The sequence below is a fragment of the Streptomyces sp. NPDC019890 genome, assembly GCF_044903445.1.
Lineage (GTDB): Bacteria > Actinomycetota > Actinomycetes > Streptomycetales > Streptomycetaceae > Streptomyces.
Window position 1 is genome coordinate 39,920 of sequence record NZ_JBJDQK010000011.1, and the last position, 57,671, is coordinate 97,590.

At 69.5% G+C, this 57,671-nt stretch carries 47 protein-coding genes and 1 pseudogene (1 of these 48 cut by a window edge); 25 read left to right on the plus strand and 23 right to left on the minus strand.

Annotated features, from left to right (window positions below):
* Positions 1–141: 141 nt before the first annotated feature.
* Both ACI2LP_RS26725 and ACI2LP_RS26730 read right to left on the minus strand, forming a co-directional pair.
* Complete coding sequence (locus tag ACI2LP_RS26725) at positions 142–1,674, minus strand: amino acid permease (RefSeq protein ID WP_404727057.1); 1,533 nt, start codon at positions 1,672–1,674, stop codon at positions 142–144.
* A gap of 97 nt (positions 1,675–1,771) precedes the next feature.
* Positions 1,772–2,773, minus strand: a complete 1,002-nt coding sequence (locus tag ACI2LP_RS26730; protein ID WP_404727058.1) for a hypothetical protein — start codon at positions 2,771–2,773, stop codon at positions 1,772–1,774.
* Positions 2,774–3,005: 232 nt separating this feature from the next.
* On the opposite strand from ACI2LP_RS26730, the gene ACI2LP_RS26735 reads away from it, so the two are divergent.
* The 4 genes from ACI2LP_RS26735 (at position 3,006) to ACI2LP_RS26750 (ending at position 8,641) form a co-directional block, all read left to right on the plus strand.
* Positions 3,006–4,496, plus strand: coding sequence for an FGGY family carbohydrate kinase (locus ACI2LP_RS26735; protein WP_404727059.1), 1,491 nt, complete (start codon positions 3,006–3,008; stop codon positions 4,494–4,496).
* 13 nt (positions 4,497–4,509) lie between these two features.
* Positions 4,510–5,904 (plus strand): FAD-dependent oxidoreductase, encoded by a 1,395-nt coding sequence (locus ACI2LP_RS26740; RefSeq protein WP_404727060.1) that lies wholly within the window; start codon positions 4,510–4,512, stop codon positions 5,902–5,904.
* Positions 5,901–7,142: an NAD(P)/FAD-dependent oxidoreductase gene (locus tag ACI2LP_RS26745; protein ID WP_404727061.1), complete on the plus strand. Its 1,242-nt coding sequence runs from the start codon at positions 5,901–5,903 to the stop codon at positions 7,140–7,142. The genes ACI2LP_RS26740 and ACI2LP_RS26745 overlap by 4 nt, the downstream gene beginning before the upstream one ends.
* Before the next feature lie 74 nt (positions 7,143–7,216).
* Positions 7,217–8,641: an AlkA N-terminal domain-containing protein gene (locus ACI2LP_RS26750; protein ID WP_404727062.1), complete on the plus strand. Its 1,425-nt coding sequence runs from the start codon at positions 7,217–7,219 to the stop codon at positions 8,639–8,641.
* Here ACI2LP_RS26750 and ACI2LP_RS26755 read toward each other — a convergent pair.
* From ACI2LP_RS26755 to ACI2LP_RS26790, 8 genes are all read right to left on the minus strand, one after another.
* Positions 8,622–13,520 (minus strand): NaeI family type II restriction endonuclease, encoded by a 4,899-nt coding sequence (locus ACI2LP_RS26755; RefSeq protein WP_404727063.1) that lies wholly within the window; start codon positions 13,518–13,520, stop codon positions 8,622–8,624. The genes ACI2LP_RS26750 and ACI2LP_RS26755 overlap by 20 nt on opposite strands.
* Positions 13,513–14,448: an AAA family ATPase gene (locus tag ACI2LP_RS26760; protein ID WP_404727064.1), complete on the minus strand. Its 936-nt coding sequence runs from the start codon at positions 14,446–14,448 to the stop codon at positions 13,513–13,515. The genes ACI2LP_RS26755 and ACI2LP_RS26760 overlap by 8 nt, the downstream gene beginning before the upstream one ends.
* A complete protein-coding gene (locus ACI2LP_RS26765) occupies positions 14,445–16,547 on the minus strand; it encodes a hypothetical protein (RefSeq protein WP_404727065.1) in 2,103 nt (700 codons plus the stop codon). The genes ACI2LP_RS26760 and ACI2LP_RS26765 overlap by 4 nt, the downstream gene beginning before the upstream one ends.
* Positions 16,544–17,494: an alpha/beta hydrolase gene (locus ACI2LP_RS26770; RefSeq protein WP_404727066.1), complete on the minus strand. Its 951-nt coding sequence runs from the start codon at positions 17,492–17,494 to the stop codon at positions 16,544–16,546. Before ACI2LP_RS26770 ends, ACI2LP_RS26765 begins: the two co-directional genes overlap by 4 nt.
* A 97-nt stretch (positions 17,495–17,591) precedes the next feature.
* On the minus strand, positions 17,592–18,014 hold the full coding sequence (locus tag ACI2LP_RS26775) for a DUF350 domain-containing protein (RefSeq protein ID WP_404727067.1): 423 nt from the start codon (positions 18,012–18,014) through the stop codon (positions 17,592–17,594).
* 118 nt (positions 18,015–18,132) lie between these two features.
* Positions 18,133–18,960 (minus strand): glutaminyl-peptide cyclotransferase, encoded by an 828-nt coding sequence (locus ACI2LP_RS26780; RefSeq protein ID WP_404727068.1) that lies wholly within the window; start codon positions 18,958–18,960, stop codon positions 18,133–18,135.
* A gap of 19 nt (positions 18,961–18,979) precedes the next feature.
* Positions 18,980–20,467 carry a polysaccharide biosynthesis tyrosine autokinase gene (locus ACI2LP_RS26785; protein WP_404727069.1) on the minus strand — a complete coding sequence of 496 codons (1,488 nt, stop codon included), beginning with the start codon at positions 20,465–20,467 and terminating at the stop codon, positions 18,980–18,982.
* A 113-nt stretch (positions 20,468–20,580) separates the two neighbouring features.
* Positions 20,581–21,978, minus strand: a complete 1,398-nt coding sequence (locus ACI2LP_RS26790; protein ID WP_404727070.1) for a nucleotide sugar dehydrogenase — start codon at positions 21,976–21,978, stop codon at positions 20,581–20,583.
* Here ACI2LP_RS26790 and ACI2LP_RS26795 point away from each other — a divergent pair.
* Together ACI2LP_RS26795 and ACI2LP_RS26800 are read left to right on the plus strand one after the other, a co-directional pair.
* On the plus strand, positions 21,965–23,176 hold the full coding sequence (locus ACI2LP_RS26795) for an NAD-dependent epimerase/dehydratase family protein (protein WP_404727071.1): 1,212 nt from the start codon (positions 21,965–21,967) through the stop codon (positions 23,174–23,176). The two genes, ACI2LP_RS26790 and ACI2LP_RS26795, sit on opposite strands and share 14 nt — an antisense overlap.
* A complete protein-coding gene (locus tag ACI2LP_RS26800; RefSeq protein ID WP_404727072.1) occupies positions 23,164–24,186 on the plus strand; it encodes an MraY family glycosyltransferase in 1,023 nt (340 codons plus the stop codon). Before ACI2LP_RS26795 ends, ACI2LP_RS26800 begins: the two co-directional genes overlap by 13 nt.
* 62 nt (positions 24,187–24,248) lie before the next feature.
* On the opposite strand, the gene ACI2LP_RS26805 is transcribed toward ACI2LP_RS26800, so the two are convergent.
* Both ACI2LP_RS26805 and ACI2LP_RS26810 read right to left on the minus strand, forming a co-directional pair.
* The gene (locus ACI2LP_RS26805) at positions 24,249–25,226 is read right to left on the minus strand and encodes an NAD-dependent epimerase/dehydratase family protein (protein ID WP_404727073.1); all 978 of its coding nucleotides are present in this window, start codon (positions 25,224–25,226) and stop codon (positions 24,249–24,251) included.
* A 6-nt stretch (positions 25,227–25,232) separates the two neighbouring features.
* A complete protein-coding gene (locus ACI2LP_RS26810; protein ID WP_404727074.1) occupies positions 25,233–26,432 on the minus strand; it encodes a glycosyltransferase in 1,200 nt (399 codons plus the stop codon).
* Between the two features lie 279 nt (positions 26,433–26,711).
* Between ACI2LP_RS26810 and ACI2LP_RS26815 the strand changes: the two genes are divergently transcribed.
* Positions 26,712–27,599, plus strand: a complete 888-nt coding sequence (locus ACI2LP_RS26815) for a class I SAM-dependent methyltransferase (RefSeq protein ID WP_404727075.1) — start codon at positions 26,712–26,714, stop codon at positions 27,597–27,599.
* A gap of 144 nt (positions 27,600–27,743) precedes the next feature.
* Here the strand turns inward: ACI2LP_RS26815 and ACI2LP_RS26820 are convergent, their stop codons facing one another.
* The 3 genes from ACI2LP_RS26820 to asnB form a co-directional block, all read right to left on the minus strand.
* On the minus strand, positions 27,744–28,943 hold the full coding sequence (locus ACI2LP_RS26820) for a glycosyltransferase (protein WP_404727076.1): 1,200 nt from the start codon (positions 28,941–28,943) through the stop codon (positions 27,744–27,746).
* 160 nt (positions 28,944–29,103) lie between these two features.
* Positions 29,104–30,405 (minus strand): lipopolysaccharide biosynthesis protein, encoded by a 1,302-nt coding sequence (locus ACI2LP_RS26825; protein WP_404727077.1) that lies wholly within the window; start codon positions 30,403–30,405, stop codon positions 29,104–29,106.
* Positions 30,398–32,332 (minus strand): asparagine synthase (glutamine-hydrolyzing), encoded by a 1,935-nt coding sequence (gene asnB / locus ACI2LP_RS26830; protein WP_404727078.1) that lies wholly within the window; start codon positions 32,330–32,332, stop codon positions 30,398–30,400. The genes ACI2LP_RS26825 and asnB overlap by 8 nt, the downstream gene beginning before the upstream one ends.
* Before the next feature lie 240 nt (positions 32,333–32,572).
* Between asnB and ACI2LP_RS26835 the strand changes: the two are divergent.
* The 4 genes and pseudogenes from ACI2LP_RS26835 to ACI2LP_RS26850 form a co-directional block, all read left to right on the plus strand.
* Positions 32,573–32,713: pseudogene (locus ACI2LP_RS26835) on the plus strand (Trm112 family protein); the annotation flags it as partial.
* A complete protein-coding gene (locus ACI2LP_RS26840) occupies positions 32,714–33,559 on the plus strand; it encodes a class I SAM-dependent methyltransferase (protein WP_404727247.1) in 846 nt (281 codons plus the stop codon).
* Positions 33,560–33,799: 240 nt separating this feature from the next.
* Positions 33,800–34,918 (plus strand): hypothetical protein, encoded by a 1,119-nt coding sequence (locus tag ACI2LP_RS26845; protein WP_404727079.1) that lies wholly within the window; start codon positions 33,800–33,802, stop codon positions 34,916–34,918.
* 100 nt (positions 34,919–35,018) lie between these two features.
* Positions 35,019–35,564: a low molecular weight phosphatase family protein gene (locus ACI2LP_RS26850; RefSeq protein ID WP_404727248.1), complete on the plus strand. Its 546-nt coding sequence runs from the start codon at positions 35,019–35,021 to the stop codon at positions 35,562–35,564.
* Between the two features lie 17 nt (positions 35,565–35,581).
* Here the strand turns inward: ACI2LP_RS26850 and ACI2LP_RS26855 are convergent, their stop codons facing one another.
* A complete protein-coding gene (locus ACI2LP_RS26855) occupies positions 35,582–37,441 on the minus strand; it encodes a DUF4012 domain-containing protein (RefSeq protein WP_404727080.1) in 1,860 nt (619 codons plus the stop codon).
* An 11-nt stretch (positions 37,442–37,452) separates the two neighbouring features.
* Positions 37,453–38,193 (minus strand): LPXTG cell wall anchor domain-containing protein, encoded by a 741-nt coding sequence (locus ACI2LP_RS26860; RefSeq protein WP_404727081.1) that lies wholly within the window; start codon positions 38,191–38,193, stop codon positions 37,453–37,455.
* 512 nt (positions 38,194–38,705) lie between these two features.
* On the opposite strand from ACI2LP_RS26860, the gene panD reads away from it, so the two are divergent.
* From panD to ACI2LP_RS26875, 3 genes are read left to right on the plus strand one after another with little or no spacing between them, the layout of a single operon-like run.
* Entirely contained in the window at positions 38,706–39,122 is a 417-nt protein-coding gene (gene panD, locus ACI2LP_RS26865; RefSeq protein WP_404727082.1) for an aspartate 1-decarboxylase, read from the plus strand.
* 31 nt (positions 39,123–39,153) lie between these two features.
* The gene (locus tag ACI2LP_RS26870) at positions 39,154–39,498 is read left to right on the plus strand and encodes a GNAT family N-acetyltransferase (RefSeq protein ID WP_404727083.1); all 345 of its coding nucleotides are present in this window, start codon (positions 39,154–39,156) and stop codon (positions 39,496–39,498) included.
* Between the two features lie 50 nt (positions 39,499–39,548).
* Entirely contained in the window at positions 39,549–40,181 is a 633-nt protein-coding gene (locus ACI2LP_RS26875) for an aspartate/glutamate racemase family protein (RefSeq protein ID WP_404727084.1), read from the plus strand.
* Between the two features lie 291 nt (positions 40,182–40,472).
* Here ACI2LP_RS26875 and gndA read toward each other — a convergent pair whose 3' ends face one another.
* On the minus strand, positions 40,473–41,915 hold the full coding sequence (gene gndA, locus ACI2LP_RS26880) for an NADP-dependent phosphogluconate dehydrogenase (RefSeq protein WP_404727085.1): 1,443 nt from the start codon (positions 41,913–41,915) through the stop codon (positions 40,473–40,475).
* Positions 41,916–42,361: 446 nt separating this feature from the next.
* Between gndA and ACI2LP_RS26885 the strand changes: the two genes are divergently transcribed.
* The 9 genes from ACI2LP_RS26885 to ACI2LP_RS26925 all read left to right on the plus strand — a co-directional run bounded on the left by ACI2LP_RS26885 (position 42,362) and on the right by ACI2LP_RS26925 (position 51,228).
* Positions 42,362–43,123 (plus strand): DeoR/GlpR family DNA-binding transcription regulator, encoded by a 762-nt coding sequence (locus ACI2LP_RS26885; protein ID WP_404727086.1) that lies wholly within the window; start codon positions 42,362–42,364, stop codon positions 43,121–43,123.
* A 126-nt stretch (positions 43,124–43,249) separates the two neighbouring features.
* A complete protein-coding gene (locus tag ACI2LP_RS26890) occupies positions 43,250–44,602 on the plus strand; it encodes an ABC transporter substrate-binding protein (protein ID WP_404727087.1) in 1,353 nt (450 codons plus the stop codon).
* A 23-nt stretch (positions 44,603–44,625) separates the two neighbouring features.
* Positions 44,626–45,573, plus strand: coding sequence for a carbohydrate ABC transporter permease (locus ACI2LP_RS26895; protein WP_404727249.1), 948 nt, complete (start codon positions 44,626–44,628; stop codon positions 45,571–45,573).
* Positions 45,570–46,463, plus strand: coding sequence for a carbohydrate ABC transporter permease (locus ACI2LP_RS26900; RefSeq protein WP_404727088.1), 894 nt, complete (start codon positions 45,570–45,572; stop codon positions 46,461–46,463). The genes ACI2LP_RS26895 and ACI2LP_RS26900 overlap by 4 nt, the downstream gene beginning before the upstream one ends.
* Positions 46,460–47,452, plus strand: a complete 993-nt coding sequence (locus tag ACI2LP_RS26905) for a zinc-dependent alcohol dehydrogenase family protein (RefSeq protein WP_404727089.1) — start codon at positions 46,460–46,462, stop codon at positions 47,450–47,452. Before ACI2LP_RS26900 ends, ACI2LP_RS26905 begins: the two co-directional genes overlap by 4 nt.
* A complete protein-coding gene (locus tag ACI2LP_RS26910; RefSeq protein WP_404727090.1) occupies positions 47,449–48,363 on the plus strand; it encodes a PfkB family carbohydrate kinase in 915 nt (304 codons plus the stop codon). Before ACI2LP_RS26905 ends, ACI2LP_RS26910 begins: the two co-directional genes overlap by 4 nt.
* Positions 48,364–48,593: 230 nt before the next feature.
* Positions 48,594–49,151 carry a GNAT family N-acetyltransferase gene (locus ACI2LP_RS26915; protein WP_404727091.1) on the plus strand — a complete coding sequence of 186 codons (558 nt, stop codon included), beginning with the start codon at positions 48,594–48,596 and terminating at the stop codon, positions 49,149–49,151.
* Positions 49,152–49,420: 269 nt separating this feature from the next.
* Positions 49,421–50,434, plus strand: a complete 1,014-nt coding sequence (locus ACI2LP_RS26920) for an NADP-dependent oxidoreductase (RefSeq protein WP_404727092.1) — start codon at positions 49,421–49,423, stop codon at positions 50,432–50,434.
* Positions 50,435–50,439: 5 nt separating this feature from the next.
* Positions 50,440–51,228, plus strand: a complete 789-nt coding sequence (locus ACI2LP_RS26925; RefSeq protein ID WP_404727093.1) for an SDR family NAD(P)-dependent oxidoreductase — start codon at positions 50,440–50,442, stop codon at positions 51,226–51,228.
* Positions 51,229–51,261: 33 nt separating this feature from the next.
* Here ACI2LP_RS26925 and ACI2LP_RS26930 read toward each other — a convergent pair whose 3' ends face one another.
* Positions 51,262–52,179, minus strand: coding sequence for a hypothetical protein (locus ACI2LP_RS26930; protein ID WP_404727094.1), 918 nt, complete (start codon positions 52,177–52,179; stop codon positions 51,262–51,264).
* 94 nt (positions 52,180–52,273) lie between these two features.
* Between ACI2LP_RS26930 and ACI2LP_RS26935 the strand changes: the two genes are divergently transcribed.
* Complete coding sequence (locus ACI2LP_RS26935; protein ID WP_404727095.1) at positions 52,274–53,242, plus strand: helix-turn-helix domain-containing protein; 969 nt, start codon at positions 52,274–52,276, stop codon at positions 53,240–53,242.
* A gap of 221 nt (positions 53,243–53,463) precedes the next feature.
* Here ACI2LP_RS26935 and ACI2LP_RS26940 read toward each other — a convergent pair whose 3' ends face one another.
* The 4 genes from ACI2LP_RS26940 to ACI2LP_RS26955 form a co-directional block, all read right to left on the minus strand.
* Positions 53,464–54,255 (minus strand): ABC transporter permease, encoded by a 792-nt coding sequence (locus tag ACI2LP_RS26940; RefSeq protein ID WP_404727096.1) that lies wholly within the window; start codon positions 54,253–54,255, stop codon positions 53,464–53,466.
* Entirely contained in the window at positions 54,252–55,229 is a 978-nt protein-coding gene (locus ACI2LP_RS26945; protein ID WP_404727097.1) for an ATP-binding cassette domain-containing protein, read from the minus strand. Before ACI2LP_RS26945 ends, ACI2LP_RS26940 begins: the two co-directional genes overlap by 4 nt.
* A gap of 76 nt (positions 55,230–55,305) precedes the next feature.
* Positions 55,306–56,151, minus strand: coding sequence for a DUF4097 family beta strand repeat-containing protein (locus tag ACI2LP_RS26950; protein ID WP_404727098.1), 846 nt, complete (start codon positions 56,149–56,151; stop codon positions 55,306–55,308).
* A 92-nt stretch (positions 56,152–56,243) separates the two neighbouring features.
* Entirely contained in the window at positions 56,244–56,759 is a 516-nt protein-coding gene (locus ACI2LP_RS26955) for a toxin-antitoxin system HicB family antitoxin (RefSeq protein ID WP_404727099.1), read from the minus strand.
* 395 nt (positions 56,760–57,154) lie between these two features.
* On the opposite strand from ACI2LP_RS26955, the gene ACI2LP_RS26960 reads away from it, so the two are divergent.
* A protein-coding gene (locus ACI2LP_RS26960; RefSeq protein WP_404727100.1) for an MBL fold metallo-hydrolase crosses the window boundary here: on the plus strand, positions 57,155–57,671 show its 5' portion. 296 nt of this gene lie beyond the right edge of the window; the window shows 517 of its 813 coding nt (coding positions 1–517); the start codon lies at positions 57,155–57,157; its stop codon lies off the right edge, out of view.

Here is a 57,671-nt window from a genome sequence, read left to right on the forward strand (position 1 = left end):
CCGCTGGGGGGTGGGGGCCGCGACGCCGGGGGGCCGCCCGGGCTCACGGCCCCCGCCCCCCCCCGCCCCCCCCCCCCCCCCCGGGGGGGGGGGGGGGCCGGCCCGCCGCGGGCCCCCGACCGCGGTGACTCGCGGTGCGCCTCAGACGATCTGGTCCGAGATCTCCGCCTGCTCACGGGCTGAGCCGTACGCCTGCGGTGTGCTGTACGAACGGCGCGCCACGAACCACCACACCGTGGCCAGGACCAGCACCGCGACCAGGGCGATCGAGGCATAGTTCATCGAGTCGACGGTCACCGGGTTCGACTGCGGCAGGCAGAACAGCACCGTCACAATGGTCACCCACACCACGGCGATCCAGCCGATCGGCTTGCTCCAGCGGCCCAGACTCCAGGGGCCGGGCTCGAAGCGACTGCCGGCCCGCAGCTTCAGATAGATCGGGATCGCGTACGCGGGGGTGATGCCGATGACATTGATGGCGGTCACCGCGCCGTAGGCCGTCACGGAGTACAGCGACGGCACGGCCAGCAGACAGGCGAAGACCACCGACAGCCATACCGCGTTGACCGGGGTCTGGGTGCGGCTGCTCACCTTCCGCCACAGCGCCGAGCCGGGCAGCGCATTGTCACGGCTGAAGGCGAACACCATCCGGCTGGCCGCCGCCACCTCGGCGTTGCCGCAGAACAGCTGCGCCACGATCACGACAAGCAGCAGTGCCTTCGCGCCGCCCTCGCCGAGAGCGTCGAGCAGGATCTGGGCCGGCGGCACGCCCGTGGCGCTCTCCTGCGTGCCCGCGTAGTCCTGGATGGCGAAGGTCAGCCCCGCCAGCAGGGCGAAACCGGCGATCCAGGAGACCCAGATGGAGCGCACGATGCCGCGGGAGGCCGAGACGGAGGCATTGGACGTCTCCTCCGACAGATGCGCGGAGGCGTCGTAGCCGGAGAAGGTGTACTGCGCCAGCAGCAGACCGATCGCGGCCACATAGATGGGGCTGTCCCAGCCGGTGCCGTTGACGAACTCGGTGAAGACGAACTCGGGGGACTGGTGGCTGGACGGCACGACGGCCAGCGCGCCGACGATCAGCGCGACGCCTCCCAGGTGCCACCACACGCTGACCGAGTTGAGCAGACTGACCAGGCGGACGCCGAACAGATTCAGTACGGCGTGCAGCAGCAGAATGCACATGAAAATGATCATTGTGGAGCCTGGGGTGGGGGTGAATCCCCACTGCAGATTCAGAAAGGCCCCGGTGAACAGCGCGGCGCCGTAGTCGATTCCGGCGATCGCGCCCAGCAGGCCCAGGAGATTGAGCCAGCCGGTGTACCAGCCCCACTTGCGGCCGCCGAGCCGGTCGGCCATGTAGTACAGCGCGCCGGATGTCGGGTACGCGCTCGTGACCTCGGCCAGCGCCATGCCGACGCACAGGACGAACAGACCTACACCCGCCCAGCCCCAGAGCATCACCGCCGGGCCGCCGGTGTTCAGGCCGAAGCCGTACAGCGTCATGCAGCCGGACAGGATCGAGATGACGGAGAAGCTGATGGCGAAGTTGCCGAAGCCTCCCATGCGGCGCGCCAGAACCGGCTGATAGCCGAGTTCCCGCAGTCGCTCCTCCTCGTCCTTGGGTGGCGGAGTCTGGTCCGGACTCGACCACTTGGGCGGGGATATGGACATCGAAGTACCTCCGGGGGAAAGGGAGATGCACTGAGCGGACAGGGACGGGGAGGTGCTGGTACTCGAACGCGCTGGGGCAGGGGCGCGGGGACGAGCGTCAGGGGTCGGGGATCGCGTCCCGCGCGGCGGCGAGGCAGCGGCTGCGGGCGCGCAGGAACACCTCTTCCGCAAGGCCGGGGTTGCCGGGGCTGTGCGTGCGGTACGCCCACGGCGGCGCGGTGTAGTACGGGCCGAGCGCCTCGAACACCCGGGCCGCGTCGGTGAATCGATGCGCGCCCCACAGCGCGTGCGCCAGATGATTGAGATCCAGCAGAGAACTCCTGGCCGGGTCGACGAGGTCGAACCAGAAGTGCAGCGCGCGCTCGGCGTCCCGGGCCGCGTCGTCCGTCACCCAGTGCAGATCCAGCGCCTTCTCATGGCCCTTCTCGCGGCGGTAGCGCTCCACCCGGACATAGAGCGGGAGGGCCCGCAGTGCCGAGCCGCCGGGAGCAGAAGACGACGCCCACTGCGCATAGTTGACCGCCTCCGACAGATGGCCGCCGGACTTGCGCGCGTACACGAACTGGAGCATCCGGTGGTACGCCTCGCGGTTGTACGGATCGCGCTTGTCGGCCTCCGCGAGCAGCCCCCAGGGGCCGGGGAACAGCATCGGCCCCGGCGGTGCCACCCGGTGCTCGTCCATCCGCTGCTTCTCGTCGAGCTGGGCCAGGGCCAGCAGACACACCCACGGCACCGGGTCCTCGGAAGCCTGGTGCGCGGCGATCCGGCAGGCCTCCCACGCCTCGTGCCACAGCTCCTGAGTGCGCCGGTGCCCCTCGCGGTGGGCGCGCAGTACACGCTCCACGGTGACCCGGCAGTGCATCACGGTCGCGGCGAGAGAGCGGGGTTCCTCGGCGCGCCAGGCCTGCACGGCGTCCGATCCCGCGGCCACCGCCGCGAGCACCTGGGTGCGCTGGGTCCACAGTGCCCAGTCGGAGGTGGCGGTCAGAAGATTCCGCATCGACATCCAGCGGCCGGTGCGTAAGTCCTGCATGGCGGAGCGCAGTTCACTGTCATGACCCGCCGGGTGGTACACCGGTCGGAAAGCGTCTTGGGGCATCAGTCCGGTCGCGTTGCGGTTGTCATGAACCCTCTTGGTACGGCGGGGGCGGGTGGGGCGGGGCTTTGCGGTGATCTTACTCAACCATGGTGTAGCAGCAAGGTATTGATTATGTGTCAGATACATGAAGACGTCCATCGGCGCAGGTGACTCTTGACGGCGGACGCTGCCTGCACCACGCTTCTTTCCGTCAATGATCAAGGTTCCTTACTATCGAAGAGCGGGGTGGCCGATGACGGGCCCGGTGCTTGCCGTCGACCAGGGCACCTCCGGCACGAAAGCGCTGGTCATCTGCCCCGAGCGAGGTGTGATCGGGACCGGCTCCGCGCCGGTGAACCCCCGCTACGGCTCCGGCGGGAGCGTGGAGGTCGACCCCGCGGCGCTCCTGACCTCGGTCATCGACGCGGGACGCCGGGCGATCGCCGACGCCGGAGAGCCCGTCGCCGCCATGGGCCTCGCCAACCAGGGCGAGACGGTGCTCGCATGGGACCCCGTCAGCGGCGAACCGCTGACCGACGCGATCGTCTGGCAGGACCGGCGGGCCGAGGCGCTCTGTGCCGAACTCGCCCAGCATGCGGATGTCTTGACGCAACTGACCGGACTGCCCCTCGACCCGTACTTCGCCGCGCCCAAGATGGCGTGGATCCGCCGCGAGCTCACCCGGGACGGTGTGGTCACCACGAGCGACGCCTGGCTGATCCACCGCCTGACCGGTGCGTTCGTCACCGACGCCGCGACGGCCGGGCGCACCCAGCTCCTCGACCTCGACCGGGTCGCCTGGTCGCCCGAAGCACTCGGCATCTACGGCCTCGCCGACGAGCGGATGCCGGAGGTCGTCGACGCGGACGGCCCGGTCGGCATCACCAACGCCTTCGGCGCCCCCGTACCCCTGACCGGGCTCCTCGTCGACCAGCAGGCCGCGCTGCTCGCCCAGAGCGTCACCGAGCCCGGCACCGCCAAATGCACCTACGGCACGGGGGCCTTCCTGCTCGCGCAGACCGGGCCGCGCCCGCGCCGTACGGGCAGCGGCCTTGTCAGCTGCGTCGCCTGGCGGCTCGGCGGACGCACCAGCTACTGCCTCGACGGACAGGTCTACACGGCAGCCTCGGCCGTGCGCTGGCTCACCGGCCTCGGAGTGATCTCGGGCGCCGCCGATCTGGACCCGGTCGGCTCCGCCGTGCCCGACAGCGGCGGCGTCACCTTCGTACCGGCGCTCGCCGGACTGGCAGCCCCCTGGTGGCGCGGAGATCTGCGTGGTTCGCTCACCGGCCTCGGCCTGGACACCGGACCGGGGCACCTCGTGCGCGCGCTGTGCGAAGGCATCGCCGCGCAGGTTGCCGAGCTCACCGACGCGGTCGCCGCCGACCTCGGCGCACCGCTCACCGGTCTGCGCGTCGACGGCGGTCTGACCCGCTCGGCGCTGCTGATGCAGACCCAGGCCGACCTGCTCCAACTGCCGGTCGAAGTATCGGCGTTGCCCGATGCCACCGCCCTCGGCGTCGGCGCCGTCGCACGGCTCGGCATGGATCCGGGTCTGACGGCCGAGCAGGCGGTACCCGCCTGGCAGCCGTCAGCCGTCTACGAGCCGCGGATCGGCGCCGCCGAGGCCGCCGAACGGCTCGCGGGCTTCCGCCGCGAGGTGGCCGCGCTCCTCGACCGTACGCCTGCACTCCCTGAGAGTGCGCCCGCGGCCGACGACCGTACGCCTCCGGCCGACAGGTGAGGCGGGGAGCGCCATGACCGTCACCAGTGCCGGGCAGTTGCCGGACACGATGCATGATGTGATCGTCGTCGGCGCCGGTGTCGTGGGCTCGGCCATCGCCCGCGAACTCGCCCGTCACCACCTCCGCACCGCCCTCGTCGACGCGAGCGACGACGTCGGCAACGGCACCTCCAAAGCCAACACGGCGATCCTGCACACGGGCTTCGACGCCGTCCCCGGGTCGCTCGAGTCCCGCCTCGTACGCGACGGTCGGCGGCGACTCGCCGCCTACGCCGCCGAGAGCGGCATCCCCCTCGAACCGCTCGGCGCGCTCCTCGTCGCCTGGGACGAGGAGCAGCTCGCAGCGCTCCCCGCCCTCGCCGCCAAGGCCGAGCGCAACGGTTACCACGACGCCCGGCTGATCGGCGCGGACGAGGTACGGCGGCGCGAGCCGCACCTGGGGCCCGGCGCACTCGGTGCACTCGCCGTCCCCGGCGAGAGCATCATCTGCCCCTGGACCACGACCCTCGCGTATGCGACCCAGGCCGTGCGCGCCGGGGTCGGCCTGCATCTGAACTGCCGGGTGGAGAGCGTCAGCAGCGGCACCCACCATGAACTGGTCACCGACCGCGGTCTGTTGCGCACCCGCCATCTCGTCAACGCCGCGGGTCTGCACGCCGGCGAACTCGACCGGCAGCTCGGCCACGGCGACTTCACCGTCACCCCGCGCCGGGGCCAGCTGATCGTCTTCGACAAGCTCGCCCGCGCCCTGGTCCACCACATCCTGCTCCCGGTGCCGACCGTGCTCGGCAAGGGCGTACTGGTGTCACCGACGGTGTACGGCAATGTGCTGCTCGGCCCGACCGCCGAGGACCTCGACGACAAGCAGGCAACCGGATCGACCGCCGAGGGGCTCGACTTCCTCCTGGAGAAGGGCCGACGGATCATGCCCGAGCTGGTCGAGGAGGAGGTCACCGCCGTCTACGCGGGCCTGCGACCGGCCACCGAGCACGACGACTACCGCATCCGGGCGCACGCACGGCAGCGGTACATCGCCGTCGGCGGCATCCGCTCCACCGGTCTGACCGCCTCCATGGCCATCGCCGCCCATGTCACCGACCTGCTCGCCGATGCCGGACTCGACCTCGGGCCCGCCCGCGAACTGGAGCCCGTACGCATGCCGAACATCGGCGAGACGTTCCCCCGTCCCTACCAGCGTGCCGATCTCATCGCCGCCGACCCCGAGTACGGCACACTCGTCTGCCACTGCGAACGCGTCTCCCGCGGTGAGATTCGCGACGCGCTGGACAGCACGGTCCCACCGGGTTCTCTCGACGGACTGCGGCGCCGCACCAGGGCGCGCGGCGGCCGCTGCCAGGGCTTCTACTGCGGGCCGACGGTGCGCGCGCTGTTCGAGGCGCGAGGATGAACCGGGTGACGCGAGCGGTCGACGTCCTGGTCGTGGGCGCCGGACCGGCCGGACTCGCCGCCGCTGCGCGGCTCGCCGCGGCGGGCGCGGGCCGGGTCGAGATCCTGGAGCGGGAGCAAGAGGCGGGCGGCATCCCGCGGCACTGCCACCCCGGTGGCTTCGGTGACTTCGGCGGCTTCGGGCTGCGCGACCTGCGGCGTCCGATGAGCGGCCCGCAGTACGCCCGCCACCTCGTCGACGACACCGTGCGCGCCGGAGCGGATCTGCGCACCGGCGTCACCGTCACCGGCTGGGCGGGCCCCCGCACCCTGGACACCACCGGCCCGGACGGCCTGGAGCGCATCGGCGCACGGGCCGTCGTCCTCGCCACCGGGGCGCGCGAACGCCCGCGCAGCGCGCGCCTTGTGCCGGGCACCCGGCCGCAGGGCGTACTCACCACGGGCGAGCTGCAGCAGGCCGTCCATCTGTACGGACAGCCGGTCGGCAGCCGTGCCGTCGTCGTCGGCGCGGAGCCCGTCGCGTACTCGGCGGTGCGGACCCTGGGGGCGGCGGGCGCCAACGTCGTCGCGATGGTCACCGATCAGCCGCGCGCTCCTTTGGTGTCCCCGCGACGTCGCGTCCCGCTGCTCACCGGGGCGACGGTGACGGAGCTGTTCGGCCGAGGCCGCCTGACCGGCGTCGGGCTGCGGCACCGGGACGGCAGAACCACCACACTCCGCTGCGACACAGTCGTCTTCACCGGCGACTGGATCCCCGACCATGAGCTCGCCCGGCGCGGCGGTATCCCACTCGACCCCGGCACCCGTGGACCGGCGGTCGACACCGCGTTGCGCACGGCCGAGATCGGGGTCTTCGCCGCGGGCAATCTGCTGCACGGCGTGGAGCCGGCCGGGATCGCCGCGGAAGAGGGCCGGCACGCGGCGGAACAGGTGCTGCGCACTCTCGCAGGCGAACCGTGGCCAGGTCGCGTGCTGACCGTGCAGGTCGAAGCTCCGCTGCGCTGGGCGGCGCCGAACCGCATCGACCCGGCCGGGCCCCCGCCGATGCGGGACCGGTTCACGCTGCGTACGACCGGGCGGCTCGCCCTGCCCGTGCTCGTCGTCCGCCAGGACGGCCGGATTCTGCACCGGCAGCGCCTGCTGCGTACCGCAGTACCGGGCCGGTCGCTGTACCTGAGCGCGGACTGGATGAGCCGGGCGTCCGCGCACGGCGGCCCGCTGGTCATCACGGCGTACTAGGCCGTCGCCGCCGGTCGAACGTCGTGTCCGATTTCCGCCAGCCCGGGCCCCGGGAGGGTGCCCATACTGGCCGTATGACGATCGAGGACAGCAGGTACGAGGCGGTGAGCAGCAGAGACGCGCGGTTCGACGGCGTGTTCTTCTTCGCCGTCTCCACCACCGGGATCTACTGCCGGCCCAGTTGCCCAGCGATCACCCCCAAGCGGCAGAACGTGAGGTTCTACCGGACCGCCGCGGCAGCCCAGGGCGCGGGCTTCCGGGCCTGCCGCCGCTGCCGCCCGGACGCCGTGCCGGGCTCCGCCGAATGGAACGCCCGCGCCGACGTCGTGGGCCGTGCCATGCGACTGATCGGTGACGGGGTCGTGGACCGGGAGGGTGTCGCGGGCCTCGCGGGCAGACTGGGCTACAGCGCCCGCCAGGTACAGCGGCAGCTGAACGCGGAACTCGGCGCGGGCCCCATCGCCCTGGCCCGGGCCCAGCGCGGCCACACCGCGCGCGTACTGCTGCAGACGACCACCCTGCAGGTGACGGAGATCGCGTTCGCGGCAGGGTTCGCGAGCGTACGGCAGTTCAACGACACGATCCGCGAGATCTACGCGGCCACCCCCAGCGAACTCCGCTCCGCCCGTCCCGGACGCGGCTCGCGCTTCGGCCCTGTCGGCCGGGTCGGCTCGGCGGGCGGCGGCGCCGCGGGGGTCCCGCTGCGGCTGGCCTACCGCGGCCCGTACGCGTCCGTCGAGGTCTTCGACTACCTTGCCGCCCGCGCCATCACCGGCATCGAGGAGGTTGTAGGAGAGCGCGGCTCTCGCGTCTACCGGCGTACGCTCCGGCTGCCGGGCGGCCCCGGAGTTGCCGAGGTGGACGAACAGCCGGGCAGAGGGTCCCCCCGGCCGAAGGCTGGGGGAGGCTGGTTGGAGTGCCGGCTGCACCTGGTCTGTCTGCGCGATCTGACCACGGCCGGCCAGCGGATGCGCCGCCTCTTCGACCTGGACGCCGACCCGTGCGCGGTCGCCGAACGTCTCGGCACGGACCCGATACTGGCCCCCCTGATCGCGGCCCGCCCAGGCCTGCGAGCCCCGGGCACGGCCGATCCGCATGAGCTCGCGGTGCGGGCGGTGCTGGGCCGGCGGGAGCTTGGCGACGCGCTGGTCGCGGCGTACGGGGAGCGGTTGACCGAGCCGAGCGGGGGGCTTACCCATCTGTTCCCGCGTGTGGAGGACTTGGCGGAGGCAGAGCCCAGCGAACTGCGTACGCTGAGCGCCGCGCTGGCGGACGGCTCGGTGGTACTCGATCCGGGCGCGGACCGGGACGAGGCCGAGCGGCAGTTGCTCGCTCTGCCGGGCATCGGACCGAGGACGGCGGGCTACATCCGGATGCGGGCCCTTGGCGATCCGGATGTGCTGCCGGCGGGGGAGGCGACGGTGGGGGACACCGAAGCCTGGCGGCCGTGGCGTTCGTACGCCATGCACCACCTGTGGGCTAGGGCGCGCGACAGCTGACCCACTCGCCCGGCTCCGGAACGGGCAGCCCTAGAGCGCGTGCACGCTCCCGGTCCTGCGGCAGGTGGCTCAGGATGACGATGCCCTCTTCGGAGAGCACGCGCCGCGCGTCGCGGATGCGCTTTGCGTAATCGAGGTGCTGTGTCACTGTGCGCAGCGTCTCGGTCGAGATCCTTCGCTCGGTCACGCGCCGGAAGAGCTCGGCCGCGCGCGCGGCGCCGGTGGACGCGGAGAGGATGGCGGTGCGTACCGGCTCGGGGAGCTGGAGGAGCAGGTTCTCCGGCAGGTCGGCGTTCCGGTGGAGCCATTCCACGGAGCGGTCGAGCTCAATGACTCGCTCTCCGTCCTGGTTGACTGCGTCCACCTGCGATCCGCTTCGTACGCGCTTCAGTCCGGCCCACCACTTGGACTCCCGGTCGTTGGCGTCCAGGATGAGGCAGATCGCGTTCTGCACCACCGGCGCGACCGCTCCCCGAGGCCCGTTGAGCCCGAAGCGGATGAAGAACCCGACGTCCGGCAGCGGGAGAAGCGGGAAATCCTCAAGCACGGCCAGCTCCACGGACCGGGCAAGACGACCGAATTCGTCGGGGGTCAGCTCTTCCACGTCGAAGCGACCGGTCCCGGGGCCGTCGAGGATCTTGTCGATACAGTCCCGCAGCAGCTTCCCCATGCGGTGACCGTCGGGATCCTCGGTCATGAACGCCTCCCGCAGGCGCTGGAGTTCTTCATCGACCGGCGGTGCGGGTTCGGGGATGTGGAGCCACGCCCTGAGCGTCTCACCCCCGTCGGTGAGGCGAATCTTGGCGAAGCGCTCCGTCGACAGGCTTGTGCCGGGGTGTTGGAGAGCGGCCTCCATGGCGGTTGCGGAGACACAGACCGCACATGACGCGCCGGAGGACCGCGCAATCCTGTCGAGGTCGGGCGTGCGGAGCAGGGTGAGGGCCGTGTCCACGGCGGGACTCGATACGACACTGTCGACAATGCCGGAATGGACCGCCACCCGTACGGCGAGCCGTCGGTTCAGGGCATCCAGGGCTCTGGGCAGGCGGTCCACCAGCGCGACGAGCAAACGCTCGACCGGGATGTCCCAGTCGAAGGCGAGGACGATCGTGCCGTCCCACAAGCACGGTCTCCGTTGGCTCCCCAAGACCTCGTCAAGTGTCTCGAGCAGGACGGTCCGGTCGGCGTTTCGGTGCGCGGCGAAGTCCTGAATCTCCACCGCCACGACGGTGTTGTGATGCCGTCGGCTCAGTGGCGCGGCCCCGTCGGTCCGCAGCAGCCCCTGGAGTTCGGCCACCCTGCCGCCGCCGTCGGCGGTCGTCAGAAAGAGCGCCAGCGCCTCGTGCCAACGCTGCCGGGCGCGGTCCGCCTCGCCCGCGTGGTGCAGGGCGTGACCGAGTACGATCAGGGCGTCGGCCTGGTGCGAGGCGTTGCCCGTCCCGGCGAGGACCGCGAGGGAATCCTCGGCCGCGGCGAGCGCCGCTGCGAGGTTGCCGGCGGCCAGGTGCGTCTGGGCGATGCGCAGCCCCGTCGATCCCACGGCCTCGTGCTGGGCATGAGCCCGGAAGAGCCCCAGCGCATCCTGAAGGCAGGACAGCGCAATGGCGTGCTGGCCGAGTTGGGCATGACCCTCGGCGAGTACGCACAGAGCGTGAGCTCTCCGCAGGGGCGCACCCACCTCCCGCAGCAGCTTCAGCTGGCGATTGACCGCGTCGATCGCCTCGTGGGCCTGGCCAAGCTCCAGGTTGAGGTGGGCAAGGCGGTCGAGGGCCTGTGCCTCCGCGAAGCGGTCACGGTCGGAAGCGGCGGTGGCAGCCGACCGCTCGAAGTGCGCCGCCGCACGCGGGTAGTCGCCCTGTCGCTGCGCGACTATTCCGAAGAGCAGGTCGACGATGCCCGCTGTCGCGGCGTCGTTCTGCGCCGCGGCCGCCTCCAGGGTGACCTGAGCCTCCGCGTCCTGGTTCTGGTGCAGAAGGCCGAGGGCCAAGGCGACTTGAGCCCTGGCATGGGTCAGGCTGTCCTCGATGCGCTGGGCGTCCTCGGCGACCGACAGCGCTGCACTTCGATACTGCGCCGCGTGAAGAGGAGACTCGGCGAGGTCCCTGAGCAGCAGGAGCACATGTGCTCGGACATGCGGGGCGACTCTCCTGCCGAGTTCCGCCGCACCCATGACGGTCAGCACATCAGGGGACTCCCCGAGGAACGACTCCAGCGACATACCCGGTGCGACGGCGGCCTCGCCGGAACCGATGAGCCCCAGGCGGTCGGCGAGGCGATCACCGGGACGGTCCCCCGTACAGACACGTACCGCCTCCCGGCGGTAGTGACGGAGGAGTCGTTCCGCGGCCAATTCCGCCTGGTTCGTAGGGATTTCTGCCCTGGCCCGCCGTCGGGCGACGCGCTGAACCTCGTCGTGGAACCGGTAGTGGGACCCAACGGCGCCGTCGCTCTCGAGCAGTCCCGTCTCGACCAGTGTCTGGAGGGTCTCGACTGCGTCGCCGTGAGTCGTATTGAGCACGGCTGCCGTCTCTCCGGTCTGCAGCTGGGTCGTGTCGAGCATGGCCAACAGCATCACTGCCCGCGCGAGCCAGGGCTCCAGATGGTCGAGTCGCAGCTTGAGCGCGACGTCCAACGCCGAGCCGACGGGGCCCTCATGCCGCAGTTCCAGCGCCAGACCAGAAGGTACGTCTCCGAGGGCGATCCACTTGGCGATCAGTGCGATGGGCAGCGGCCAACCGCCGTAACGCCGAACGAGCTGCACGCCGTCGTCGAACACCACGTAGTTCCGCGCTCGCCCGACGATGCTGCTGATCAGATTCACCCCCTCCGTGTCATCCAGCGGTCCCAGCTGGAGCACATGTGTGGAGAGGCCGAGGATCGGGCCCCTGCTGGTGATGACGACCGCACAACCGGGCGTGCCGGTGTCGGGCAGCAGCGGAGCGACTTGACTCTCGGCGTGGGCGTTGTCGAGTACCACCAGCACCCGGCGTCCGGCCATGGACGCGCGGTAGAGCGCGGACAGCCGCTCCTGGTCCGACGGAAGCGATTCCAGCGAAGCGCCCAGGGCTTGAAGAAAGCCGACGAGCACGGAGGACGGATCCAGCGGGTGGGTGCTCGATCCCCGCAGATCCACGAAGAGCTGACCGTCCGGGAAGAAGTGGTCTTTCACCAGGTGCGCCGCGCGCAGGGCCAGCGTGGTCTTCCCGGCACCGGGGGCGCCACCGTCGGCCGTGACACTTACGACAGGCGATCCTGGCGACGTGATGAAATGCTGCAGGTCCTGAAGGGGGCGTGCCCGGCCGACGAAGTTCTCCGCCGAGTCCGGCGGGAGGTGAGCGGGCACCGGCCTCCCCGCCCGCTCCTCGTGCCGCTCGGCCTCCTCCACCGGCAACCCCAGCAGCTCAAGCGTCCGCCGTGATGCTTGTGCGAACGGCTTACGTTCCGCGGGGAGTTCCGCCGCGCCCTCAGGGGCGTACGCGACCGACGGCAGCTGCCCGCCCCCGTTCCCCCGCGACGACACATGACGGCTCAGCGCCCGGTTGATGCGCCACACCTCGTGCTCCGCGAGCTCCCGCCTCAGCCGCTGCTGCACCGTGTCGGGCAGAGCCAATTCGACCGTTCCGCCCGCATCCGAACCGAGCGCGAAGAGGCCGCTGGTGAGCAGCTCCGCGACATCCGCCACCGTCGCTTCGGGCACCAGCTCCTGGCGGATGAGATGCAGCAGTCGCATGCTCAGCCGGTCGAAGGCGGAGCACAGCACGGCCAGGCGCGCCGCCGCGGGCGAAGCCGTACGCAGGAAACCCTCGGCGTTCCCCGTTCCCGATCGCCGTCGAGGGCGCGCCTCGGGCCGCCCGCCGGACGGGACCAGCACCGCGCCGCATCCCTCCGGGGCCGTGCGCATCAGAGTCCGCGACCAGCGGCCCAGAGAGTGCGGGGACAGCGACAGCACGGGGATCGGCAGCCACGGACCGTCATCACTGTTTGGCAGCAACGGCGGCGGGTCGAAGGCCAGATGGGAGTTGACCGAGCCCGGCGTGCCGGGCGCGACCCGGACCGTCGGCAGATCGAGACCTGTCCTGCGCCACAGCTTCGTCGGCAGCGGATTGAGCAGTGCGACCGGCGTCGACAGCGACCACTCCCGCAGCTGGCGCCACACTCCGGGCTCCCGCCACCCCGGCGCCGCGCAGTCGGACACGGCAACCACCAGCCGACGCCCGTCGGGCGACCGCAGCTGGCCCGGGCCCGTCAACCGGCCCTGTCCGTCCCGGAGTTCGGGTCCCTCCTCCCCGAAGCCGAGATCGCGTACCTGGAGCGTACGGAACGCGCCGAGCCGGTCCAGTACGGCCGTGAAGTCGGCGATCGTCTCCTGCCACACCTGCATGGCGGGGGAGCGGTCCACGACCAGTACGAGGTCGAACCATCGCTCCGGCGCCGCTCTGAGCGCCGGGATCAGCTCCCCGCTGCGGGCATAGCCGTCCACCGTGGCGTCGATGTCCAGCTCGGGCCGGCGCCCCTGACGCCATGGCCGCTTCCACGGGCGCAGGGCGCGGGTCACCTCCAGTGCGAGCGGCAGGCCGGCGGCCCGTGACGGGGCCACCGCGTCACCGCGGACCCGCGAGCTCGCCCCGGCGAGCCGCTCGTGCAGGGCGCGCTCGGGTGCGGCCGCCCCCGCACCCGCGGGCGCCGAAGACTCGGCCACGGGCTCCGGTGCGGGCGCCGCCTCTGCGGGCTGATGCGGCTCAGGCCCCGCGGATGCGGCCTCCCCGTCCCCCGCCAACCGCGATGCGAGCCACAGCGCATCGGCGAGAGCCGTGCCGTCCAGCTCTGGCGCCGCAGCGCTCAGTGCGGCAACCGCCCGAGCCAAGGACTGCTCACGCACGGGACAGCTCGCGCAGGACGAGGTCCAAGACCTCCTGCTTGTCCTCTCCGGCAGGAGCGCCGCCGCCGGTCAGGAGGTGTACGGCGTTGAGAAGCTGGTCGACCGCCAGGCTCTCGCCCGCCGCGACCCGCCCGACGAAGGCCTCGATCAGCGTGTCGACCGCCCCGGACCGTTCCGTATCCGTACCGATCTCGAGATGCGCCTCGACGACCCGGCGAAGCGCGTCGACCGTCGGCTTCGGCATGGTGTAGCGGATGCAGCGCCGCAGAAAGGCCGCCGGAAAGTCCCGTTCGCCATTGCTGGTCATCACGATGAACGGGAACTGCTCGCACTGCACCCGCCCCCGCTGCACGGGCCGCCGCACATCGCCGCCCCACTCGCGCACCTCGACAACGTCCCTCGTGTACCGGGCGAGTTCGGGGATCTCGAACTCGCCGCGCTCCAGCACATCGAGCAGATCGCTCGGCAGATCCAGATCGCTCTTGTCGATCTCGTCGATCAGCAGCGCCCGCGGACGCTCGGCCGGGAGCAGCGCCGTGCCCAGCGGGCCCATCCGCAGGAAGGGAGCGATGTCGTCGCTGCCGCCCGGCCCGTCGAGCCGCTGTGCGTGGATGCGACCCAGGGCGTCGTACCGGTACAGCGCCTCCGTGAGCGTGCTGCGCGAGGTGATGTGCCAGCGCAGTACGTCGCCGAGCTTCAGCTCCGCCGCGACCTGCTCGATCACCGTTGACTTGCCGGAGCCCGCCGCGCCCGTCACGAGCAGCGGACGGCGCAGCGAAAGCGCGGCGTTGACCGCCTTGATCAGACCGGGGGGTGGCTGGAACTGCTTGTGCAGGGCCTGCCGGGGGAAGCTCCGCCACGGAGGCGGCTCGCCGAGATCGACATCCCGCGGCGTGCCGTCCCCGACATAGAAGGGTTGCCAGGTCATGCGGAGTTCTCCCCATCCGTTGTGGGCTGCTCGAGCGTGTGCTGCTCGAACCAGTCGCAGAAGTCGAGCCATTCGCAGTCGTGCCACACCGACCGCCACTGCGCGAGATGCTCCCGGCCGTCCGGCTCCGCCGGTTCGCCCGGTGGTGTGTGCTGTCCCCAGCTGCGGCGGTAGGCCTCGCTGAATTCCGTGGGCAGCAGATGCCAGAACCTGTCGAGGCTGTCCCGGGACCTGTCCGGCACGCCGCCGTCGCCGCCGGGCCACAGCACGATCGGGGCGTACGCCAGGAGTACCTCCATGATCTGCTCGAACCGCGCGGGCCGGTGCTCCAGTGCCAACGCCCGGGCGTACGCGCCGTGCCCGAGCCGCTTTCTGAGCTCCTGTGCCTGCATCGTCTCCTGCTCGCCGAGCCAGTCCACGGGCGCGCCGCCCGCTCCGCACGCGCTCATTGCCTCCAGCTTCTCCCTGGCCCGCTCATTGATCCACCACAGATGGTCCGGCGGGCAGAGCCGCTCGCTCCAGCGCAGTACGACGTCGTACGCGACGCCCACGCGCTCCCCGAAGTCCGTCTCCTCGGGCCGCCAGCGCAGCAACAGCGCGGCTGAGGCGGCGACTTCGACCCGCTGAAGTCGCGCGCCCGCTCTTCTGGCGTGCAGGGACGCCCACCTGAGCACACCGGCCAGCCTCTTTTCGACCCCCTTCTGGTCCGGTGTGCAGCCGAACTCCTTGTGCGCGCGCACGTCGCCGCGGTCAAGGAGCCAGGCGTCAAGGGTCTCGGGCCATTCGTCGGCGACGGCGGCATGCAGACTGACGATCAGCCGCAGCCGAGACTTGGTGCCCCGTTGCCGCAGGGCCTCGAAGGCGTCGTTGAGTTCGACCTCGGCACCGACGGAGTGCGCCCAGGCCGTGAGCCGGGGACTCTCGGCAGCGAGCATGTCCTCGGTGGCCAGCGCGGCGACGAAGGCCGCCAGGGGCGTGGTGTGCGTCTGGCCGACACGGGGGGCGCGCAGCCTCAGATACTCCACGGCGTCCCGCAGCAGTTCGCTCCCTGAGGCATCGGGCAGCCGCGTTCCGGACCGGCCCGCTGCCGACGACATCGCGCGCCGCAGCCGCTCGGAGGTGAGTGGCTGCCCCGGCCAGGAGGTGAGCAGGTCGACGGTGCGCAAGCAGTCCAGCAGACCGTCGACGACGCGCAGTGCCCAGGCAGTCTCGCCGGCGCTCCCGGGCCCAAGCCCGCGCAGGGCGCCCCGCATCCGCTCCAGCACATCGGCGCCGGTGACCGGCGTGGGCGGCGGGGCAGCGCCGCCCAGCGGCTGAAGTGCCTGGTCCAGCTCCTCGGTCGCCACCGGCCCGAGCACCGATCCGGCCCGCAGGAGGTGCCTGACGTTGCGCGCGAGCCAAGGGCGCTCGCCGAACTGCGCGCCGTCGTACTCCACCAAGCGGGCGTCCTGCCCCGGCACCGCGTCCTTCACGGCATCGACCACCGCGGCGGGACGCAGAAACTCGCCCGCGCCGCCGATGCCCTCGGCGAGCACCTGGACGACGCCCCGGGTGAAGGCGAGCCGGTACGCGGTCTGCGCAGCGCCGACGGACATCAGCAGGGAGAACCGGGTTGCGCCCTGGCGCACGCCACCGTCCAGCGCCTTCAGATCCGGGGTTGCGCCCCCGGCGTGGCAGGTGTCGACGAGCGCGATGACTCCGGGGAGCCCCGGGGTCTCCAGAGCCTGGGTCAGCAGCTCCCCGACGTTCACCGCGGAGGCGATCACATCGGCTCGGGAGTCGCCCGCCATCAGATAGAGCGTGGGGTTCTGGCCGGGGGTGATGCCGTGACCGATCAGCGCGAGGACGAGTACCGCTCCCGCCTCGCCCGCCTGCTGCGCCGCGCCCCGGATCGCGGCCTCGATCTGCGCCTGGGAGACGGAAGTGCCGTACAGCAGTGAGGACTCGGCGGCCGGGCTCTGAGCGCACGCCCCCGTCCAGTGGTCAGTGAGTGAATCGTGCAAGGACCGCGCCACGTCCTCCAGACCGTCGAGCAGCCCCAGCTCCGCGCACTGCGGGGCGATGACCAGGGTGTGGCGGTGGGGAGTTGTCGCTGTCATGGGGCCGTGGCTGCCTCGATCGCCTCGACGACCGGCCCGGCGACGGCCGGCTGCGCGAGATATTTGACAGCGGGGTGCACCCATACGCCGTCCGAGTCGATGCGCTTGCTGACAGGCAGCACGGACCGGTCGTTGGGGCGTACGAACTTCTCCAGCCGCGGCCGCCCGGCGACGAAGTCGTCCCGGTCCCAGAAGTTGAGCCACCTCTCGACCGGGCCGGGCACCTGCACCGGCTGCGGATGCACCTTGGGCTGCACCGCCCTGCGCATCCCCAGCGGCGAACCGAGGGTGACGAGCAGCGGTATGCGCTCCCCGTGCGCGTGCAGGGTCTCCAGCGATACGACAGTGCCCAGGGAGTGCGCAACGACGATCGTGGGTCCGGCGGGGTCCAGAGCCTGCTCGACGCGGTGGCGGATCCGGGCGTCGAGAGTCAGGCCCTGCGCATCCGGCTCGGCGCGGCGCAGATAGCGGGCGACCTGGCGCAGCTGGCCGACCATCAGACTCGCGCTGGCCCAGCCGCCGAAGGTACGCAGACCGGGCACCGACAGCAGGGTGTTGGCGGCGTTGAGCACCTGCCGAGCGGCCTCGCCCAGGCCCTGCGAGGCGCCCTCAGGAGCGAGTTGGGCGCGGGCGTGGCGGAGCATGCGGATCTCGTCGTCCGCCACGGGCTCGGCCAGCCGCTCGTCGAGGGCTTCCAACAGCAACTCGCCGACCAGGTCGGCTTCGTCGTCCGTGTCCGATGACCCCTGTGCCTCGGCGACGCCGAACAGATCGCCGTAGTAAGCGAATCGCGCGTCCGCAGCCCAGCCCTGCACCAGATCGAGGACCCGCCGCGCATGGCCCGCGGCGCGGGCGCCGTCGGCCAGTGCGCGCAGCCAGGAGTCGAGTTCGGCGGCTGCGTCGCGTGGACCGCCGATGCCGTGTACGAAGACCAGCCGCGGCTTCATGAATCCCCCCGAAAGCCCCGCCCAGGGGCTCCGGGCGAGCCTCGACAGTATCAACTTCCTTGCTGGTGGCGGCGCTTGTCCAGCCAGATCATGGTGCTCAGGCGATGGACGCCGAGACGATGGCCGACACCGCGAGATTGCAGGACGCGGTCACCCACACCGCCGGGTGCGGCTCCGCCTCGACCAGCGTCGCCCCGAGCTTGCCCGGCGTGACCAGGTCCACCACCAGGAACGCCACCGCCATCATCACCAGACCCAGCAGACCGAACGCGGCGGTGGAGGCAAGTCCCTTGCCGAAGTTGTCGTACGTCGTCCAGATCGACGTGAACACGATGCCGCCGATCCCCAGCAGCGCCGAGCTGAGCAGCAGCGCGGCGTTGCGGTTGCGGTCCTCCCATATCTGCTTGCCGAGCTTGCCGGGCGTCAGCAGGTCGATCAGGAGGATGCCGAGGATCAGGAGGACCACACCGAGGGCGCCGTACGCGCTCGCGCGGCCAAGTCCGTTGACGATGTCGCTCATTGGGGACTGGTCTCCGTGTCTGAAAAATTGCAGGTCAAGGGCGCGCAAAATGTACCGCACGGTTCCGGCCAGTGGATCAGGCCTCCCCCGTCACCCGTACAACGGCCCGCAGAGTCGGTCACCGGGGCACGAAGGCGACCCGGAACATCTTGGGCCACCACTTGCCGGTGATCAGGAACTGACCGGTGCCGGGAATGGCCGCGATACCGTTCAGGACATCTGCTCGGGCAGCCTCCTGTGGCGTGAGGAGGCCACTGGCGTCAACTTCCCCCGTGACCGCTCCGGTGTTCGTATCAATGCGCATGATCCGGTCCGACGGCCAGACGTTGGCGTACACGACGTCGCCGATGCAGTCCAGCTCATTCAGCCGGCTCACCGGTCGCCCGAGGGCCGTGACGGCAACCTCCCCTGTTTTCACGAGCGTTCGGGGGTCCCGGAAAGTGAGCCGGGAGGAGCCGTCGCTCGTCACCAGCCGGTCGCGATGGCGCTGGTGGCACACGCCCCAGCCCTCGTCCCGGTAAGGGACCCGGCGCAACTCGGCCAGCGTCCTTGCGTCCCGTTCGACGGCCAGGCCGTTCTTCCAGGTGAGCTGCCACAGGGTCGACCCGATGACGGTGATCCCCTCGCCGAACAGCGGCCCGGGCAACTCGGTGCGGACCGCCGGAAAACCGTCGAGGGGCCCCGCCCGGACCGAGGACTGTCCGACCACGCCCGTGCTCTCGTACAGCACGCCGCCGTCGGTCATCTCCAAGCCCTGGGTGAAGGCCTTCGGGTCATGGGGCAGGGTGTCGACGACCTCGGCCCGCAGTTGCTCGATCCCTGCCGCAGCCCGCCCGTCCGTGCCCCGGCCGGTGTCTCCGGCTGCGCCGCCAGTCTCGCACGAGGTGACGAGCATGCCACCGACCAGGGCCACGACCACGACGGAGACCGCCAGTGCACCACGCATGACCTCACGCCGCCCGTTTCTACGATTGTGTCTTGGACGGCACCCGCGCTCGGTGCTGCTTGTCGGCCGGTCCTCGACCGGGAACCACCGCCGCCAGCCCCGACGACACCAGCGCAGTGAACCGGGCTGTCGTGTCCTGCTTCGGCCGGTACGTGTACGCATAGGCATGTGCGTCGCCTTCTCCTCGTACCCGAGCGGCGTTCAAGACCGCCCCCAGCACGGGGACGTTGACGCGTTCGAGGATGCGCAGGGCGTCGACGACCTGGCTCCGGCTTGTCCGCCCGGCGCGCGCCACGAGCAGGTAGCCGTCGATGGCGGGTGCCATCGCCGTGGTGTCGGCGAAGGGGAGGACCGGAGCCGTGTCCACCACGACATGGTCGAACTGCCCGGCAAGAGTGCGCAGCAGCGAGGCGAAATAGGTGCTTCCGAGGAGCTGTGTCGGATTGGGAGGGATCCTCCCACTGGCGAGCACCGAGAACGTACCGGCCGACTGGATGACCTCATGCAGATCGGCCTGGCCCACTAGAGCTGTGGTGAGCCCGGCGTCCCTGATGAGGCCGAGAGCCGGAGCAATCGAAGGCCGGCGCAGGTCGCAGTCGATCAGACATACCTTTGCCCCTTCCTCGGCGAGTGTGGCGGCCAGGTTGACCGACACGCTGCTCTTCCCCTCACGCGGCAGCGGACTGGTGACGGCGATCACCTTCGGCCGCTGATCCACCTCCGCGAACTGCAGATTGACACGAAGCTTCCGGAAGCCCTCCGCACGCGGACTGTGCATGTCGTCGCGCAGGGAGACCGGTTGTCGTGCCGCTCGCGGGTCCTGCACGATGCTGGACAGCACCGGAGGCCCCCCGGCGCCTGCCAGGCACTCGGCGAGGGCTTTGGAATCACGCATCGACGTGTCCACCGTCTCCAGCGCGACACCCAGCCCCAGCCCGAGCAGCAGGCCCACCGCCAGACCCAGGGCAACATTGACGGGGGTGTTCGGGGACGAGGGCGCGGTCGGCACGGTGGCAGGGTGCGTCACGGTGAGCCGTACCGGGGACGGGAGGCTGCTCTCCTCAGGACTCTCCAGCCTCCTGATCACGTCGGCAAAGCGGTGCGCGACCGTGTTGCTGATCCGGGCGGCTCGTGCCGCATGGGTGTCGGTGACGGTCAGGCGGACCAGAACCGTGTTGAGCGGCGCTTCGGCCTCGATCCGTTCAGCCAGCTGGGCAGAGGTCATGTCGAGCCGGAGGTATTCCACGACCGGTCCGGTTACTTCGGGACTCTGCGCCACGTCGGCGTAGGACTGGACTCTGGCCTGGGCGAAGGAGTTGCCCTGATTGAGCTGGGACGTGTCGGCGTCGGCCTGGAGAGACACGAACAGCGTGGTCGTCGCCCGGTACTCCGGAGTGACGAGGACACTCGCCAGGACGCCCGCCACTGTCCCCAGCACAGTCACGAGGGCGATGACGTGCCATCGACGGGAAAGGACTCGTAGGTAGTCGCGCAGATCCAACGTCATTCCCCAGTCGGAGCGAGTGAGTGGGCAGTCAGCCTAGGAGCAGGCTGAGGGATTTGGGGTGCATGGCATGTGCACTCGACTTTTCGCACCCCAATGGAGTGCACCGGCGCCTCTCAGAGACGCTCAACTGATTCCACGCGGCAGCGATTGCAGGCGTCAAATACGTAGTCGGCGACACGCTCCACCATTGCGTAGTCGAAGGAGTCGTGGTCGGTGGCAATGACCACCGCATCAGCTGCCGCGACCTGTTCCTCGGTGAGTTCGACGCACAGAATGTCCCCGGGCAGCTGAACAGGGTCGACATGCGGTTCCACGGCAAGGACATGAGCACCCATGTGCCGAAGTCCGAGGGCCACCGCGACGGAAGGGGACTCACGGATGTCGCCGGTGTTCCTCTTGTAGGCGAGCCCGAGGATCAGAACCTGGCTGCCGTTGACCGGCTTGCGCCGGGCGTTGAGCCCTCTGGCAACGCGCATTACCACATGGTCGGGCATATGACTGTTGATGTCGTTGGCCAGTGCCACGAATCGGAAGTCGTGCCGCAGCCGCTGCTTGACCTGCCACGAGAGGTAGGAGGGGTCAATGGGCAGGCAGTGTCCGCCTACGCCGGGCCCGGGCAGAAAGCGCATGAAGCCGAAAGGCTTGGTCGACGCCGCATCGATCACTTCCCAGATGTCGATTCCCAGCGGTTTGCAGAACATCGCGAGCTCGTTGACGAGGGCGATGTTGACATGGCGGAACGTGTTCTCCAAGAGCTTGGTCAGCTCGGCCGTGCGTGGTGAGCTGACCGGGACGGTACGGTCCACGATGTCGTCGTAGAAGAGTTCGACATTCCTCAGGGATTCGTCGTCCATACCGGAGACCACCTTGGGGGTGTTCTCCAGCCGCCAGGTCGGGTTTCCCGGGTCGATTCTTTCCGGGCTGTATCCGAGGAAGAAGTCCTTGCCCGCCTGAAGTCCGCTGCCCGCCTCCAGAATCGGGCACACCACGTGCTCCGTAGTGCAGGGATACGTTGTCGACTCCAGGATCACCGTGGCGTTCGGCCGGAGGTACTGGGCGACCTCCTGTGCGGCGCTCTCCACGAAACTCAGGTCGGGGGCACCGTCCTTCAGAGGCGTGGGCACCGTGATGACGCAGACGTCGAAACCCGCCGCATCCGCGTAATCAGTACTCAGGGCGTAGCGGCCCGAGTTGAGGGCAGCCAGTAGGCGGGGCGATGTCACGTCCTCGGCGAACGACTCTCCGCCGGCAAGGCGCTTGACACGCATCTCGTCCACATCGAGACCAACGACGTTGCGCCCGGCTTCCACCGCACGAACGGCGAGTGGAAGACCTACGTACCCCTGGCCGACCACCACCACCTTGTTTGTTGCCGTCGGCACGATCGGACTCCTCTCTGCTGGCCATGCAGAATGCTTCGATGGGATATGCCCCAGGCTCGCTCGACGCGGCTTGCTGTCCGTCTCCCGAGTGAACACTCGCCAGGCGAATGGGGGCATGTCGGTGGCCAAGGGTGGCGAATGGACTAATTGCGGGATTCAATTCATTCTTTTTGCGTCATCCCTGGCTATCGTTGCCGTGCGTTGCCGGGCACTTGCCCCTGGCAACGCCCACCCGCAAACAGGGAGTGACGGCGTGATGGAACGTCCGAAATACCTGGTCACCGGAGGAGCCGGCTTCATCGGCTCCCATCTCGTCGATGCACTTCTGGCGCACGGTGAGCCGGTCGTTGCACTGGACGACCTCAGCACGGGAAACCTGACGAACCTTGCACATGCGCGCGAGGCGGGGCACTTCCAGTTCGTCCAGGGCTCCGTGCTGGACACCTCGCTCGTCGACACGTTGGTGAGTGAATGTGATGTCGTGGTGCACCTGGCGGCGGCCGTGGGTGTGAAACTCATCGTGGAACAGCCGCTGAATTCCTTCACTACCAACACCAAAGGCACCGAAGCGGTCCTCAGTTCCGCTCACCGCTATGGCCGCAGAGTAATCGTCGCAAGCACGTCGGAGATCTACGGCAAGAACTCGTCCGGACCGCTGAGCGAGACATCCGACCGTGTCCTCGGCAGCACCTCCGTCCCACGGTGGTCCTACAGCACCGCCAAGGCGGTCGACGAGATCCTTGCCGAGCTCTACCGCCGGGAGTACGGACTGCAGTCCACCATCGTGCGGTTCTTCAACACCGTCGGCCCTCGGCAGAGCCCCGCCTACGGCATGGTCATCCCGAGATTCGCCCGTCAGGCAGTCCGCGGAGAGCCCCTCACCGTCTACGGCACCGGACAGCAGAGCCGCTGCTTTCTCCATGTCGCAGACGTGGTCGAAGCGCTCATGTTGCTGATCGACCTGCCGGACGCCGTGGGCCAGACCTTCAACATCGGGAGCGACGAGGAGATCAGCGTTCTGGATCTGGCGCGGCGGATCATCGCGTGCGCCAAGAGCAGTTCGCCGATGCAACGCCTCTCGTACAGCGAGGTCTACGGACCGGAGTTCGAGGACATGGAGCGCCGGGTCCCCGACACCACGAAACTCAGGAACTTCACCGGCTGGAAGCCGCAACGGAACCTCGACGACGTCTTGGACGACGCGGTCGAAGACGCCCGGAGCGACGTGCGGCGGCAGGCACTCGGGGCTGCCGCCGACGGCTCGGCGAAGGGAGGAACAGGCGACCCCAAGGGCCGGACGGCGCTGGTGGGCCCATGTCCGGTCTGAGTCCGTGGCTGGTGTCGGCAGGCGCAGGTGTGGGGGCACTCTTCATCGCCGCCCTGCTGACCGAGCCCCTGCGACGCCTGGCCCTGCGGCGCGGTTACACCGACCAGCCGAGCGCACGCAAAGCACATGTCCATCCCACTCCCTACCTCGGCGGCATCGCGGTCGCGATCGCCACCGTTGTTGCGGCGTGGGTGGCGACACTCGCCGTGAAGGGGACCGATGCCACGGTCGGCGTCCTGCTCGCAAGCGCCTCGCTCATCGCCGTGCTGGGCCTCGGCGACGACCTGCGTCCGCTCAGCATTCGCCTGCGTCTGTGTGTCGAGGCCGCGGCAGCCTTGGTGGTGGTGCTGTGGTGCGGCCATCCCGTGCTCTTCGGTTCATGGTTCGACGTGGTGGTCGCGGTCGCCTGGATCCTCTTCACCACCAACGCGTTCAACCTGCTGGACAACATGGACGGGGTGGTGTCCACCGTGACCGCCGTCACCGCAGGGTTCCTGTGCTGCGCCGCCCTCTCCATCGGGCTGGTCGGCATTGCCGCGGTCATGGCTGCCGTCGCCGGAGCCAGCGCGGGCTTCCTGTTCCACAACTGGCATCCTGCGCGGATCTTTCTCGGTGACACGGGCTCGCTCTTCGTGGGCTTTGTGGTGTCCTCGGCCACGGTGGTCCTGCACAAGGACACCGCCGCCCTTTACGAGTACACCAGTCTGTTGCTCATCACGCTGGTCGTGACCGCGGACACCGGACTGGTCATGGTCGCCCGCCGCAGGGAGGGCAGACCTCTGCTGCAGGGCGGCAGGGATCACATCGCCCACCGGCTGCGGAGCCTCGGGCTGACTGCCGGTCAGGTGGCGGTTGTCATCGGCGGTTTCGCGGCCATGTCCTGCCTGACAGCGGTGCTCGTCATGTTCAGGGTGTTCCCGCAGAGCGCCGTGCTGGCAGCGGTTGTCGTGGTGACCGCGGTGACTGCGGTGGCGTGGGGACTGCTGCTGAGAGTCCCCGTGTACACGTAAGAGAGGGCGGACAGCTCTGAGGGGAGCCCCGACGCGTCGCCGGGGCTCCCTCAGAGCTGTGGTCAGCCCACTTCCACCGGGAGGGACTCGGCAGCTGCCGGCGCCTCGTACTCGGGCAGGGTACGGAACCAGCGCACGGTGTCGGCCAGCCCTCGCTCCAGGGGCACTTGGGCGACATCCGGGAAGAGTTCGCGCAGGAGGCCGCCCGACGCCTGGGAGTGGCGGACGTCGCCAGGCCTCGCCGCCTCGTGCCGGATGTCGGCGGGTGACCCGATGATGTCCGCAAGCTGCCGGGTGAGGTCGATGACGGGCACCCGCGTACCGAAGGCCAGATTGACCGGACCGGGGCACGTGACCTTGCGCAGAACAGCGTCGGCCAGCACCCTCACGACGGTTCCGATGTAGGTGAAGTCCCGCGTCTGCAGTCCGTCGCCGAAAATTCTCACGGGCGTGCCGCGCAGCATGGCATCGATGACGGCCGGTACCACGGCGGCATAGGCGTGCCCCGCTGACTGCAACGGCCCGTAGACGTTGAAGAACCGGAACGCCAGGACCGGGAGGCCGAACGAGGCACCGTAGGCGAGGACGTACGACTCGGTGGCGAGCTTGCTCGCGGCGTAGGGGCTCATGGGCCGGGTGGGCAGCTCCTCGTGTTTCGGAAGCACGGGGACGGCTCCGTAGACCGAGGAGGACGAGGCGGCGACCACGGGGACGCGATGGCGTCGGCATGCCTCGAGGACATACATCGTCCCGGTCGCGTTGACACGGTGACTGGCGACGGGGTCCGCCAGAGACCGGGGTACGGACGGGCGGGCCGCGAGGTGGACGACGGCGTCCACTCCCGACACGATGCTGTCGAGGAGCTCGGGGTCGAGAATGCTGCCCTCGATCAGCTCCGTGTCGACTCCCGCCAGGTTGGCTGCGGAACCTGTGCTCAGGTCATCCAGAGCGATGACCTTGCCCACGGTCGGACGCGATGCCAGCTCTCGGCAGAGGTTGGCACCGATGAAGCCGGCACCTCCGGTGACTAGGACGTTCAACAGTGCTCACCTTTCGAACGGGGATGCGGTCCACCAATTGCGGGCGACCGCGATGGAGGTGTAAAGAGCCTGCGTGTCGGCCACCAGACGTTCCTCGCCGAAGCGCTGGGCGGTGAACGTACGTGCTTGTGCCCCCATCTCTTGGCGCAGTTTCCCGTCGCGCAGAAGAGTCGTTGTGTGCCGGGCGAGTTCAGCGGACGACGGTCGTGCCAGGAGCCCCGTCGTACCGTCCTGCACGACCTCCGCGACGCTGCCGACGTTCGTGGCCACCACGGGCAGCCCCGCCAGTCCGGCCTCGATCAGACTGACGGGCATGCCTTCGTTGTCCGAGGTCAGCAACACCAGGTCGGCGGCCGCGTAGACGGTCTCCACATCAGCGCGCCAGCCCAGCAGGTGGAGGCGGTCACCGAGATCGGCGACTGCCTCCGGATCCGGCTGGAAGTCGCCTTCTCCACACACCACGAAATGGGCTGCGGGAAGGGTGCGGCGTACTTCGCGGGCCACGGCGAGAAAGCGATCGGGCCGCTTGATTCCGGTAATTCGCCCCACATAGGCGACTACGGGGCAGCCTTCCGGAAGACCGAGCATTCGCCGGGCCTCGGAGGGCTCGGGTGCGTCGGTGAGCCTGGTTCCCGGCGGCACGACCTCGTACTGCTTCGCCTTTCCGATGCCCGCGGCGAGCAGGTCGTCCCGCACCCGGCTGCCGACGGCGACAAGGCGGTCCGTGAGGGCTGCCAGCGTGCGCTCGGTCTGCACCACGACGCGGGTCTTCGCCGGGGAGAAATAACCGTGCAGGAGATGGCCGTGAAAGGTGTGCACCCTTGAGGGGACACGCGCCATGACGGCAGCCGCTCTCCCCAGGGCGCCCGCTTTCGCCGTGTGTGTGTGGACGATATGGGGCCGGAACCGGCGCATGGCTCTCGCCAGTTCGAAAACACAGCGCACGTCGTCGGTGGGCCGCACGGCCCGTCCCATCCACTCCAGCCGATGGACCGGCAGGTCGGCCGCTCGCTGGTCCAGATAGTCCGCCTCACCCGAACCCACCTGACCGGCGATCAGAAGATGGTCGAATCGCTCGGGATCCAGCCCTCGCATGAGGGCGGTGACCTGAACTGCCGGACCACCGATGTTCATTCGCGTGATGACTCTCATCACGCGCAGGCGTGGAATGCCCGAACCGTTGCTTCGGTGCGTGGTGGTCGACATGTGCCCGATATTAGGCCGAGCGCACTTCGGTATCCGGCAAGGGCGCGAATTCTGTGTCCGCTGTTTTTGGTAACCCGCCCGGAAATATTTCGACAGGCCAAGGAGGCTCACCGAAAGCCCGGTATTCGGTCGATTCTCGTATCCGTCACCGCAGCGTCGACGCCCTTCTCGACCAGCGTCTGATATACCGCGTCAGTACGCACGTTTCTCGTCGGGTCGAGCACCAGGGGTGGCGTCGGCGCCTGCGGTACATGCCCCCAGAAGGAAGGAGACCATGAGGTGATCGACTGCACCAGCGAGGTGGAGCAGGGTAAGCGCTTCGCCTTTGGCCAGAATTGGCAGAAGTTCAGTCGGCTGGTCGACGAGGACCGTATTGCCATCGCCCGGGAGTCCCTCGTGGTGGCCCTGGGAACCGGCGACCTTGCGGGGCGTACGTTCTTGGACATCGGCTGTGGCAGCGGGCTCTTCTCGCTGGCCGCAGTCCAACTCGGCGCGACGGTGCACTCCTTCGACTACGACCCCGACGCCGTGGCGACCACCAGGCAGCTGCGCGACCGGTACGCACCCGACAGCGACTGGCAGGTCGAGCAGGGCTCGGTGCTGGATTCGTCTCTGGTTTCCCGCCTCGGACAGTTCGACATCGTCTACTCCTGGGGGGTGCTGCACCACACGGGCGCCCTGTGGGACGCGTTGGACACTGCCTGCCGACTGGTTGCCCCCGGCGGGTTGCTGTACGTGTCGATCTACAACGATCAGGGCCTGCGCAGCCGCGCGTGGACACATGTCAAGCGCACGTACAACTCCTCCGGTCCGCTGGCGCGGCGTGTGCTGGTCGTCGGGAGCGGGATGTATCTGTACGCTCCCCGGCGAGCGGTCACCCTGCTGAAGTCGGCCGTGAAGGGGCGACGTCCCGAGGGCGGCAAGGCGCGACGCGCTCGAGGCATGTCCGCCCGGTACGACCTCATCGACTGGGTCGGCGGCTATCCCTTCGAAGTCGCAGCTCCGGAAGAGGTGTTCCGTGTGGGTCGGCGCCATGGGATGGAGCTGCGTCATCTCAAGACCTGCGGAGGGGGCCTGGGCTGCAACGAGTACGTCTTCGCGGCGATCACCGATCATGGCGACACGCAGACGTCCCACGCCGCTCGCAGCGTGACAGCCGCGGCCTGAACACCTTCACGTACCGAGGTCGCACGAACCGACCGCGTTCCGAGCTGCCGAGCGCGGTCGGCAGCGCCGATCCCGGTGGAGGGCGCTGTCGGCCGTGCCGTGGCGGACCGCCACGGTGTCAAAGGCCCCGGCAGCCGCCCGCGTTCACCTGTCGGATCTGCGCTCCAGCAGTTCCCGGTAGAGACTGACGTGCCGCTCCACCATGCTGTCGGCATTCAGGTGCTCAAGAGCCCACTCCCGAGCAGCCTTACCCAGCCGTGCGGCGGCGGCGTGGTCCGTGAGCATCCACTGCAGGCCATCCGCCAGGGCTCCGGGGTCAGCCGGCGGCACCAGCACCCCATGGTCGCGCAGCAATTCAGGTGTTCCGCCGACGGAGGTGGCCACCACCGGCCGACCGATGGCCATGGCCTCCATGACCGCGTTGCTCAAGCCCTCCTCCAGGGAGGGCAGCACAACGACGTCCGCGCGGGCGAGGAATGCGGGCACATCCGTGCGATGGCCCAGAAGCCGTACGTCGATGCCCAGCCGCTGTGCCTGTCGTTCCAGATCAGGCCGCTGCGGACCCTCCCCGATCAACACCAGGGTGCAGCGGTGCCCCCGCTGCTGCAACCGGCACATGGCGTCGAGGAGATATTCGTGACCCTTGTAGGTACGGAGGTTGGCGACGCACAGCACGACTGGCAGGTCCGTGGCCAGGTGCGCCGGCGCGGCCACCCGGAAATCCCGCTCCTCCATACCGTTGTGAATGACGGCGATCTTGTCCCGCGGCAGGCCTTCCTGGCGCAGGGCCTCCTCGGCTACGGCATGCGCATTCGCCACGACGAAGTCGGTCATACCGGTGGTCACCCGCTCCACGGCCAGCTGCGCGCGGCGTCCCTCCTTGAACGTGCCCAGACTGCGCCGACCGGCCACGCACACCGGAACACGCGCCAGGCGGGCCGCGGGAGCTGCCGCGATGTAGCAGTGGAACAAGAAGGCGTGCAGGACTTGTGGTCGCGCGCGGCGCAGATGCGCCACGAGCCGGGCGAACGCCCGCAGGGCGGCCGCGGTGTCGCTGAGGGTGCGCCGGAGATCCACCCACGGCCGGGTGATTCCCCGATAACCCAGGCTGACGATCGTCACCCCGGAACCGGCCAGCTCTTCCTCACGCGGCCCTCGCCCGGACAGCAGGAGCAGGGTGGTCTCAATGCCATGGGCGACCAGACCACGGGCCAGCATCACTACCTGCTTCTCGGCACCGCCCAACCCCAATTGACCGATCATCAGGCTCACGCGGGACAGCTCGGTATCGGTGGCGGCATTCCCGGCGATCTTTGCGGGCTCGGTGTCGCGGCATCCAGTCACTGTTCACAGCTCCGTTCAGCAGCAGTTCCGCACACACGGGGTGCTTCCTTGCCGTCCAGGCTCTCAGTCGCATTTGTTCTGGTATCAATCGCGACGCGCCGTCGTCCGGGTGATGGGTCGCTCGGGGTCGGCCGAAGACCGTACGCGGCTGTCGGGGGCATTAGGCGGCAGCCTGCCGGTTCGGAATGCAGCGACGCGCGGAGGCGAGAAGTGTGAGCAGATCCGGGGCCTTGGGAAGCAGCTTCCGGGCCTGGACACCGGTCATCCTGGAGAACAGTCGCATCTGAAGGGCAGCCAGCAGTACGTATGCCAGCGAGGACGCCAGCGCGCAGCCTGCAGCGCCCCACACGGGAATCAGCAGCAGGTTCAGCGCCATGTTGACCACTAGAGCGATCACGGATGGTACGACGACCGTCGGCGCACGGCGTGACCGCAGCAGGTAGGTGCTCGGAAGCCGGCTCGCCCCCAGCGCCATCACGCCGGGAGCCAGCAGCATCACGAGCGGCACCGCATCGGTGTACGCCGCACCGTACACGGCGGAAACCAGCACCGGCGCGGCCACTGTCAGCACCAGTGCCGAGGCCAGGGCCAGCAGGACCGCGTACCGGGTGATTCGCACGGTGACATCGGCGGCTTCGGTGTCACTGGAGTTGAACTGGCGGTTGAGCATCACCTGGGAAACGACATCCGCCAGCATGCGGCTGTACCCGGCCAGGCCGACGGCCAGCGAGTAGATGCCTACCTCACGCGCTCCGGTGAGTGCGCTGAGCAAGTAGATGTCGGCGTTCATCAGAAGGAACACCGAGGCGGGTCCGAGGTGGTACCGGGCGCCGGTGGTCACCGTCGTGCGTGCCAGCGTCAGGTCCCTGTGGCGACCCGCGGCCGCCCCGACCGAGATGAACACCACCAGCGGGACACCCCCGGCGGCGACCCAGACCATCAGCGCAGCTGCGACGCTCAACCTCTCGCCGGCCGCCAGTGCGGCCACAGGCGCGCATTGGGCGAGCGCCCCCGCCAGCAGGGACCAGTTCGCCACATCCACACGCCCCCGCAGCAGTGCGATGTTGCCGGCGTAGTTCGACGCGATGCCGAGCGGCACGCTCAGGCAGGCCACCATCACCAGGTACATCCCCGGCAGGTTCAGAGTTTCAGGGCCGACCGCGGCCACAGAGGCAGTCCCCGCCAGCCCGCTGAGTGTCCCGAGCACAAGAGCGAGCGGCACACTGTTGCCGGCGAGCGCCTCCCGGCGCCCGGCGTCGGTCCACAAGGCGCTCTGCGACTGCTCCCCAGACAGGTGTCCCAGCATGGTGGCCGTGGTGGCGACCGTGACCGCCATGTAGTAGACACCGCGGCCCTCCGGCTCCAAGGACCGCGCGATGACAGCGCTGGTGAACACGGACACCACCAGGCACGCAGCCCGGGTGCCGAGTATGCCGAGCACCTGTCGCGCGGTGTCAGCCACAGTGCCCCTGGGCGGCGGGTTCGGCAGCCGCTGTTGCGGTGTCACAGGCGGTCTCGGCGCAAGTGCGATGCCACAGCTCGAACTGCAGCAGCGACCACAGCCGCGTGGAGCGGTCGCGCCCCTCGTCATGGTCCTGCAGCAGTCCTCGCACGAACTCGGGCCGGAACAGGCCGCGAGAGCGAGCGGTGTGGTCGGTCAGCAGATCGAAAGCCAGCGGTCGCAGCTCGCAGCGAAGCCAGTCCGCCAGCGGTACCCCGAAGCCGGTCTTGGGGCGGGTGATCAGCTCGGACGGCAGCCATGGGGCCATCGCCTTTTTGAGCAGCGCCTTGGTCACTTGGCCGTCGACCTTCCACCGGCCGGGCAGCCCCGCGGCCCACTCCATCAGATGATGGTCGAGGAACGGAGATCGGGCCTCCAGCGAGTGAGCCATCGTGGTGATGTCGACCTTCACGAGCAGGTCTCCCGGCAGGTACGTGTTGACGTCGACGTCCATCAACCGGTTGACGTCCTCGTCCGCGCGGGACGTGTCGAACACCTCCCCGATCAGGTCATAGCTGTCGACGTGGGCCAGCTGCTCGTGCATCGACTTCGTGTAGAGCGCGTCCTTGCTCTCGTTGGTGAAGTAGGACATGAGGCTGGCGTATCGGTGCTGTGGCGTCTCGCCCAGCAGCTGCAGCCCCCGTCCGACCCTGCGCAACCGGGGCGAGGTGCCGGCCTCTGCCAGTGCCGAGCCGACGCGGTTCAGCACGCCATGCAGCCGAGGGGGGGCTTGCCTTCGCCCCACTCTCTTCATGTACGCATAGCGCCGGTAGCCACCGAAGCATTCGTCCCCGCCGTCGCCGTTGAGTACCACCGTCACGTGCCGACGGCTCAGTTCGGCCACGAAGAAGGAGGGGATGGCCGAGGAGTCGGCGAACGGTTCGTCGAAATGCCGCGTCACCGTGGGCAGAACGTCCAGCGCGGACGAACCCGCCACCACGAACTCATGGTGGTCGGTTCCATAGCGGCGGGCCACGGTGGCCGCGTAGGACCGTTCGTCGTAACGCTGGTCGTCGAATCCGATGCAGAACGTCTTCACGGGCCGGTCACTGAGCCGGGCCATGGCGGCCACCACCGCGGAGGAGTCGATGCCGCCGGACAGAAACGCCCCCAGCGGACGCTCGCTGACCATCCGGACCCGCGTTGCATCCAGCAGCAATTCCCTTGCCTGCTCTGCCGCTTCCCGCTCGCAGCCCACCGGCCGGGGCGTGAAGTCCAGCTTCCAGTAGTGCCTTAGACTCACCTCCCCGTCCTGCCAGACCAGCAGGTGTCCGGGGGGCAGCTTGCGGACTCCGCGGTAGATCGACCACGGTGCCGGCACGTACTGGTAGGTCAGATAGTGATGCAGAGCCTCCGGGTCCACCTCACGGGACACCGCTGGATCTGCCATCAGCGCCTTCAGCTCCGAGGCGAACGCCAGTGAGGTCCCGGACTGCCGGTAGTACAGCGGCTTCTTGCCCACCCGGTCCCGTGCGAGCAGCAGCCGGCGCCGTGCCGTGTCCCAGATCGCGAAGGCGAACATACCCCGCAGATGCGCGACCAGATCCTCGCCGTGTTCCTCGTAGAGGTGGACGAGCACCTCGGTGTCGCCCTCGGTGGCGAATCGGTGCCCGCGCGCGACCAGTTGCTCGCGCAGTTCGACGAAGTTGTAGATCTCTCCATTGAAGACCGCCGCGACGGTGCGGTCCTCGTTGTAGACCGGCTGGCCTCCGCCGGCCACGTCAATGATGGCGAGTCGCCGCATCCCCAGCGCCGCATTGGCGTCGGTGTGGTAGCCCTCTCCGTCGGGCCCCCGATGGGTGATGCGGCGGCACATCACACGTACCAGTTCGGGATCGGGAGGGCTGACAGATACGATTCCAGCTACCCCGCACATATTGCTCCCCATGTATTGCACCGTCGGATGACCGGTCGGCCGACATCCCGCTTGCCGGTGCACTTCATCGCTGGCTTACCGCCGAAGCCCCGAGATACATACCACATGGGTAAGGGAATTCCGCCCGGCTTTACCGCGCAACGCCCGCCCCTCGCTTCGGGACACATCGCGATGTGCTCTGAACCGGTGACCTTTTCCGGCGGGCACTGTAGGCATGGTGGTCAGGCCTGGATGGCAGCTAGCTTGTCCTGCATGCACAGGAGACTGGCCGACGGCCTCGCGGAGGAGAACCGGGACGGTTGCTGGTTCGAAACGCTTCAGTGTCCGAACTGCCGTGGGCGGCTTCACGGAGAAACCACACTGACCTGCGAAAGGTGTAGACGGACCTATCCGGTGCGTGACGGGATCCCGCGGTTCGTTCCCGAGGACAACTACGGGAATTCGTTCGGGTATCAATGGAATGTGCATCGGCTCACCCAGCTCGACTCGTATGTGGGGCTCCCCGTATCCAGAGATCGCCTACTGCGGGAGAGCGGCTGGACCGCCGATGAACTTCAGGGCCGCGAAGTTCTTGAGTGCGGAAGCGGTGCCGGACGCTTTACCGAGGTGCTCTGCCAGGCCGGGGCCGCCGTAACCTCCTTCGACATCTCCAACGCGGTGGATGCCAACGCCACATCCAATGGCCGATTCGCCAATCTGCGGCTATTTCAGGCCAGTATTTACGACCTCCCCCTGGTGGACGAGTCATTCGACCGCCTCGTCTGCCTCGGGGTCATCCAGCACACGCCTGACGTCGAGCGGACCTTTAAGACGATCTTCCGTTACCTGCGGCCCGGTGGAAGGTTCTGCATCGACGTGTACGCAGCGATCGTCGCCTATCCGCATCTACGGCAACTGCTGCGGCCCGTCACCAAGCGAATTCCCCCCGGCAAGCTCTATCGCGTTGTTCAATCCGTGACGCCACGACTGCTGCCACTTTCCATGCGTCTCAGCGCAGTTCCGCGGGTGGGTGACTACCTGGCCCGGCTGGTTCCCGTCGCCAATCACCGCCACCTCGGATTGACCGACACCGAAACCTTGCGGACCTGGACGATCCTGGACACCTTCGACTGGCTCTCGCCTCAATTCGAGCGGCCCCAGCCGCGGCGCCGGCTCGAGCGCTGGTGCAGGGACCTTCGCCTGAGCGAGTTCGAGATCGAACGCATTCGTGGGCTCTATGTCATCCGTGGAACGAAGTGAAATGCCGGACAGGACATCAGCGAAAGAGGCCGGTTGACCATGCGCGCATCGACCGTGCTCAGGAAACCGGCTGGTCCTCTTCCTTCCCCGACCGACAGCCCGCGAAGTTCCCTCTGGGGCGCATCGGCGGTACTCGCGGCAGCCGCGGTTCTCCACGTCGGTGTTGTCCTGGTCGTTCACTCGCAGACCAACGGCGACGCGCTCTTTCCGGATGCCCGGGGCTATGAATCGGCCAGCGACATGATTACCGCGGCCTGGCGTGGTCAGAGCCTCTGGGAGACCCACGATATCTCGGGGCTGGTCGGTTCCGCGGTGTGGGGCTACCCGGCGATCATGGCGCTGTGCAGGCTCCTGACCGGTGGTGGGTGGCTGGCCGCCAAGACGGTTCTGGCTCTTCTCGCGGCCACCGGCGCGGTCGCCGCGTACGGACTGGCTCTCACATCCGGGCGGGGGCGTAAACGCGCCGCCGCCGCCGGACTGATGGTGGGCGCAAGTCCGTCCCTCTTGCTGTGGGACGCCTGGGGCCTGAAGGACGGGCTGGTCACCAGCATCGTCCTGTGGTCCCTGCTGGTGCAGACCCGGGCGCGCTTCTCGCTCGCCTGTGTCAGCACGATGCTGAGCATCTACGCATGTCTCTACCTGAGACCAGCGGCAGCCCTCTTTCTCGGGGTTGCTCTGCTCGCCCGGGTCAGATTCCGCCGTGAGTACCTGGTGGGATCACTTGTCGTGGCAGGGGCCGCCGCCTCCTTCGTACTTCCTCGGCTGATGACGCTCCTCGGCCTGGTGGAGAGCCTGGAGGTCCACAACGGGACCAGTCTCGGCTTCAGCGGGGGATACGGCTCCCAGAACCTGCTGAATCATCCTCAGTATCTGGTCACCCTGCTGCTCGGGCCGTTCCCCTGGGAGTTCGGGCCGGAGACCGCGGTCCCGGAACGTTGGCTGTATCTGGGTACCGTCATCTGGATCGCCTCTCTTTTTCTTGGTCCCACCGCATTGCGCAGGGCCTGGGCGGACACCGAGGGGGTCGGCCGCGCCGCCGTGCTGGGCGCCTCGGCCTATGCCGCCGCATATATCGCCACCTTCGGCGGGGCCTTTTACCGGCAGCGTTCCCTGCTCGAATGCATGCTGATCATTCTGGTCGTGCTGTACCTCCCCCTCTCACCGGCCAAGGCCATGATGCGGATCCACGTGTGGCTCGCCGTCATCGCTGCCGTGGCCGTCGTGCACAGCCCGCACCTCACGCCCACGATGTGGAGCAAGTGGCTGGCAGTGTGCGTGATGGGTCTGGCCGTCCCGCTGGCATTAATGTGCAGCCTCCGGCGGGGCGTGGCACATCGATTGCGCGACCGCCGGGCGTAGCCACGCCTCTTGAAAGGATCGCCTGGTGCTGGGCTCTCCGAATCCTTCCGTCGTGGGTGATGCCGTGATCCGCCGCTCAACCGTGCGTGAACCTTTCCGTGTGCTCGTCGTCTGCACCGGAAACCTGCATCGCTCACCCCTGGCAGAGCGTCTGCTGGCCTTCCGACTCGCTTTGGCCCGGGGCAGGTTCCAGGTGTCGAGCGCGGGAACCATCGCCGTGAACGGCGCGCCGATGGACCCGGCCGCCGCCTCCCTGCTCATCGAGATGGGCGGGGATCCCACCGGAGCCGCCGCCCGAAGGCTCACCGCCCCACTTGTGCGCGACGCGGAACTGGTGCTGGGCGCCGCGACGGAGCACCGCGAGGCCGCCGTGCGACTCTCCCCGGTGCATGGACTCGGCCGCGCCTTCACGCTGCGGGAGTTCGCCAGGCTGCTGCATCAGGACGACGCGGCCGGTCTGAACGACCCGGCCGAGCGGGCCGCGGCCCTGACCAGAGGGGCCGCGGTCCGGCGGGGGGCAAGCGGCGGGGGATCGTGGGACGACGACCTGGACGACCCCTATGGTGCGGCCGAGGAGGAAGCAAGGGCGTGTGCCGCCCGTATTGCTGAAGCGGTGGATGGGATCGCCACCGCAATGCTCGGCTGACCGGGTGGGGTTCCCGCTCAGGATCCGTGGCAGCCCGAGGACGGGTGCACCGTCGCGTGCAGTGCCCGCGGCAGTTGTTGGTGCAGCACGGTGGGCGCGTCGTCGGCCGGAGGCTCCAGCAGGTGCAGCATCACCGTGCGGCTGCTGCCCGCAGGCACCTCGACGTCGAGTGTGTACACCGGATGCCCGCGCTCGAAACCAGGTGACACAAGAGCCGTGTGCCCGTCGACGGTTGCCTTGATCAGATTCGCCCCGGCGGTCGCGTAGTAGGAGACGAGCAGGCGATTGTCACCCTCGTGCGTTGCATAAGGCGGCTTGTCCAGGCGGGCCGTGACGTAGGTGGGAAGCCCTGCGGACGGTGCACGGTTGGCGAGGACCGCCTTGACCGTGACCTCGCGTCCGGCGGCGGTGCAACGACCGGGATACCAGTCCAGCGTGCGATCGAGGTAGTAGTCCAGCTTGGTGCCGGCGGCATTGTTGACCACCAACCCGGCGTAGGGCGCCGGGCTCAGCGGCAAGGAGCCGCCAACCGGGCGTGACTCCAGCTCCCGCTGCTCGTCGCGGTGGGCGCTCCAGACCTGCATCTGCCCGTTGCCCAGCACCTCGTGCAGGCCGAGGAGCAGTGCGGGCCGCCGCTGGGGATCTTCGGCTGCGGTCAGCAGACGCCCGGCAGCGGCGCGGGCCACGTTCAGCAGGAAAGCCTTGCGCTCAAGCGGGTCGGGGTACGTCATGTAGTTGATGCGCTCGCTGAGATCCACCACGTTGTCCGCGGCGACGGCTGTGCCATCGCTCGTGCGCGTCGGCCCGGAAGCTGCCAGCAGCCGAGCCAGCGCGCCCGGATCCACTGAGAGCACGCCGTCGACACGCTCGCCGCTCTTGTCGAGCCAGGCCGCCGACCAGATGCGCGCGGCGAAGGGGAAGTGCGGGCTCATATTGGAGTTGGGCCATGTGTTCACCGAGTCGCTGTGTCCGTACATGGCGGTGAACTCGGCGCCGAGATCCACCTTGGGGCGCGCGGTCACCATCTCGGCGTCGTGTCCGAACTCCGTCAGTGCCAGCGTGCCCTTGTCCGCCGTCAACATGGCCTGAGCACCGGGCATTCCACCGGTTCCCCGCGCTTCCGCGGGATTCTGGAACACCATGAAGTAACGCCGCGGCCCGTCCGCGCCGAGCATCGCCGGCAGGAGGCGGGCCCCGGTGGCGGCGTCCTCCACGGTGGGCGCCATCCGGTCCAGCTTCTCGAGGAGTTGCGTTCGGGCCCGGTCCACGACGGGCAGCCAGGTCCGGCGGGGCAGGTCGCGTGTCTCCGCACGAGCCGCGGTCACCTGGCGCGAGGCCTGCTCAAGCGCCGGGGCGGCCCTGCGCAGTTCGGACAGATTCAGGTGGCCGTCGCCGGCACCCGCTTCGTTGGTGAGGTCGCCGACGGTTCGTACGACGGCAGGCAGTACCGCGCCGGTCAGCCGGTCCACGGCCCTGGCCGTACCGCGGATGGTCTCGAAAGGACCTCCGAGGCCGGGCAGCTGCGCGGCCACGAACCAGGCGGGTCCGGTGGTGAGCCGATGAGCGAGGGCCCCGTGCAGCGCAGCGGAACGGGCCGCCGCTTCGGTGCGCGCCCGGCGGCTCGTGCCGTCGCTCGCCGCCGAGACCGGGGAGAGGGGTGCCGTCACGGTGTTCCGCAGAGTATCCAGCTCGCTCCGCGCCGCGAGCAGCTCGCTACGGGCGTACAGGCCAGTGACGAGTACCCAGCCCGAACCGGCGAGGAGACAGCCTCCGGCCACCCACATCGACAGCCTGGTGCGACGGCGGTTCCGTCGCACCAGGCCGGTGAAGCGGGACAGCACTGCGCTGTCCCGAAGTCTGCGGGTTGTCCACGGCATCCGCGGGCCTCTCAGCCGCGTTCAGTGTGACTGCGCCGCCGCCTGACGATCACCAGTGATCCGCCACCGAGCAGCACCAGGCCGCCGGCCGCGCTGAGCAGCGCCACCGTTGCATCCGACGAACCGGTCGTCGCAAGCTCCGAGGGGTCGTGGTCATGACCGGATCCGTTGCCGTGGCCTGAGCCGGGGTGGTGTCCGTGGCCGGGGCGTCCGTGGTCGTCCCCGTGGCCGGGCCGTCCGTGGTCGTCCCCGCGACCGTCCCCGTCGCCGGTCACGGTCAGCGGCACGGACCGCGTGATTCCGGAGGTCTCGCCTTCGAGTGTGAAGCGGTAGTGGCCGGGGCGCGTGTGCTCTGGGATGGTCACCGTGCCGTCCACATCGCCGTTGGCGTAGGCGGTGTAGGTGCCGAGGTACACCGTGCGCCCGTCCCCGTCTCCGCCCCCGTGGCCGCCCTCCGCCGTCGGCGCCACGACGGGCTGCACGAATGACGGCGATGTCCTGAGTGCGGCCGTTGATGCGGTGGTGGCAGCACCACCGGGGACGAGGTTGGCGTCAACCTCCTCCTCCGCCTCGAAGCAGGCCGCGGAGAAGGTGAGCTCATCACCGGGGGCCACGGTGTCATCGCTGAGCTGAAGGGGAGGACATGGTGGGTACTGGGCGAAGGCCGGCTCGGCCAGCACCAACGGAGCAGCGGCAATCAGCGCTGCGGTGGTGGCGGCGAGTGCGACGCGCCGTCGCGAACGTGTGGGCATCGTGTTCGACTCCTTCAGAAGGCGCTTGGGCAGTGATCGTTTGTTGCTGTATGTCGTCTGCAACCGCCGTTCCGCCCGACTCGGACGACCTCTGGAGCCATGACTCGGACAGCAAGGCATCGACCGAATGAGCAACACAATCCATAGACGTGGGCCGTTCCTGACAAACGGGCTCGCCAGGGTGTTCCACGGGTCGGCGCACCGGTTGCACCCAACTGGCTCCTCAGCACTCGCGGCTGCGGCCCGCCTCTGGTGAGGCATTGCATGCAGTCCTCGGCTCCCGGCAGGGAGAGCGGTTGCGTAAGCTGGTGCGGTCCGCGTACGGCGGGGTGGAAGGCTGCCAACAGCGCCTCTGCATCTGCCTGACGCAGCGCCAGGGAATCAGCAGTCGGTCAGCATGAGCCGTGAAGAACATCACCGTGGCTGCCCGAGGATGCGACAGACAGTTGGGCGAGAAAACGCCTCTGACCTGCAAGAACGCAGGCCGAGAGCCAAGATCCGGGAGTGCTTCGATGTTGCGCACCATGTTCAAGTCCAAGATCCACCGGGCCACCGTCACCCAGGCCGATCTGCATTACGTCGGATCCGTCACCGTCGACGCCGCTCTGATGGAGGCCGCCGATCTGCTTCCCGGCGAGCTCGTCCACATCGTCGACATCACCAATGGCGCCCGGCTGGAGACGTATGTCATCGAGGGCGAGCGCGGCTCCGGCGTCATCGGCATCAACGGCGCGGCCGCTCATCTGGTGCACCCCGGTGATCTGGTGATCCTGATCAGCTATGCCCAGGTCGACGACGCGGAGGCGCGCACGCTGGTGCCGAGTGTCGTCCATGTCGACGCGCAGAACAGGATCGTCGCGCTCGGCTCGGACGCCTCCGCGCCCGTACCCGGCGGCGATACGGAACGCAGTCCGCACGCCGTCGTCTGACCCGCCCAGCGCCCAGAAGGAGACAGCCGCCATGGCAGCACCCGAGATCCGCGACAACCGGCCGACGGGGCTTCTCCAGGCGTACGTGGACGGTCAGCCGGCCGGCCACATCGTCTACTTCACCCTCGACGCGACTCCGGCCGCCCTGGTGGCTGTGCACACCGTGGTGGGGCCGGAGTACGAGGGCCAGGGCGTCGCGGGCGCGCTGGTGCGGGAGTTCTACACGATGGCGGCACGCGAGGGCGTCCCCGTCGTGCCGCTGTGTCCGTACGCGGCCAAGTGGGCCCAGCGGCATCCCGACGAGGCCCCTGAGCCGCCGGCCGAGCTGGTCGCGGCGGCGGAGGCACAGCTGAGGGCGAACCCGCAGCTCTGGTGATCGCGGCCGCGCCATCAGGCCACGCCGGGACATGGCCTAGCCTTCGGGTCATGCTGGCGCTGCTGCACACCTCACCCGTCCACATCCCCGTCTTCGAGGCCCTGCGGGATCAGGACCACCCAGGTCTTGAGCTGCGCCACCTCGTCCACGAGGTGTTGCTCGTCCGGGCAGGCCGAGAGGGTCCGGCCGCGGTCGCGCCCGCCGTCGCGACGGTACTGACCAGTGCCGTCGCCGAGGGCGCGAGCGCCGTCCTGTGCACCTGCTCCACGATCGGCGGCGTCGCCGAGGCCTGCGCCGAAGGCCTCGGCGTGCCGGTGCTGCGGGTCGACCGGCCGATGGCCGCCGCGGCCGCCGCGGTGGACCGGATCGTGGTGGTGGCGACCGTGCGCAGCACCCTGGAGCCGACCGTCGCGCTGATCCGAGAGGAAGCGGCGGGCCGTGCCGTCGAGCTGCGCACCCTGCATGTCGAGGGCGCCTGGGAGCGCTTTGAGGCGGGCGACCGCGGCGGCTATCTGGACGCGGTGGCCGCCGCAGTCGACGCGGTGCTGGAGGCGGATGTCATCGTGCTGGCCCAGGCGTCGATGGCGGACGCGGCAGCCCGTACGACGACCGCCGTTCCCGTCCTGTCCAGCCCGCGGCCCGGGCTGCGGGCCGCCGCCGGGGCCGTCGCGTCCGGAGCATGACGCGTGGACCCGGCGCGCGTGGGCAAGCGCAACGGGAGACATTGGGAACGCACGACTCCGTACCTCAGGAGAACCGGATGACCCAGCCGCCCGTACCGCCTTCGCCGCCCCTCCCGGGACCTGATCCGGGGCCCCTGCCCGGCCCGGTGCCGCCTCCGTCACCGCCGCCGGGACCTGCGCCGGACCCCATTCCGCAGCCGCCGGGCCCCGGCCCCGAGCCGGTACCCCCGCCGGAGCCGGAGCCCCAGCCGGGGCCTGCGAGCTGATCGCCCTCACCCCAGGAGCGCAGACTCAGTCGGTGCCAACCTCCGAGCGGTCGCCGCCCCAGAGGGTGTGGAACGAACCCTCACGGTCGGTCCGCCGGTAGGTGTGGGCGCCGAAGAAGTCGCGCTGACCCTGGGTGAGCGCCGCGGGCAGCCGCTCGGCGCGCAGGGCGTCGTAGTACGCAAGGGCCGCCGAGAAGCCCGGCGTCGGGACGCCCTGCCGGGCGGCCGCCGCGACCACCTCGCGCCAGTCGTCCTGTGCCGTGCCGATCTCCGCCGCGAACTGCTTGTCGGACAGCAGGCTCGGCAGGTCCCGCTGCGCGTCGTACGCGCCGCGGATGCGGTCCAGGAACGCCGCCCTGATGATGCAGCCCGCCCGCCAGATCGCGGCCACCGAGCCGAGGTCGATGCCCCAGCCGTACGCGTCGCTGCCCGCCTGGATCTGGTGGAAGCCCTGCGTGTACGAAACGATCTTGGACGCGTACAGCGCCTGCTCGACCCGGTCGGCGAAGCGCCCGGCCTCGGCCTCGCTCAGCGGCTGCGCCGCCGGACCGGGCAGCGCTCGGGAGGCCTCCCGCAGCTCCGCGTGCCCCGACAGCGAGCGGGCGAAGACCGCCTCCGCGATGCCGGAGACCGGCACGCCCAGATCGAGGGCGATCTGCACGGTCCAGCGGCCGGTGCCCTTCTGCTCGGCCTGGTCCTGGACAATGTCGACAAAGGGCCTACCGGTTGCCGCGTCCGTGTGGGCCAGGACCTCCGCCGTGATCTCGATCAGATACGAGTCGAGACGCCCGGTGTTCCAGGTGCGGAAGGTCTCCGCGATCTGGGCCGGGGAGTAGCCGGCCACCGCGCGGAGAAGGTGGTACGCCTCGGCGATCAGCTGCATGTCGGCGTACTCGATGCCGTTGTGCACCATCTTCACGAAGTGGCCGGCGCCGTCCGGACCGATGTGCGCGACGGTCGGCGTGCCGTCGGGAGCCTTGGCGGCGATCTTCTCCAGCAGCGGCGCGAGCGAAGCGTACGACTCGGCCGAGCCGCCCGGCATGATGCTCGGCCCGTGCAGCGCGCCCTCCTCGCCGCCCGAGATGCCCGCGCCCACAAAGTGGATGCCGCGCTCCCGCAGCTCCTTCTCACGGCGCCGGGTGTCGGCGAAGTGGGCGTTGCCGCCGTCGATGATGACGTCGCCCTCCTCCAGCAGCGGTGCGAACTCCTGGATCACGGCGTCGGTCGGATCGCCCGCCTTGACCATGATGATCAGGCGGCGCGGGCGCTCCAGGGCCGCGACGAACTCCTCGGCCGACTCGGCGGGCACGAACGTGCCCTCGTGACCGAACTCCTCGACCAGCGCCCGCGTCCGGGCCGCCGTGCGGTTGTGCACGGCGACCGCGAAGCCGTTGCGGGCGAAGTTACGGGCGAGATTGCGGCCCATCACCGCGAGTCCCGTGACACCGATCTGGGCTGTTCCACTCATACGTGTGCTCCTGGATGTCCGTCGGAAAATCCATCTCCGCCCCCACGCATACGTACGGGCGGAGCCAGCCATTCATTGATCCTCAAGCCCTCCGGATTGTTCCGCATTCCGGGTCGGCCACGGGTCGGCACTGCGGGTCTGAGCCGGGGCAGCGACAGGTCGGCGAAGGGTCGCAAACCGGGTCGGCCACAGTGCGCCGCCGCTCAAGTTTCCGCCCGCGGGCACGGTTCGGACGCCCGCCGGGTGCAAAGCGGGCAGTAACGCCCACCGCGATTGGGGCCCGATGGCCCCCGACCAGCGGCGACGGCTGTGGTGAAACGGGCAGATACGGGCACAGCAGATCTTGCGAAGAGCCTGGTCGAGCGGGGTTGACTGCTTGTACAAACGACGCATGGGCCCGAACGGACGCCAGGCCCGCAGCACCAGCAGAAGCAGGGAAGTGTGTCGTGGACACCGAGGAACGCCGACGGGGAATTCTCGAGACGGCCCGGCGGGACGGGTCGGTCGACGTCAACCGGCTGGCCGGCCAGTTCCGGGTGGCAAAGGAAACCATCAGGCGGGATCTGCACACCCTGGAGGAGCACGGCCTGGTGCGGCGTACGCACGGCGGGGCCTACCCCGTCGAGTCCGCCGGATTCGAGACCACGCTCGCGGTACGGACCACCCGTCATGTGCCGCAGAAATCGCGGATCGCTGCGGCCGCCGCCGAACTGCTCGGCGACGCGGAGACCGTCTTCGTCGACGAGGGCTTCACCCCGCAGCTCGTCGCCGAAGCGCTGCCGCGGGACCGGCCGCTGACCGTGGTCACCGCCTCGCTCGCGGTGGCGACCGTTCTCGCGGACGCCGAGAAGACCTCCGTACTGCTCCTCGGTGGCCGCGTCCGCGGCGGCACCCTGGCCACGGTCGACCACTGGGCCACCCGGATGCTCTCCGACTTCGTCATCGATCTGGCGTACGTCGGCGCGAACGGCATCTCACGTGAACACGGCCTGACCACACCCGACCCGGCGGTCAGTGAGGTCAAGGCACAGGCCATGCGCAGCGCACGCCGCCGGATCTTCGCCGGAATCCACAGCAAGTTCGGCGCGGTGAGCTTCTGCCGCTTCGCCGACGTGGGCGACTTCGAGGCCATCGTCACCGACGCCGGCCTGCCGTCGGCGGAGGCGCATCGCTACTCCCTCCTCGGCCCGCAGGTCACCCGCGTCTGAGCCCGCCGGCGCCGCACAACTGCCTCACCCCATAAGTTCTTTGATCCCCGGCCGCCCGGCCGAGGGTAAAGCCGTCATGTCTTGAACCACCGATTACTGAGCCGTTACGACCGATCAGGAGAAAACATGGCCCTTCAGCGACGACGTGGAATCCGCCTGAGTGCGGGGGCGGGCACGGCCGCCATGGCCCTGCTCGCGGGGTGCAGCGGAGCAGGCGCCTCCTCCTCAGAGGCGGAGTCGGTGAACGTACTCATGGTGAACAACCCGCAGATGGTCGAGCTGCAGAAGCTGACCGCGGACAACTTCACCAAGGAGACCGGCATCAAGGTCAACTTCACCGTGCTCCCGGAGAACGACGTCCGCGACAAGATCAGTCAGGACTTCTCCAACCAGGCCGGCCAGTACGACGTGGCCACCATCAGCAACTTCGAGGTGCCCTTCTACGCCAGGAACGGCTGGCTGCACGAGCTCGACGAGTATGCGAAGAAGGACTCCGCCTTCGACCAGAAGGACATCCTCAAGCCCCTGCGCGAATCGCTCACCGCGAAGGACGGAAAGCTCTACGCCGAGCCCTTCTACGGCGAGTCGTCCTTCCTCATGTACCGCAAGGACGTCTTCGCCAAGAAGGGGCTGACGATGCCGGCGCAGCCCACCTGGCAGCAGGTGGCCGATCTCGCGGCCGAGGCGGACGGCGCCGAGAGCGGGATGAAGGGCATCTGTCTGCGCGGGCTCCCCGGCTGGGGCGAGGTCATCGCCCCGCTCACCACCGTCGTCAACACCATGGGCGGCACCTGGTTCACCCAGGACTGGCAGGCGCAGCTCACATCGCCGGAGTTCAAGAAGGCCACCCAGTTCTATGTCGACCTGGTGCGGGGGCACGGTGAGGCGGGAGCGGCCCAGTCCGGGTATGCCGAGTGCCTCAACAACATGACCCAGGGCAAGACAGCGATGTGGTACGACGCCACGGCCGGCGCAGGTTCCCTGGAGGCCGCCGGATCCCCGGTCAAGGGCAAGATCGGATACGTACCGGCGCCGGTGGAGAAGACCAAGAGCTCCGGCTGGCTCTACACCTGGGCCTGGGGCATGCAGAAGGCTTCCAAGAAGTCGGACAGCGCCTGGAAGTTCATCTCCTGGGCGTCCAGCAAGAAGTACGAGGCACTGGTCGGCCAGAAGAGCGGCTGGGCCAATGTGCCCGCGGGCAAGCGGGCCTCCACCTACGCCAACCCGGAGTACCGCAAGGCCGCGGGCGCCTTCGCGAACATCACCGAGAAGGCCATCGCCGGCGCCAACCCGCAGAACCCCGGCACCCAGCCGCGTCCCGCGGCCGGGATCCAGTTCGTCGGCATCCCCGAGTTCACCGACCTCGGCACCAAGGTCTCGCAGGAGATCAGCGCGGCCATCGCCGGCCGCCAGTCCGTCGACCAGGCCCTGGCGGCCTCCCAGAAGCTGGCCGAGAAGGTCGGCAAGGAGCAGCAGTGAGTGCCTCCGTCACCACACAGCCGCTGAGCCCACAGGTCCGGTCGAAGCAGGCGCGTCAGTCGAAGGAACGGAAGGGGGGCGTACGGGCCTGGGCCACCCGGGCCCCGCTCCTTCCGGCCCTCGTATTCCTGATCGCGGTCACCCAACTGCCGTTCGTGGCAACGCTGGTGATCTCGCTCTTCGACTGGAACTCCCTCAACCCGGACGCGCGCAGCTTCGCCGGACTGTCCAACTACACCTCCGTGGTCACCGACCCGGAGCTGCGCGACTCGGTCTTCACCACCGTCCTGCTCACCGCGAGCGTCGTCGTCGCCACCGTGGTGCTCGGGCTGCTGCTCGCCCTGCTCCTCGACCGCACCTTCTTCGGCCGCGGCATGGTGCGCACCCTGCTGATCACGCCCTTCCTGATCGTCCCGGTCTCCGCGGCGCTGCTGTGGAAGCACGCGCTCTACAACCCGGAGTACGGACTGCTCAACGGGGCCTGGACCTGGGTCGCGGGACTCTTCGGCGACGACACCCCCGCCCAGCCGGACTGGATATCCGGCATGCCGCTCGTCGCCGTCGAAGCCGCGCTCGTCTGGCAGTGGACGCCGTTCATGATGCTGATCCTGCTCGCGGGGCTGCAGAGCAGGCCCGCCGACATGATGGAGGCCGCGCGCCTCGACGGAGCGAGCGCCTGGCAGTCCTTCCGCTATCTCACGCTGCCGCATCTGCGCCGCTATCTCGAACTGGGCGTACTGCTCGGCTCCGTGTACATCGTGCAGAACTTCGACGCGGTGTTCACGATCACCTCCGGAGGGCTCGGCACCGCCAACCTCCCGTACACGATCTACCAGACCTTCTACCAGGCCCACGAGTACGGACTGGCGTCCGCCGCGGGAGTCGTCGTCGTGATCGGCACGATGATCATCGCGACATTCGCGCTCCGGGTGGTCTCGTCCCTCTTCCGTGAGGAGGCGAACCGCGCATGACCGCGACCACAGCCGCCCCGGCTCCTTCGAAACTGCCGCCGGAACTGCTGCCACCCGCCGCGCGCCGGGCCAGGCGCCGCTCGGCAGCGCTTGGCCTGCTCGCGTGGGTGGCGGGCATCGGGTTCTGTCTGCCCGCCGCATGGATGCTGCTGACGTCACTGCACTCCGAGGCGGACGCGGCGACCAATCCACCCACCCTCGGCGCGCCGCTGACCCTGGCCGGCTATCGGGAGTTCTTCGGTGCGGGCGGCGGTCCGAGCCCCTGGCCGTCGCTGATCAACTCCCTGACCGCGTCGGCGTTCTCCACGCTGCTGGTGCTCGTCCTCGCCCTCCCGGCGGCGTACGCGCTCTCCATCCGGCGCGTACGCAAGTGGACGGACGTGATGTTCTTCTTCCTGTCCACCAAGATGCTCCCGGTCGTCGCAGGGCTCCTGCCCGTCTACCTCTTCGCGAAGAACGCCGGAATGCTGGACAACATCTGGCTTCTCGTCATCCTCTACACCTCGATGAATCTGCCGATCGCGGTGTGGATGATGCAGTCCTTCCTCGCCGACGTACCGGTCTCGATCATCGAAGCCGCGCAGGTCGACGGCGCCCGGCTGCCCACGGTCCTGGCCCGGGTGGTGGCGCCGGTGGCCGCCCCCGGGATCGCGGCCACCGCCCTGATCTGCTTCATCTTCAGCTGGAACGAGCTTCTCTTCGCCCGCGTGCTCACCGGCGTGGTCGCCCAGACGGCGCCCGTCTATCTGACCGGATTCGTCACCAGCCAGGGCCTGTTCCTCGCCCAGCTGTGCGCCGCGTCCGTTGTTGTGTCCCTGCCGGTGCTCGCCGCCGGATATGCCGCCCAGGACAAGCTCGTCCAGGGCCTCTCTCTTGGAGCTGTTAAATGAGGGCAGCGATCGTCGAAGCCCCCGGCAAGGTCCTGGTCACGACGGTTCCCGACCCCACCCCGGGGCCCCGCGATGTCGTCGTCTCCGTGGCCTCGTGCGGTCTGTGCGGCACCGATCTGCACATTCTGCAGGGCGAGTTCGCGCCCACGCTGCCGATCCTGCCCGGCCATGAGTTCGCCGGCGAAGTCGTGGGCGTCGGGAGCGACGTCACCGAGCTGACCGTCGGCGACAAGGTCGCCGTCGACCCGTCCCTGCACTGCCACGAATGCCGCTACTGCCGGGCAGGACGTGGCAACCTCTGCGACCGGTGGGCGGCCATCGGCGTCACGGTGCCCGGTGGCGCCGCCGAGTTCGCCGTCGCGCCCGTCGCCAATTGCGTACGGCTGCCCGACCACATCGACGTCAAGGACGCGGCCCTGATCGAGCCGCTGTCGTGCGCGGTCCGCGGATACGACGTGCTGAACAGCAGCACCCTCGGCGCCAGTGTGCTGATCTACGGCTCGGGAACCATGGGCCTGATGATGCTGGAGCTCGCCAAGCGCACCGGCGCCGCGGGCGTGGACGTACTCGACGTCAATCCCGACCGCCTCGCCACGGCCTCTCGGCTCGGCTGCTCCCGCTCGGCAGCCACCGCTCAGGAGCTGGACCAGCCGGGTGGCTGGGACTTCGTCATCGATGCGACCGGTAACGCCGCCGCCATCCAGGACGGTCTCGGCCGGGTCGCCAAGGGAGGCACCTTCCTGCAGTTCGGGGTCGCCGACTATGCGACGACCGCGGTCATCGAGCCGTACCGGATCTACAACCAGGAGATCACCATCACCGGCTCCATGGCCGTGCTGCACAGCTATGAGCGTGCCGCCGCGCTCTTCGCGAGCGGAGTGCTCGATCCGTCCGTCTTCATCAGCGACCGGCTGCCGCTGGAGGAGTACCCGCAGGCCATCGACCGGTTCAAGGCAGGGCAGGGCCGCAAGATCGTGGTGGAGCCGTGAGTGGCGCGCCGGACGGAGTACTGGTCCTGGGCGAGGCACTCATCGATCTCGTCCCCGTGCCCGGCGAACCGGAGATCCTGCGCGCCCAGCCCGGCGGCGCCCCCGCCAATGTCGCGGTCGGCCTGGCCCGCCTCGGCATGCCCGTCGCGTTTGCCGGAGCCCTCGGCGGCGACGGCTTCGCGCGGGTCATCGAGCGGCGGTTGGGGGACGCGGGCGTGGACCTCACCCTCTGCGCCCGCTCCGGCCTCCCCACGGCGCTGGCGGTCGCCGACCCGGGGGAGAAGGGCACCGGCTACCACTTCCACCTCCAGGACACGGCGACGTTCGGACTGCCGGAGCAGACCGCGGAGGCCGGACGCTACGGCGCGGTGTACGTCGGAGGACTGGCCGCGGTCGTCGAACCGGCAGCACAGGCCGTCGCGCTCACCGCGCAGGCCGCCGCCCGGCACTCCTTCCTGGTGGTGGACCCCAATGTGCGCGAGGACCGCACGATCGACCGCGGTCGCAGCCTCGGCCTGCTGCGTGAACTGTGCGAACTGGCGCATGTCGTCAAGGCGAGCGACGAGGACGTGCTGCGGCTGTGGCCGGACACAGACCCGGACGAGACCTGCCGGGGACTGGCCGCGGGAGGCTGCCTGGTGGTGATGACGCGGGGTGCCGAGGGCGCCGTCGCGTACACCCCGGCCGGTCCGCCCGTCTCCGTACCGGCCGTACCGGTCCAGGTGGTCAACACCATCGGCGCCGGGGACGCCTTCATGGCGGGCGCCCTCGCGTGGCTGGGCACGTCGGGCGGCTGGGATCGCGGGCTGAGCCCGGACCGTGCGGTGAGCATGCTGGAGTTCGCGGCACAGGTGGCGGCGTCGGTCGTCACCCAGGCGGGGACCGAGCCGACGGCACCGGCCCACGTGTGACCGCTCGCCTCGCCGGATCTGCCTCCGGCCGGGGCGAGGGTTGTCGGCCGGCCGAGGCCTGTCTCCGAGCTGGTTACCTCCCGTGAGGCCGGCGGCAAGTACACCGAATCGGCCATATCGAGACGATCGTGGTGGTTCCCCTGCGGGGGTCGCGCCGCTCACGATGGAGGCCGGACGGCGGCTGCCCGGCGCCGGGGATGCCGAAGCCGGGGCCGGCAGGGGAGGAATGCATGCTTGAGGTGTTCGTGCGGCGTCTCACCCGGTGGCAGGCCGAACAGCAGCGGGAGAGCGTGGCGGATGTGTACGTGGAGGCCTACCACGGCTTCTCCGGAGAGGAGTTCCACGACCGGCAGGAGTTTCTGCGGCGCTTCGCCGAAGACGTGCAGGCACCCGGCTTCGACATGGTGGTGACCGGCGCGGCGCGGCTTGCCGGGTGCGCCTACGGGTTCCGGCTCGACCGGGAGGGTGGCTGGTGGCAGGGGTTCCGGGGAGAGCTGCCGCGTGAGCTCGAGGAACTCACCGCCTCGGGGCAGGGCTGGGTCCTCGCCGAGCTGATGGTGGTTCCGGCGCAGCGGCGCTGCGGTGTCGCCACCGCGCTCGTGCGCCGGCTCCTCGAGCGCTCCGACACGGCTCTGGTGACCGTGCTCGTCGAGCCGGCGAACGTCCCCGCGCGCAGCGCGTTCCAGAGCTGGGGGTGGAGGCGTATCGGCGCTGTCGGTTCCCACTCGGGCAGGGGTCCTGTGCTCGACGTGTGGAGTGCACCTGCCGGGACTGGCGGTGGTTCGTGACGGCGGTTGGTGCGGCGCGGACCGACGGCGGTCCGTGGCGGCGGGTGGTGGCCGCGTCCCACGACGTCGGCGCCGGGCTGCCCCCGCCGGTGATGTGATGTGAACCACTCGCGCCGCTGCCGCTCCCGGGGCCACTTGCCTCCTGGCATGGCAGCACCTAGCCTCACGAGGCACGTACCGACCAGTTGGTACGTCTCGTTCGGCCCGGCACCGGCAGCGATCTCGCGCCGCGTGCGGGATTCGCACACCACAGCCGAGGAGCCGCGGAGATGAGCCGCACCAACCATCAACTGCGCCTGGCCGCACGTCCCGTGGGGCAGCCCCGCCCCACCGACTGGGAGCATGTCGAGGAGGCGGTCGGCGAGCCGGGCGACGGCGAGCTGCTGGTGCAGGTGCTCTACCTGTCGATCGACCCGGCGATGCGCGGCTGGATGAACGCGGGCAAGTCGTACATCCGGCCGGTCGAGATCGGCGAGGTGATGCGCGCCGGCGCGGTGGGCAGGGTCATCGCCTCCCGCCACCCCGACTTCGCGGTGGGGGACCACGTGTCGGGCTCGTTCGGTGTCCAGGAATACTGCGTGTCCGACGGGCGCGGTGTCACGAAGGTCGACCCGGCGTTGGCGCCGCTGCCCGTGTATCTCGGTACTCTCGGCATGTCCGGCATGACGGCCTACTTCGGTCTGCTCGACATCGGACGCCCGAAGCCGGGGCAGACCGTCGTGGTCTCCGGAGCGGCCGGAGCGGTCGGCAACGTGGTCGGCCAGGTCGCCAAGATCCTGGGCTGCCGCGTCATCGGCATCGCCGGCGGAGAGCGCAAGTGCCGTTCGGTGGTCGAGGAGTTCGGGTTCGACGCCGCGATCGACTACCAGACCGAGGACGTACGGAAGGCGCTGCGCACGCACGCCCCCGACGGCGTGGACGTCTACTTCGACAACGTCGGCGGCGACATCCTGGACGCGGTGCTGACCAGGCTGGCGCGCGGCGCCCGGATCGTCATCTGCGGCGCGATCTCCCAGTGCAACAACACCGAGCCGGTCAAGGGACCGAGCAACTACATGTCGCTGCTGGTCAATCGGGCCTCCATGACGGGAATGGTGGTCTTCGACTACGCCGACCGGTATGCCGAGGCCGTCACCGAACTGGCCGGGTGGCAGGAGGCGGGGCGACTGCGATCGGTGGAGGACGTCGTGTCCGGCGGAGTCGCGGCGTTCCCCGAGACCCTGCTGCGGCTGTTCCGCGGTGAGAACCTCGGCAAGCTCGTGCTCAAGGTCGCGGACGAGTGAGGCAGATGGCAGCCATGGAGCTCAAGGACGCGGGTGTGGTCGTCACGGGAGCCGGGTCGGGAATCGGCGCGGCGCTCGCCCGCCGGTTCGCCGCCGAGGGCGCCCGGCTCGTGGTCAACGATCTGGACGGCGCGGCGGCCGCCCGGGTCGCCGCCGAGGTCGGCGGGCTCGCCGTGCCGGGCGACGCCGGCGCCGAGGAGAGTGTGGCCGCCCTGGTGGCGGCGGCGCGCGCCCACCTCGGCGACATCGACCTGTTCTGCGCGAACGCGGGCATCGAGCCCGGCGGCGGGGAGCACGCCCCGGAGGACGTGTGGGACCAGGTCTGGCAGGTGAACGTCATGGGACACGTGCGGGTGGCGCGTCATCTGATCGGGCCCTGGCTGGAACGGGGACGCGGTCACTTCCTGGCCACGGTCTCCGCCGCCGGCCTGCTCACCCACCTCGAATCGGCGCCGTACTCGGTGTCCAAGCACGGCGCGCTGGCCTTCGCCGAGTGGCTGTCGGCCACGTACGGCGAGAAGGGACTGACCGTCCAGGTCGTGTGCCCGCTGGGCGTTCGCACCGAGATGTACGAGAAGACCGACGGTGCCGCCAAGGCGGTGCTCGGCGGCACGGTCCTCGAGCCTGAGCAAGTCGCCGACAAGGTCATGGAGGGGCTGGCGGACGGGCGGTTCCTCATCCTTCCGCACCCGGAAGTGCAGGACCACTACGCGTTCCGGGCGACCGACACGGATCGGTGGCTCCGCGGGATGCGTCGCCTCCGGCGGCGCATCGACGAGGCCGCGACCGGCTGAGCCCGACCTCGCCACGTAACGGGGTCGGCTTCGTCAGGCCGCGGCGGTGGGCGGAATCAGTTCGGTCCGCAGCTCATGGCTTTCGTCGGGCAGTCGCGCCTCGTAGTAGATCCGGTAGCCGCCGCCGGGCAGCGTGAGGATGTCGAGGTAGCGGACATCCACGACGGGGGAGTTCTCGAGCGGCACGATCAGCGGTCCTTCGGTGGCGCCGTCCTGCGCCGCCAGTCCGGTCCGCTCGAACCAGTTCTCCTGCGCCGTGGCTCGCCCGTCATAGCTGGCGCGGCCGTCGGCCAGGATGCTGGTCAGCCGTGCGCCACGCGCATCCCACTCACCGGGGCGGCCGGTCAGCGCTGTGCCGTGCCACCGCCACCGCAATCCGTCGTCGCTGGTGGCGTACGCCGTCGTCATGCGGTCCTCTTCGCCCGGCTCGTCGAGGGGGTGGCAGCAGATCCATGCGTGCCAGCGCCGACCGTCGTACCGGATCACCGGATCCTTGACCGCCGTCTGCTTGTCGCCCTCGAATACCGGGCGTATCTCCGCCTCGGCCAATCCTTCCGGATCGCCGGCCTCGACAACGCCGATCCACCAGTGCTTGGAGCCGGGTGTGGCACAGCTGACGTAGAGCCGCCACGCGCCGGAGCCGGTACGCACCAGGGCCGGGCGCTCGACCATGGCGGCGCCCAAGCGGTCCGCGGTCAGGACGCCCACGGCGGTGAACCGCTCGCCGTCGACGGAGCGGGCGACGACATTGAAGTCCTGCTCGGCCCGCACCCGGTAGGCCAGGACGACGGACCCGTCAACGTCGAAGGCTGCGCTCGGCGCGCCTGCCCACTGCTGTGGCCCCGGGCCCGGCGCGGCGACGGCGACTGCGGCGCGCCCTGTCCCGGGAAGGGGAAAGGGCGCGGTGAGAAGGTTGTCCGGCCCGCTGCCGGTGTGTTCGCTGAATGCCATGAGTACAGCCTGACGAGCTCTGACCACGGCGGACAGTGGCATGATTGCCATGGTCCGGGAACTTTCTGCCATGAATGTCTGCCATGATGGTGGCGTGATCCGCAACGTGGCTGCCGTGGTCTCAGAGCAGGCCGCAGCCTTCGAGCTGGGCGTGGTCTGTCAGGTCTTCGGCCTGGACCGCGCGGGCGACGACCTGCCGGTCTACGACTTCGCCGTGTGCGCGCCCTCCCCGGGCGCGGTCGGGACCACGTCCGGATTCTCCCTACAGGTCGACCACGGTCTTGAGCGGTTGGCAGCCGCGGACCTCATCACCGTTCCTGCCTGGCCGCAGCTGGACCGAGCGGCTCCGCCGCCACTCCTGGAGGCGCTGCGGACCGCGGTAGCCCGGGGCTCCCAGGTGCTCTCCGTATGCACAGGCGCGTTCCTGCTCGCCGAGACGGGCCTGCTCGACGGGCGACGAGCCGCAACCCACTGGCAGTTCACCGATCTGCTCGCCGAGCGATATCCAAAGGTGCGGGTCGACCGTGAGGTCCTGTACGTCGAAGACGGTCCCATCCTGACCAGCGCCGGAGCGGCTGCCGGAATCGACGCCTGCCTCCATGTGGTGCGCCGCGAGCACGGCGCCGCGACAGCCAACGCCCTGGCCCGTCGCATGGTCGTGCCGGCTCATCGATCCGGCGGGCAGGCACAGTTCATCGAGATGCCCGTCCCTGAGGTCCGCACCAACTATGAACTGTCCGGCCTGATCGACTGGATGCAGGCGCACCTCGACCACCCGATGACCGCGGAGAGTCTGGCCGCGCGGGCGGCGATGTCGCCGCGGACATTCGCCAGGCGGTTCAAAGCGGTAACGGGCACCACGGCCCACCGGTGGCTGCTCGACCAACGGCTGCAGCTTGCCGAGGAACTGCTGGAGACCACCGACCTGCCGGTCGACGCGGTAGCCACCCGCGCCGGCTTCGGCGGCGCGGACACCCTGCGCCACCACTTCGCCGCCCGCCGCGGGGTGGGTCCCGCGACGCACCGCCGTACGTTTCGCTCCGACGTGCACCAGGGCGGATAGAACCGCAATCCGTTGGCCCGCGGCGCACGCGTTTTCACTGTGCGTGCCCGGGTGTGCTGTGCCATCGAAGGTTGATCGTGTGTCACCGAAGTTTGAGTGGCGCGCTGGAGCCGGGCCCGGCGGGCGGCCGAGGACGCGGACGGCGTACCCCGACGCGGTGTCGGAGTACGCCGTCCTCGGGCGGGACGAGCTGCGGGAGGCGGCCCGCGCGGTCGTCTCGGCTACTTCGGATCGCGGTTGAAAACCGCCTTCGACCAGTAGTAGCCGAGCGCGGAGAGAGCCAGGCACCAGGCGATCGCGATCCACCCGTTGTTGCCGATCTCGCTGCCGAGCAGCAGCCCACGCAGGGTCTCGATGGCCGGGGTGAACGGCTGGTACTCGGCGATCGGCTGGAACCAGCCCGGCATTGCGTCGACCGGGACGAAGGCGCTCGAGATGAGCGGCAGGACGATCAGCGGCAGCGCGTTGTTGCTGGCCGCCTCGGCGTTCGGGCTGACCATGCCCATCCCGACGGCGATCCAGGTGAGCGCCAGGGCGACGAGCGCGAGCAGCCCGAACGCCGCAAGCCACTCCAGGGCCGTGGCATCCGTGGACCGGAAGCCGATGGCCACGGCGACGGCGCCCACGAGGACCACGCTCATGACCGACTGCAGCACGCTGCCGACGACGTGCCCGATGAGCACGGACCCGCGGTGGATCGCCATCGTCCGGAAGCGGGCGATGATGCCCTCGGTCATGTCATTGGAGACGGACACCGCGGTCCCGACCACGGTGCCGCCGACGGTCATCAGCACGATGCCCGGCACGACGTAGGCGATGTACTCGGAGCGATCGGCGCCGCCGCCGCCAATGCCCGCGCTCATCACGTCGCCGAAGACGTAGACGAAGAGCAGCAGCAGGACGATCGGCGTGAGCAGGAGGTTCAGCGTGAGGGACGGGTAGCGCCGCGCGTGCAGCAGGTTGCGGCGCAGCATCGTGGACGAGTCACGCACGGCGAGGGAGAGGGAGCTCATCGGAGAGTTTCCTTGCGCTGGTCGGTGCCGCCGGTCAGGGCGAAGAACACGTCGTCGAGGTCGGGGGTGTGCACGGTCAGCTCGTCCGCCTCGATGCCGGCGGAGTCCAGCCAGTCAAGGATGGAGCGGAGCTCGCGCTGGGTGCCGTCGCTGGGGATCTGCAGTGTGAGGGAGTCGTCGTCCCGGGTGACCTCGCGCAGCGCGAGAGCGGCGCTCTGATAGGCGGACGGGTCGGAGAAGCGGAGCCGGACATGCCCGCCGGGGATCAGTCGCTTCAGCTCTTCTGCAGTGCCCTCGGCTGCGATCTTGCCGTCGTTGAGCACGGCGATACGGTCGGCGAGCTGGTCGGCCTCCTCCAGGTACTGAGTGGTGAGGAAGACGGTGACGCCGTCGGAGACCAGCTCGCGGATGATCTGCCACATGTTGTGGCGGCTGCGCGGGTCGAGGCCGGTGGTGGGCTCGTCGAGGAAAATGATCCGCGGGTTGCCGACCAGGGTCATGGCGATGTCGAGGCGGCGCTTCATGCCGCCGGAGTAGGTGGAGGCGGGCCTCTTCGCGGCCTCGGTGAGGTCGAAGCGCTCCAGCAGCTCGGCGGCGGTGCGGCGGCCCTCGCGCTTGGACAGGTGGTGCAGGTCCGCCATGAGGAGCATGTTCTCCTCGCCGGTGATCAGGCCGTCGACGGCGGAGAACTGCCCGGTGACGCCGATCGCGGTGCGCACCCCGTCCGGTGACGTGGCGACGTCGTGGCCCGCGACCTGGGCCTGCCCGCCGTCGGCAGTGATGAGCGTGGACAGGATCTGCACGGTGGTGGTCTTGCCGGCGCCGTTCGGCCCGAGCAGTGCGAACACGGACCCGGCCGGGATGCGCAGATCGATGCCGTTGAGCACGGTCTTGTCGCCGTACGACTTGCGCAGACCGAGGGTGGAGACGGCGGCGGACGACTGCAGACCGCCGCCCCGACTGGACGTGGGCATGACAGAAGAAGGCACGGAGCCCTCCGTTCGAAGGCTGAAGGGACGGGGGGAGTGGGCGAGTTCGCGGGGCCGGTGCTCAGGCCTGGGCGCGGCGCACGTCGATGTTGCCGTAGCGGGTCCGGGCGCGGACCTCGACAGTGTCCTCGGTCTTCTCCGGGGCCTCGGAGGCGGTGAGCGTGTTGCGTGCCTGCCCGTGGTCGGAGCTGACGTCGAGCCAGGCGGCGGTGCCCTCGCGGATGCCGACCTCGATGGCGCCGTAGGAGGTCTCCAACTGGACGGTGCCGCGGGCGACTTCGGCGACGCGCAGGGTGCCGTGGGCGGTGGTGGCGGCGACCGAGCCTTCGGCGCGCGCGATGTCGATGTCGCCGTTGGCGCCGCTCACCCGCAGGTCGCCGGTCGCGGCGCCGACGGTCGTGGTGCCGTGCGAGTTCTTCAGGACGGCGGGGCCGTCGACGGTGCCGACGCGCAGGCTGCCGGAGCTGGTGCTGATCTCGGCCATGCCCTCGATCCGGTCGACGGTGATCGAGCCGTGGGAGGCGGTCAGCTGGAGCGGCCCGGTCGTGTCGAGGCGGACGTCACCGGACGAGGTCTTCACGCGGACCTCGCCGAGCCGGCCCTCGCCGAGCACCTGGGCCCAGGCGCCGGTCATGTCGACGCGGGAGCCCGTGGGCAGTTCGACCGTCACGTCGACGGTGCCGGTGCGCCCGAAGAGATGGCGCTGCTTGGGCGTCCTGACAGTCAGGACGCCGCTCGCGTACGTGACCTCGGTCTGGTCGGCCGACCGCACGTCCTGGTCCCGCTTCGGGTCGCGGGGCCGCACCTCGACGACCGTGTCGAGGCGGTCGCCCGCGGTGAACCGGATGGAACCGGCGTCCACGTGAGCGGTGGCCGAAATCGGTTCGGGAGTGTCGAAAGAAGGCATGGCTGTACCGTCCTCATGAGTCCTTGGGTCGTCCCCGCTGGTGGGACGTGGTGTGGGTGCTGTGCTTCTCTTCTCTTGGGGCGCGGGCGCGGCTAGCGCACCCAGCCCGTGAAGCTCTGTCCGATGGTGCGGGTCCTCTCCGTCGTACGCGGCGTGCCACCGCCGTCGACCGCGGCCGACACGGCCCGGACCAGCCACGCGTTGACCGACAGGCCCTCGCGGCTCGCGGCCTCCTCGGCGCGCGCCTTCAGGTGGGCCGGCAGACGCAGATTGACGCGGGCGGTGCCGCCCTCGTCGCCGTCAGCGGGCGCCTGCGCCTTCAGCGGTTCGACGGGGGCGGCCGGCTCCGTGGGGCCGCGGTCGGCGGGCGGCAGCGTCACCACGAAGTCGGGGTCGAGCCCGCGCAGCCGTACGTCGACCGAGCCGGGGGCGAGCTCGCGGGTGATCTCGTCCATCGCGGCGGAGAGCACATTGAGCATGGTCAGACGGGTCGCCGACTCCAGCGGAGCGGTGAGCCGCTCGGCCAGCTCGCGCGCATCTTCCCCGCCGGCTTCGGCGGCCACCGCGAGTTCGCGGCGGAGGGTGTCGACATACGGGGTGAGGTCCATGACGCCATGATGGCACCACTATGGCGCCCGCTGCAAGTCCGGGTGGCACCTTGCGCCCTGCGGACTTGTGATGGCTGCTCTGACCTGTGGAAACGTGAGAGAGGGCGACCTGAGTCATTGTGGCGCCATGCGTGCTCAGGTGCTTTATGGAGCATGGAATGGCACCGAGTGGCACCGGATGGCGCCGAACGGTGCCACTCGGCGCCATGTGATGCCATGTGATGTCGCAAGGCGGTGGTCTGCCCCTGCCTCGCGGTCTGCCGCCGGGCCGAGCCCACCCGAGGCGGCATGATCGGGCCGCCGAATCTGTACGCGGGATGCGGCGCTGTTGGGAAAGGTCGACGATGAATAGGTAGCCAGTGCGATCCCGACCCAGGGGGGCCTGGAGATGTGACATGCCCGTTCACAAGGTCCGCCCGGACATCAGCGTCCTGAGTGACAGCCTCGAGGTCCCGGGGATCGGGCACATCCCGGTGAACGCCTTCGTGCTGCTCGCCTCCCAGCCCGTCGTCATCGACACCGGCCTCGGGCTGCCCGACCGGAACTTCCTGGAGGCGGTCGGGTCCGTCCTGGATCCCGCCGATGTGCGTTGGATCTGGCTCACGCACCCGGACCGGGATCACACGGGCGGGATCTTCGAGCTGCTGGCCGCGGCGCCCAAGGCGCGTGTCGTGACCACGTTCGTGGCCGTCGGGATCATGTCCTGTGAGCGGCCGCTGCCGCTCGATCGCCTGTATCTGCTCAACCCGGGGCAGACCCTGGATGTCGGTGACCGTACCCTCACCGGGTTCCGGCCGCCGCTGTTCGACAACCCGGCCACGGTCGGCTTCTTCGACGACCGGTCGGGGGTGTGCTTCAGCTCCGACTGCTTCGGGGGGCCGATGCCCAGCGCCGACCTTGCACAGGCCGATG

Bases quoted from the DNA above. Each gene is read 5' to 3' on its own strand.
- ACI2LP_RS26760 (WP_404727064.1), bottom strand. From the start codon at position 14,448: ATGACCTGGCAACCCTTCTATGTCGGGGACGGCACGCCGCGGGATGTC.
- ACI2LP_RS26780 (WP_404727068.1), bottom strand. From the start codon at position 18,960: ATGCGTGGTGCACTGGCGGTCTCCGTCGTGGTCGTGGCCCTGGTCGGT.
- ACI2LP_RS26750 (WP_404727062.1), top strand. From the start codon at position 7,217: ATGACGATCGAGGACAGCAGGTACGAGGCGGTGAGCAGCAGAGACGCG.
- ACI2LP_RS26740 (WP_404727060.1), top strand. From the start codon at position 4,510: ATGACCGTCACCAGTGCCGGGCAGTTGCCGGACACGATGCATGATGTG.
- ACI2LP_RS26775 (WP_404727067.1), bottom strand. From the start codon at position 18,014: ATGAGCGACATCGTCAACGGACTTGGCCGCGCGAGCGCGTACGGCGCC.
- ACI2LP_RS26890 (WP_404727087.1), top strand. From the start codon at position 43,250: ATGGCCCTTCAGCGACGACGTGGAATCCGCCTGAGTGCGGGGGCGGGC.
- ACI2LP_RS26795 (WP_404727071.1), top strand. From the start codon at position 21,965: ATGTCGGTGGCCAAGGGTGGCGAATGGACTAATTGCGGGATTCAATTC.
- ACI2LP_RS26870 (WP_404727083.1), top strand. From the start codon at position 39,154: ATGGCAGCACCCGAGATCCGCGACAACCGGCCGACGGGGCTTCTCCAG.
- asnB (WP_404727078.1), bottom strand. From the start codon at position 32,332: ATGGGGAGCAATATGTGCGGGGTAGCTGGAATCGTATCTGTCAGCCCT.
- ACI2LP_RS26745 (WP_404727061.1), top strand. From the start codon at position 5,901: ATGAACCGGGTGACGCGAGCGGTCGACGTCCTGGTCGTGGGCGCCGGA.
- gndA (WP_404727085.1), bottom strand. From the start codon at position 41,915: ATGAGTGGAACAGCCCAGATCGGTGTCACGGGACTCGCGGTGATGGGC.
- ACI2LP_RS26810 (WP_404727074.1), bottom strand. From the start codon at position 26,432: ATGTCGACCACCACGCACCGAAGCAACGGTTCGGGCATTCCACGCCTG.
- ACI2LP_RS26950 (WP_404727098.1), bottom strand. From the start codon at position 56,151: ATGCCTTCTTTCGACACTCCCGAACCGATTTCGGCCACCGCTCACGTG.
- ACI2LP_RS26725 (WP_404727057.1), bottom strand. From the start codon at position 1,674: ATGTCCATATCCCCGCCCAAGTGGTCGAGTCCGGACCAGACTCCGCCA.
- ACI2LP_RS26845 (WP_404727079.1), top strand. From the start codon at position 33,800: ATGATTACCGCGGCCTGGCGTGGTCAGAGCCTCTGGGAGACCCACGAT.
- ACI2LP_RS26730 (WP_404727058.1), bottom strand. From the start codon at position 2,773: ATGCCCCAAGACGCTTTCCGACCGGTGTACCACCCGGCGGGTCATGAC.
- ACI2LP_RS26875 (WP_404727084.1), top strand. From the start codon at position 39,549: ATGCTGGCGCTGCTGCACACCTCACCCGTCCACATCCCCGTCTTCGAG.
- ACI2LP_RS26900 (WP_404727088.1), top strand. From the start codon at position 45,570: ATGACCGCGACCACAGCCGCCCCGGCTCCTTCGAAACTGCCGCCGGAA.
- ACI2LP_RS26860 (WP_404727081.1), bottom strand. From the start codon at position 38,193: ATGCCCACACGTTCGCGACGGCGCGTCGCACTCGCCGCCACCACCGCA.
- ACI2LP_RS26765 (WP_404727065.1), bottom strand. From the start codon at position 16,547: ATGACAGCGACAACTCCCCACCGCCACACCCTGGTCATCGCCCCGCAG.
- ACI2LP_RS26855 (WP_404727080.1), bottom strand. From the start codon at position 37,441: ATGCCGTGGACAACCCGCAGACTTCGGGACAGCGCAGTGCTGTCCCGC.
- ACI2LP_RS26940 (WP_404727096.1), bottom strand. From the start codon at position 54,255: ATGAGCTCCCTCTCCCTCGCCGTGCGTGACTCGTCCACGATGCTGCGC.
- ACI2LP_RS26735 (WP_404727059.1), top strand. From the start codon at position 3,006: ATGACGGGCCCGGTGCTTGCCGTCGACCAGGGCACCTCCGGCACGAAA.
- ACI2LP_RS26945 (WP_404727097.1), bottom strand. From the start codon at position 55,229: ATGCCCACGTCCAGTCGGGGCGGCGGTCTGCAGTCGTCCGCCGCCGTC.
- ACI2LP_RS26920 (WP_404727092.1), top strand. From the start codon at position 49,421: ATGAGCCGCACCAACCATCAACTGCGCCTGGCCGCACGTCCCGTGGGG.
- ACI2LP_RS26915 (WP_404727091.1), top strand. From the start codon at position 48,594: ATGCTTGAGGTGTTCGTGCGGCGTCTCACCCGGTGGCAGGCCGAACAG.
- ACI2LP_RS26785 (WP_404727069.1), bottom strand. From the start codon at position 20,467: ATGACGTTGGATCTGCGCGACTACCTACGAGTCCTTTCCCGTCGATGG.
- ACI2LP_RS26905 (WP_404727089.1), top strand. From the start codon at position 46,460: ATGAGGGCAGCGATCGTCGAAGCCCCCGGCAAGGTCCTGGTCACGACG.
- ACI2LP_RS26800 (WP_404727072.1), top strand. From the start codon at position 23,164: ATGTCCGGTCTGAGTCCGTGGCTGGTGTCGGCAGGCGCAGGTGTGGGG.
- ACI2LP_RS26930 (WP_404727094.1), bottom strand. From the start codon at position 52,179: ATGGCATTCAGCGAACACACCGGCAGCGGGCCGGACAACCTTCTCACC.
- panD (WP_404727082.1), top strand. From the start codon at position 38,706: ATGTTGCGCACCATGTTCAAGTCCAAGATCCACCGGGCCACCGTCACC.
- ACI2LP_RS26770 (WP_404727066.1), bottom strand. From the start codon at position 17,494: ATGAAGCCGCGGCTGGTCTTCGTACACGGCATCGGCGGTCCACGCGAC.
- ACI2LP_RS26955 (WP_404727099.1), bottom strand. From the start codon at position 56,759: ATGGACCTCACCCCGTATGTCGACACCCTCCGCCGCGAACTCGCGGTG.
- ACI2LP_RS26925 (WP_404727093.1), top strand. From the start codon at position 50,440: ATGGCAGCCATGGAGCTCAAGGACGCGGGTGTGGTCGTCACGGGAGCC.